This window comes from Bacillus swezeyi (genome assembly GCF_030908325.1).
Taxonomy (GTDB): Bacteria; Bacillota; Bacilli; order Bacillales; family Bacillaceae; genus Bacillus; species Bacillus swezeyi.
On sequence record NZ_CP133085.1, the window covers coordinates 3213082 to 3270752 of the forward strand.

Sequence of the window (57671 nt, forward strand, 5' to 3'; positions counted from 1 at the left end):
TGGAAGTCTCCGCATATGGCTATGAATTAATCAGGGAAGTGCTGCTTCCGGATATGCTGGGACAAGACTATGCAGACATGATGTATTGGGCCGGAAAAAACCTTGCCCGCAAGTTCCCGCTCGATGCCTGGGAGGATATCCCTGCATTTTTTCATGACGCAAGCTGGGGAACGCTTACGATCGTTCATTCAAAAAAGCAGGAGCTTGAATTTGAACTTGAAGGGCTGCTGGTCTCAAACCGCCTCAAATATCAAAAAGAGCCTTGCTTTCAGCTTGAAGCCGGGTTTATCGCCGAGCAAATCCAGCTGATGAATGAGCATATCGCCGAATCGTATGAGCAGGTGAAAAAAAGAGCCGAAAAAGTTGTTTTGACTGTGAAATGGGATTTGAAAGACCCGGCATGATCAAGGAAGGGCTGCTGAAAATGAACAGCAGCCCTTTTTACCATAAAGTCTAAATTTCGCTATGTACGCAACCGGCTGCTAAAATGTCAGCAAATAATACATCCGCTTCATTTAAACTCCTCTAACGTCTATTTCTTCGTCATGCGGAACCTTGTTTTTTGTGTATGTGTTCTCTCGCTTTTTGAATAAATTGTTCTTCTATTTTGACAAGTAGTGTATGACGGTTAAAAATATCAGAATTTAATTCACTGATATAGAGCTCTTTTGCCTTATCATCATGATTGATGACGGCGCCTCGTTTCAGCTCATTTAAACGGTTGTCTTCTTTATCAGCCAGCTTTGAATACAGCTTCGCTGCTGCTTCTTTGTTATTTTCCATGAATAAATTCATTTCTTCTAAATAAACAATTGCGTTCAGTAAAGACCTTTTTTGTTTATTTCTAATTGAGCCAAGCCCTTTGTCTTCCAGTTCTTTCAATACATGTTGAAACATCTCAAGTTTTTTGCGGCTGCTCATATCAAACTCTATTTGTGCACAATATAAATAAAAAAACAACGCACTCAAGGAAGTCAGGCTCATTTTTTCAATCGAATCCGCCTTCACTTTATGCAGCTGCTCTCCCAATTCCTTCAGCAAAAAATCAAATGGCTTCTCTGTTTGATATGACAGCAATTCCACGTTCAGAAAATGCAGTTTTGCATAAAGCCTATTGGTTAAAATGAGCAATGCAGGCGGTCCATCTGTAAATAGCAGTGTAACAGCGCCTATTAAAAGTGAGAAAATACCAAAATATAAAGAGTATTCATGATGAGGTACAAAGTTCAGAAAGACAAATCCCGTCAAGAAACTTGTGATTGGGCCTCCCAAAAGGCTCACAACGGATTTTCCTTTTTCTTTTTGATACGTTTTTTTATTTTTAATGGATTCACCGTATAAAAAAACTGCGCCTCCAAAATATTTGTGTTTCCATCGACATGTTATTTTCCCATTTCTAAATATGATAAACGGCCCAACTGCCAGCCATTGAACATGATGCCTGACGATGCACCCGAAAAGGACGTGCCCCAGCTCGTGTACAACAATGCTGGCAATAATCGCTACAGCCACTGGACCTATAGTATGTATGAATCCAATCATAATATGATTCTATTCTCTCCTTTTGGCTCCTCATTATGGTAATGATAACATAAATTTGACATCCTTGAATTCCTTCCTTCAGACAAAAAAAGAAATCCTAGAGATGTCTCTAGGATTTTTAATTGGCAGTCATGCTTATTTTCGACAGTTCAAAAGCATCATGCAATGCTTCCACAGCTTTCACCATATCGCTTTCACTGATGACGGTGGAAACTTTAATCTCTGACGTGCTCACCATTTTAACCTGGATGTTTTTTTCGGCAAGAACCGCAAACATCTCAGCGGCCACACCCGGGTTTGAAATCATGCCGGAGCCGACGATCGACACTTTGGCAAGCCTGTTTTCCGTCTCAATCTGTTCGTAGTCGAGTGCGTCTTTGTACTCTTCAAGGACCTGCACCGTTCTTTGCAGATCTTCTGTTTTCACAGAGAATGAGATCGATGTTTTACTTATGCTTGTCACTGATTGAATGATGATGTCGACGTTGATGTTTTGTTTGGCAAGCGTTGTGAAAATCGTTGACAGCGTTGTCAAGCCGCTGGAAAGGCCGCATACTGTGATGCGTGTAATTTGATCTTCAAACGCAATTCCTCTTACGATTAAATTCTGCTCCATGGATGATTCCTCCTCGATTAATGTGCCCGCTTCTTTTTCCGTGCTTGAACGAACTTCCAAAGGCACCCGATAGTTCTTTGCAAATTCAACTGCTCTCGGATGCAGGACGCCCGCTCCGAGATTGGCAAGCTCCAGCATTTCATCATAGGAGATTCCTTCAAGCTTTCTGGCGGTTTTGACATAGCGCGGATCTGTTGTGAAGACCCCTGGCACGTCTGTGTAAATATCGCATTTATCGGCTTTCAGTGCAGCGGCGAGGGCAACGGCTGTCGTATCTGATCCGCCTCTGCCAAGCGTTGTGATTTCCCCTTCGTCCGTAACACCTTGAAATCCTGCGACAACAATGATTTTTCCTTCTTTCAGACGCTCTTTCAGCTTTGCTGTTTCAATATTGGTAATCCTTGCATTGCCGTGGATGTTTTCGGTTTGGATGCCGGCCTGCCAGCCTGTATAGGAAACCGCATCATATCCCTTTTCCTGTAATCCCATTGTTAAAAGAGAAATCGTCACCTGCTCTCCGGTTGTCAGCAGCATATCCATTTCCCGCCGGCTCGGCTGTTCAGCCATTTCTTTGGCAAGTGCGACAAGGGAATCCGTCGATTTTCCCATTGCAGAAACGACGACGACAACGTCATGTCCCCGCTGTTTTTCTTCGATGACCCGGCTTGCAACGTTTACTATTTTTTCCACTGACCCTACGGAAGTTCCGCCGAATTTTTGGACGATGAGACCCATCAATACCACCCTTTTTGTTTTCGTGCGTGTTTATGTATGAAGAGGAAAGCTTGATCTGCGGCTTGTACGGTTTTAGCATACAAAAAAGCAATGAGAGAATTCCCTCATTGCTTTAACCAACAAAAATGCCGATGATCTTAAACAACGAGATAGCCCTCCAAGAAAATGATTTTCTTGACAGCCTTACATTTATTCAATGTAAAGCCAGCAGATAAAACGAATGGAATTTTTACCCGCTTCGGCGACGCTCCCCTTTCAGCTTTCTTCTTTGAAATCCATCTTTCTCCGAAAGCTTACTGTTGAAGTTCGCACCTCTATCTTCACCATATCACACGATCTTATTATGAAATTAGTACAAATTCTATCAGATTCTTTTTAAAAATTCAACATTATTTTTTTAAAGCCTCCGCAATCAGCTGCGCGGTTTTCAACGGAATCCCGGCCTTGTGGATATCTTCAGCGCTCGCTTCCTTCATTTTTTTGACAGAACCGAAGTGTTTTAAAAGCATCTTTTTCCGCTGCTCACCGACGCCCGGAATGCCGTCAAGCACCGATTGAAAAGCGCTTTTTCCCCTCAGCTGCCTGTGGAAGCTGATGGCAAACCGGTGCACTTCATCCTGAATGCGCTGTAGCAGATAAAATTCCTGGCTGTTCCGTTCAAGTTGAACGATCTCAAGCGGATCGCCGATCAAAAGGTTCGATGTTCTGTGCTTGTCATCTTTCACCAAACCGGCGACCGGGACATCGAGATTCAGCTCATTTTCCAGCACATCGACGGCAGCGGAAACCTGGCCTTTACCTCCGTCGATCAAAATCAAGTCTGGAAGCGGCAGATTGTCTTTCAGCACCCTCGTATATCTTCTTCTGATGACTTCGCGCATTGAACCGTAGTCGTCCGGTCCCGCTACTGTCTTGATCTTATATTTCCGGTACTCTTTTTTATGCGGCTTTCCATCGAGAAATACAACCATTGCCGATACAGGGTCCGTTCCTTGAATATTTGAATTATCAAATGCTTCAATTTTGTACGGCGTGTAGATGCCCAGCGCTGTGCCGAGCTTTTCAATCGCTCCGATCGTCCGCTCCTCATCCCGTTCGATGAGTGAAAACTTCTCTTTCAAAGCGAGCTTTGCGTTTTTATGGGCAAGGAGAAGCAGGTCTTTCTTCGCTCCCCTTTTCGGCTGGCGGACTTTCACGTCCAGGAGCTCCTCAATCATCTCTTTGTCAACGCTGTCCGGCACCAAAATTTCTTTTGGAAGGAAGTGATTGTTTTTCGAATAGAATTGACCCATGAATGTCAAAAATTCTTCATCCGCTTCCCTGTATAGAGGAAACAAGCTGACATCTCTTTCAATGAGCTTCCCTTGCCTGATAAAAAAGACCTGAATGCACATCCAGCCTTTGTCATACGAGTAAGCAAATACATCGCGGTCGAGCATATCGTTCATCGTCATTTTCTGCTTTTCCATCGTTGACTCGATATGGGCAATCTGATCGCGGTATTCCTTCGCTCTTTCAAACTGAAGATTTTCAGAAGCTTCGAGCATTTTGGCTTCAAGCTCTTTCTTGACTTCGTTGTAGCCGCCTTTTAAAAAGCGGGTGATTTCTTCGGTGAGCTGTCTGTTTGTCTCCTCAGATACATCATAGACGCATGGTGCCAGACATTGCCCGAGGTGATAGTACAGACAGACGCGGTCGGGCAGCTTTGCGCATTTTCTGAGCGGATACAGACGGTCTAGCAGCTTTTTCGTCTCCCTTGCGGCCTGGACGTTCGGATACGGGCCGAAATAGCGGCCTTTGTCTTTTTTGACATTCCGCGTGACGATCAGCTTCGGATGCCGCTCATTCGTGATTTTGATAAACGGATAGCTTTTATCGTCTTTCAGCATCACATTATATTTAGGGTCATACTTTTTGATTAAATTCATTTCAAGAATCAGCGCTTCGATATTCGAGGATGTGACAATGTATTCAAAGTCTTCGATTTCGCTGACAAGCCGCTGTGTTTTTGCATCATGGGAGCCGCTGAAATAGGAGCGGACCCGGTTTTTTAATATTTTTGCTTTCCCGACGTAGATCACGGTCTCCTGCCTGTCTTTCATCAAGTAGCAGCCCGGCTGATCAGGCAGAAGGGCAAGCTTTTCTTTGATTTTTTTGTTCATCAAAAATCCTTCCTTGTTTCGGCGTTTTTCCATATTTACAGTTTACCATGACCGACCACATGTTCTCCACAATTGAAGGTGTCCCTTAGGCTATTAGAATACGCTGTTTTTGTAAGAAAAAAGCGATCCCTCTGGAATCGCCCTTTACTCGGTCTCTATTTTACAAATGCTTGTTGACTAGTTCTTCAAGCGCTTCTTTCGGTTTGAACCCGACAGATGTTTCAACCACTTCACCGTCTTTTAGTATGAGTAAAGTCGGGATGCTCATCACACCGTATTTGCCGGCAGTTTCTTGGTTTTCGTCAACATCAATTTTGACGATTTTCAATTTGTCTCCCATTTCTTGATCCAGCTCTTCTAGAACAGGCGCAATCATTTTGCAAGGTCCGCACCAAGGAGCCCAAAAGTCGGCAATAACTACGCCTTCGCTTGTTTCATTTGAAAATGTTTGATCAGTTGCTTTTACGATAGCCATTCTTTCATTCCTCCAATTGTGAAATTATGCTTTTTAGTATAGCATCTCCCTTTGGTTCACGCTAACATAATGCTTGAGTATACGTTTCCCTATCTTGCAGTGTTTTACACATCGAATGTATCGCCCATGAGCAGGGCACATACCCCATTTTATTTGCTGCTCCAACTAAATGTGCCGATTAAAAAAGCCGGCGATCAGGCCGGCTTTTTTTCAAGTGTTGACACTCAGCTTTTTAAATTCTTCTGTCAGCAGCGGGACGACCTCAAACAAATCTCCGACGATGCCGTAGTCGGCAATTTTGAAAATGTCAGCTTCCGGATCTTTGTTAATGGCGACGATGATTTTGCTGTTTGACATCCCAGCGAGATGCTGAATCGCACCTGAAATGCCGCAGGCAATATAAAGTTCGGGTGTGACGACCTTTCCGGTCTGCCCGATTTGCAGCGAGTAGTCGCAGTAATCGGCATCACAAGCTCCCCTTGAAGCTCCTACTGCACCGCCGAGCACATCGGCAAGTTCCTGAAGCGGCTTGAATCCGTCTTCGCTTTTCACGCCGCGTCCTCCGGCAACGATGATTTTCGCTTCTGACAAGTCGACGCCTTCAGACGTTTTTTTGACGACATCCTTGATCACCGTTCTGATGTCCTGAATATCGACCTCGATCTTTTCCACCGTTCCAGTCCGTGTTTCATCTTTGGCAAGCGGTGCAATATTATTCGGTCTGATCGTTGCGAAAATCAGTTCATCTTCAGAGATGATCCGTTCGAACGCTTTTCCAGAGTAGATCGGTCTTGTAAACACAATATTTCCGCCTGTCACACTGACATCGATCGCATCGGAAATCAACCCTGTTCCCAAACGGGCTGCCAGCTTTGGAGATAAGTCTTTTCCCATTGACGTATGTCCGAAAATGACTACATCCGGGCTTTCGCTTTCAAGTATCGGCAGAAATGCTTGGACGAAACCGTCAGATGTATAGTTTTTCAGAAGCGGGTCTTCGGCGGTCCGCACTTGATCGGCGCCATAATGAATCAGCTCAGCGGCCTTATTTGAAACGCTTTCACCGAAAAGGACTCCAATGACCTCTCCCCCTTCGGCAATCGTTTTTCCAGCGGCGATCGCTTCAAAAGTTACATTTCTTAATGAACCGTCCCGGCATTCTCCCAGTACGAAAACTTTTTTGCTCATATCCTTTTCCCCCTGTATTTTAATGACCGTGTTGATTCTCCCCTTGCTTCAAATGACCTTTGCTTCGCTTCTCAGCAGTGAAACGAGGTCTGATGCCTGCTGTTCCGGCTCTCCTTCTAGGATTTTTCCGGCTTCTTTTTTCGGAGGCAGGAACCGCTCAATTGTTTTTGTTTTCGCGGCTACATCATCCTCGTCTATATCCAGATCGTCCAGCTCCAGTTCTTCAAGCGGCTTTTTCTTCGCCTTCATGATTCCCGGAAGAGAAGGGTAGCGGGGCTCATTTAATCCCTGCTGGGCGGTGGCGGCGATCGGCAGAACGGTTTGGATCACTTCAAGATCGCCTTCTGCATCTCGTTCCGCTTCAACATCTCTGCCGTCTACAGTCAGCTTTGTAATCGTTGTGATGCATGGAATGCCGAGCAGTTCAGCCAGACGCGGCGCCACTTGTCCAGAGCCCCCGTCGATCGCCACATTGCCGCCGAGAATGATGTCGTATTCCCTGTCTTTTAAATAGTGGTAAAGAATGGATGAAGCCGTGTATTGATCAGCCTCTTCCAGATCGTCTTCGATATTGATCAAAACGGCTTTGTCGCACCCCATCGCAAGCGCCGTCCTGAGCTCTTTTTCAGATTCTTCTTCACCGACTGTGACAACCGTAATCTCTCCGCCGTGCTTCTCCTTTAATTGAAGCGCTTCTTCAATCGCGTATTCATCGTACGGATTGATGATGAATTCCGCCCCGTCCGTGCTGATTTCCCCTTGTTCAATCTGAATTTTTTCCTCTGTGTCAAACGTGCGTTTCATCAAGACATATATGTTCATGTTCTTTTCATCCCCTTTGTTTTCACGCTTGTTAATTCCCTTTAAAATGCGGCTTCCGCTTCTCAAGAAAGGCTTGAATCCCTTCCTTTGCATCTTCAGATTGGAACACTTCACCGAAGTGCTTGCCTTCAAGCTTCAGGCTGCCTTCATAAGAATAGACTTTACCGGAGTTCAAAAGCTCAATAACAAAGGCAAGTGTCTGCGGGCTTTTTTCCGCAAATTTATGAGCCAGCTCTTTTCCCTTCTGCAGCACTTGATCCTCATCCGCCGCCAAAATGGTGACAAGACCGTATTCAAAGGCTTCTTTTCCGGAGATCGGTTCAGATGTTCCGATCATCTCAAGAGCTTTAGCCGTCCCCACATATTTCGGAAGACGCTGTGTACCAGCAAAACCCGGAATGATGCCGAGGTTCAGTTCGGGAAGGCCGAGTTTTGCGTTTTCTTCGGCAATCCGGATGTGGCAAGCCATCGCCAGCTCAAGACCGCCTCCAAGAGCAGCCCCGTGGATGGCGGCAATGATCGGCTTTGGAAAAGACTCTACTTTTTCAAATATTTGCTGGCCTTTATCAGCGAGACCGGCATAATCAGATCCATCCATCAATGAAGTGAATTCCTTAATATCTGCGCCCGCTGAAAAAAATCTCCCTTCTCCATGAATGACAATGCTTCTTACCTGCTGATCCTCGGCAAGCTCATCAAGGCAGGCCGAAAGATCTTCAAGGACTTGTGTTGAAAGCGCATTTGCCGGCGGATGCTGAATCGTGATGACAGCGACATGGCCGTCTTTGGATTTCCGTAATGTTCCCACGTCTATTCCTCCTCTTTCTTCAGTTGGCTGAAACCATGTATCAGCAGTTCATGAATGCTGTCTGCCAGCTGAGGCAGATCATATTTTTGATCATTCATCACCCAGGTTGTCACCGTCTCGTCCACTGTGCCGAAAATCATCTGCTTCGCCAAGCGGACATCGAGCGCGCTTTTAAATTCCCCTGCTTCCTTTCCTTCTGTGATGATGTCCTCCAAAATCGTTAAGTAGCCTTTGAGAATCTCATTGATTTTCAGCCGCAGCTCGCGGTGCGACTGCCTCAGCTCAAGCTGGGTCACAATCGCCAGATGCGGGTCGCTGCTAAGCAGTTCAAAGTGTTTTTTGATGAACAAAGAAAGCTTCTCTGTCGCTGAATTTTTCGCTTTCATTCCTTCGCTCATCTGCTCGATAAACTGGCCCATTTTCTCTTTAAACAGTGAAATCAGAATATCTTCTTTATTTTTGAAATAAAGATAAATGGTGCCGTCCGCCACGCCAGCCTGCTTGGCGATCTTTGAAACCTGTGCCTGATGGTATCCGTTTTCTGCAATCACAATGACAGCTGCATCGATAATCTGCATATACTTTGGTCGCTTCTGTTTCAATTGGCTTCGTTCCTTTCAAGTTAATGAATGAATACTCATTCATAGTTCAATCGTAAATAAAACAGCAGGCTTTGTCAAGGTTTGATCATGAAATTCCTTCGAAATAACCCTCATAAAAGCATGCCGCCAAAATCGACGGCAGACTTTGCTTTTCATACGTTTGCCTTTTCCTCATGGACAAGCACCCTTCTTAAAATCTTGCCAACAGCCGTTTTCGGAAGTTCGTCTCTGAACTCATATACCTTCGGAACTTTATACGGAGCGAGACGGGACCTGGCATATTCGTCCAATTCCTTTTCCGTTATTGTAACATGGTCTTTTAAAACAACAAAGGCTTTAACGGTTTCTCCTCTGTATTCGTCGGGGATTCCTGCGACGACGGCCTCCTGGATAGCTTCATGCTCATAGAGAACCTCTTCGATTTCACGCGGATAGATGTTGTATCCGCCTGCGATGATCAAATCTTTTTTGCGGTCAACAATATAAAAGAAGCCGTCTTTATCCATGTACCCGATATCTCCCGTGAAAAACCAGCCATCTTTGAGTACGGCCGCGGTTTCTTCATCATTGTTCCAATAACCTTTCATCACCTGGGGACCTTTTACGATAATTTCTCCGTGCTCGTAAGGCTCGAGAAAACCGCCGGTCTCCTCCGAATAGATGGCCGCATCTGTTCCCGGCCACGGGCAGCCGATGCTTCCCGCTTTATTCAGATCCCAAATGAAATTGGCATGGGTGACCGGTGATGTTTCCGATAGTCCGTATCCTTCGACAAGCTTTCCTCCCGTTACCTTTTCGAACTGCTGTTTGACTTCGACAGGAAGCGCAGCAGACCCGCTTAAACAGCTTTTAACCGAAGACAGATCGTACTGATGCAGATCGGGGTGATTCAATAGAGCGATATAAATCGTGGGTGCCCCCGGAAATATGGTGGGCTTTTCTTTATCGATCGTTTTCAGTGCTGTACGCGCGTCAAACCTTGGCAGGAGGATCATTTCATATCCTTGCCTGATCGTGAAGTTTAAAATGGCCGTCATCCCGTACACGTGGAAAAACGGAACGATACCAAGCACTTTTTCTTCTCCTTTTTTCAGTTTATAAAACCAGGCCGCGCACATCTCCATATTGGCTAATATGTTGCGGTGAGTAAGCATCACGCCTTTTGGAGTGCCTGTCGTGCCTCCTGTATACTGCAGGACGGCAATGTCATGAGCGGGATCAATCGCAATGCCGGGCGGATTATCCGGGACGGGCTGTTGTTTCATGATCGTCCGAAAAAGGTGGGTCGTGTCATTTTCGGCTATATCAACCAACATCTGATTCTGCTTTTTTTGAGCCAGCGGATACAGCAGGTTTTTAGGAAATGGCAAATAATCTTTAATGCTTGTTGCAATGATGTGCCTAACATTTGTCAGCGCTTTCATTTTATAAGCCGCAGGATACAGCATATCGAGCGTAATGATGATTTCTGCTCCGCTGTCTTTGAGCAGATGTTCAAGCTCCCTTTCCGTGTAAAGAGGATTTGTCTGGACGACGATGCCTCCCGAGAAAAGAACCCCGTAATATGCGATGACCGCCTGAGGACAGTTCGGCAGCATGATCGATACCCTGTCTCCTTTTTTAACGCCGAGAGACAATAAATAAACTGCCATTTTTAAGGCTTCCTCGTAAACCTGTTGATACGATCGCTTCTTTCCGAGAAAATGAATCGCTGTTTTTTCAGAAAACTGTTGGGCGGATTGCTGCAGGATGGATTGGAGTGTTTGATCATGAAATTCTAGGTGATGAGGAATTTGTTCAGGATAGTGAAGCAGCCATGGTTTTTCAGTCGGCATAAGACCCCCCCTTAAAACAAATATAGTCTTAATTTCAGTATATCAAAACAATATTCAGAAAGTAATGATTTTTTCATCTTTAAAAATACCGCCTGGAAAACATGCCCCAGGCGGCGTCTTGCTTACGTATAAAACACAATATAGATAAGGCCGATGATCACAAACACCCCTGCTGCACAGAACAGGATTTTCGCTAATTTCTCCATGTTGATCCCCTTTAGATTCCGGAGGCCACGACAAATGACAGGCCGACAGAGATGACGAATGAGATGAAGCCGACGGCGCGGTTGTCATTTTCAATTTCCTTGTCAATTTTAAAGCGCGGCGTCAGAAATTCAAAAATGAAATAGCCGATCAAAAGCAATACAAAGCCGAATAATCCCCATCCCATCATTTGCAGCAGGGAATTATGCTGGCTGATCGATTTTTGCAGCACGTTGGCGATGCCTAAAATTTTTCCGCCCGTCGCCATCGCAACCGCCACGTTTCCTTTTTGAATCTCCTCCCAGTTTTTATAGGTGGTGACAAGCTCAAATACAGATAAGAATATCACCAGACAAAGTACGGAAACGCTGTAATAGGCGGCAATTTCCACTAGGTCGTTTTCCCAAAACTCTTTCATCCTTTTAGACTCCCTTTTTTATTTTAATTCGACAATCGTAACTCCTGATCCTCCCTCTCCCGCTTCGCCGAACCGGGAGTTTTTCACATTGCGGTGGGACTTCAAAAGATCTTGGACGCCTTTTCTGAGGGCACCCGTTCCTTTCCCATGAATGATCGATACCCTCGGATATCCGGCCAGCACCGCATCATCCAAATATTTTTCAACCCTGTGAAGCGCATTTTCATACCGTTCGCCTCTAAGGTCGAGTTCGAGTGACACATGATATTCTTTCCCTTTGACCGCGGCGATCGATTTTTGTTTCTCGGGTTCAGGCGCTGATTTCAGAAATTCAAGATCCTTTTCCTTCACCTTCATCTTCAGGATGCCGATTTGGACATTCCATTCATCCGCGCTCGTTTTTTCAAGCAGTGTGCCTTTTTGGCCGAAGGTTAAAACCTTGACTTCGTCGCCAGGCTTCAAGACGCGCTTGTCCGTTTTTTTCTTTGCAGGCTTTTTCGTCTTTTCAAATGCAGGCACCGCTTCTTCAAGACGCTTTTTCGCCTCGATTAATTCATGGTCTTTAAACGCTTTATGATCTTCTTTGATCATGCGGAGCGACTGGATGATCTCGTCCGCCTCTTTCATAGCTTCCTTGACTTTTTCAGCCGCTTTTTGCTCGGCTTCTTCATAAAGCCTGTCTTTTCGCTCCTGCCATTCGCTGATCTGCTTTTGCAGGTCGCGGTGAAGGGCTTGAGCCTCCGCACGGATCGTTTCGGTTTCAGCCAATTCCGTTTCCGCGCGCTTCTTGCTGTCTTCAAGCGATGCGATCATCGTGTCGACTTCATTGTGTTCAGCCGTCATCTCGGATTTGGCACGGCCGATCAAATGGTCAGGCAGACCGAGGCGCTTCGAAATTTCAAAAGCATTGCTTCGGCCGGGCACTCCGATTAACAGCTTATAAGTCGGAGACAATGTTTCAATATCAAATTCGACGCTCGCATTGATGACATTGTCGCGATTATAGCCGTATGCTTTAAGCTCCGGATAGTGAGTCGTGGCAATAACGCGTGCACCCGTCTGATATACTTCGTCAAGGATGCTGATCGCAAGAGCCGCCCCTTCCTGCGGATCTGTCCCGGCTCCGAGCTCGTCAAACAGCACAAGGCTGTTTTCCGTCATGTCTTTCAAAATATCGACGATGTTTACCATGTGTGAAGAGAATGTACTTAAGCTCTGTTCGATCGACTGTTCATCACCGATATCGGCAAATACCTGGTCAAACACAGCGATTTCTGAACCTTCCCCCGCCGGCACATGCAGTCCGGACTGTGCCATAAGCGTCAGCAGTCCGAGCGTTTTCAGCGTAACCGTTTTTCCGCCTGTATTCGGACCCGTGATCACAATCGTTGTAAATTCTCCGCCAAGCTCGATGTCATTGGGAACGACCTGATCGGCTGGCAAAAGCGGATGGCGCGCTTGGATCAGCCGGACATAACCGTCTCTATTGACAGCCGGTTTGACAGCTTTTGTCGCTTTTGCGTATTTCGCTTTTGCAAAAATAAAATCAAGCGTCTGCAATATTTTGACATCGTGAAAAAGTTCATCCGTGTGCTCTGCGGTCTTTTCTGTCAGCATGCGCAGAATTCGTTCGATTTCCTGCTTTTCGTTTACTTTTGCCTGGCGGAGCGAATTGTTCATATCCACTATCGCCTGAGGTTCGATAAACAATGTCGCCCCGGAAGATGACTGATCATGCACAATTCCTCCGTAGCTTGATCTGTATTCCTGCTTTACCGGAATGACGAAGCGGTCATTTCGAATCGTGATAATCGTGTCTGAGAGCATTTTTTGCGCGGAAGAGGAGCGCAGTATCGATTCAAGCCGATCCCTGATTCTTGATTCAAGCGTCCTCAGCTGCGTCCTGATCCCCCTCAATGTTTCAGATGCATGGTCAAGCACTTCTCCATGGTCATCGATGCACGAATTAATGTCTTTTTCCAAGGCAGAGAGCGGAATCAGCTTTTCTGCATACTGATGGAGACAGGGGATATCAACTCCGTCCTCAAACAGCCCTTCAAGAAAGTGCTTCATCTGTTTTGCGGCATATAAAAGACCCGATATTTCCGTAAACTCTGCCGGGCTTAGCATGCTGCCGATTTCAGCTCTCCGCAATGCTTTTCTAATGTCGGAAAGGCCGCCGAAAGGAGCATTCCCCTTTAACCGCAGGACGGTCCCGGCCTCATCGACTTCTTCCTGCAGGTTTTTGACCTCCTCCAATGAACGGGAAGGCTTAAGCTCAAAAAGCATTTCCTTCCCTAAAGAAGAGGCCGCATGCTCTGCAAGCTGTTCTTTTACTTTATGAAATTCAAGTGCTGATAGCGCTTTTTGCTGCAAAATCAATTAAACCTCCTTAAGATCGGCGGCGCGACAAAAATGCCTGGACTTCGTCAAAGGAACGGGCATTCAATACGTTCGCTTTCCCGGTCCATCCTTTTCTCGCTGCCGTAACGCCCGTTTTCATATCATCAAGCATCTCTGTGCTGTGGGCATCCGTATTAATGACAAGCGTCACCCCGGCGGCATTCGCTTTGATCAAATGTTCCATTCTAAGATCGAGCCGTGCAGGGTTGGCGTTCAGCTCCAAGGCTGTATTCGTTTTTTTCGCCAGCTCGATCAGCTGGTCAATATCCACTTCATACCCTGCTCTTCTTCCGATCAGTCGTCCCGTCGGATGGGCGATGATATCAACATGCTGATTCATCAGCGCATTTTCGAGCCGCTTCATGATGACGTGCTGCGGCTGGGAAAAGCTTGAATGGATCGAAGCGATGACAATATCCATCTCCGCAAGCAGTTCATCATCATAGTCAAGCGTCCCATCTGGCAGGATGTCCATCTCAACGCCTTTAAAAATGTGAAACTCGGTAAATTCCTTGTTCAGTTCGTCAATTTCCTTCGCCTGCATACGCAGCCTTTCCGGCGTCAAGCCGCCGGCGACTTTTAAATATTGGGAGTGATCCGTGATCGCCATGTACCGATACCCTTTTGCCATGCAGGCCTCGGCCATTTCCCTGATCGAAAAAGCGCCGTCGCTCCACGTCGAGTGCATATGGAGGTCCCCTTTTATGTCTTCTGTGGAAATCAGTTCGATATGGTCTCCGTATTCTTCGACCTCTTTTCCTGTCTCCCTTAGCTCAGGCGGAATAAAAGGTAGGCCGAAATGAGAGAAGAACTCCTTTTCACTGGAAAATGTTTGGACATCTCCTGTCTCTATATGTTCGACGCCGTATTCGCTAATTCTTTCGCCTCTTTCTTTGGCAAGCTGGCGCATTTTAATATTATGATCTTTTGATCCTGTAAAATGGTGGAGCGTCGTTGGAAACTGCTCCTCTGTCACCAGCCGGAAGTCGGCGCTGATGTCGTATTCAAATGAAAATGTCAGCGATACTTTCGTATCTCCGCTGGCAATGACCTCCCTGATGTTTGAAAGCTTCAGGAGCCCTTCGCGGACGAGGCCGGCATCTGTGACAGCCATAATATAATCAAGATCTTTCACCGTTTCTCTGGCCCGCCTCAAACTTCCGGCCCGTGAAAACTTGATAAGGCCCGGGAGTCCCTCAAGCTGTTCTTCGATCACATCTGCGACGGCCAAAGCAATCGCTATCGGGTACCGTTCAGGGCGTTTTCCGGCTTCCCCCAAAGCTTGGAGAATCTTTTCTTCCGTTTTCTTGCCGAATCCGGCAAGCCCTTGGACCTTCTGCTGTTCACAGGCTTCTTTTAAGGATGCAGCATCATAGACGCCCAGCTCCTGATAAAGCTTGGCAATTTTTTTGCCGCCAAGGCCCGGAAGTTTCAAAAGCGGAACAAGCCCTTCGGGAACCTCCTCTTTTAAACGTTCAAGCGTGCCGGAAACGCCGTGATCCATATATTCCTTAATAACGGCATGCGTTCCTTTGCCGATTCCGGAAAGAGACATCATATCATCGATTTCAGACAGGCTGCGGTCATCTTGTTCAAGCGCCGCCGCGGCTTTTCTGAATGCTGATATTTTAAATGGGTTGTCCCCTTTTAATTCCATATAGATCGCAATTGTTTCAAGCAGTCTGATGACATCTTTTTTATGCAATTTTTTTCACCTCTTGTATCCCCGTGTTCATCCTGTTTCCATCATACAAATTTTTGGCTGTTCCTACAACAAACAGCCATCTTTCGACACATCTTTCACCTGAAAAAAAACTTCCCTAGAGCAGAGAAGTTTTACAAAGATCCGTACTGATTCATCAGATTGTTTAACATATTGGATAGATACGGTGTTTTATGAATGATCAAATCTGCCATTACCGAGCCGGACATCATGTTTTGCAGCACTTCAATCGGCAGGAGCGTTCCGATGAACAGAACGACAAACACGAACAGGTAAATCTCCGCGAAACCGAGCACGGCACCGAGAATCTGGTTGATTTGCTTAAGGATCGGAATGCTTGCGACAGCATCCAAAAATGATGCGGCAATTCTCAGCAGGATCATCGTCAGGAAAAACAGAATCAGAAACGCAATCATGTTGTAATAGGCGCCTTCAAGGCTTCCGTTTACAAATGCCAGCGCCGTCTGGCCGCCCGAAAAGTCCGGAGACGGAATCCAGCCGAGCTTCGGCGCAAGGTCGCCATAATAGGTTCCGGCCACAGCGATCGCTGCGATAAACGTCACCAAACGGATAAATTGGCGGATAAATCCTCTTTTCAGCCCAATAAACAGACCGGACAAAAGCAAAATAATAATGATGATATCTAACATCGTGATGTTCAATCCTTTTCTTTAATTTGTCCTTTTAATCTCTCAAGTTCCTCTTGCAGTTTCAGATAATCGTGAACTGCATTCACAGCAGTCAAGACGGCAAGCTTATTTATGTCAAGATACGGATTTTTTTCGTTGATTTCTCTCATTTTATCATCCACAATTGAGGCAACGTGCCTCATATGGCTCTTCGTTTCATCGCCGATAATTGTGAAGTGCTGACCGTAGATGTCAACTGTTGTTTTTGTTTTTCGACCATCAGACAACGTTTCTCCTCCATTCTACTTATGCGAGAATCCTAGTCTATATCATAACATGTTTGGAGATTGAATGGAAAGACGAGCCCTCCGCTGTTATGATACACTTATAAAAACATTGAATTAGCCTGTTTTATTAGCTAAAAAAGGAGATTAAACCGTGTCACATTCTGTTTTGAAAGTTCCCCAGCCTGTTATTGAACGGATGCAAAGCTACTACCGGTCTGATATTACTTCCCAATTGGTACAGGGAGCGGTTTTTCAGGCTAAGCCCCAAGGCTGCACCATTACAGCATATCGATCAGGAAAGGTTTTGTTCCAAGGAAAAAACGCCGAAAAGGAAGCCGGGCGTTGGGCGGCATCAGCCGAAGCGCCGGCGGAAAAAAAGACTCCCTCCAAAAAAAGCACCCCGTCCGTCTATCAGCCGCCTGAAGGCATCGGCTCAATGTCTGTCATCGGCTCGGATGAAGTCGGAACCGGCGATTATTTCGGCCCGATGACGGTCGTATGTGTTTACGCCGATAAAACAAAGCTGCCGCTTTTAAAAGAACTCGGCGTCAAAGATTCCAAACATTTAAAAGACCCGCAGATCGTCAAAATCGCACGCAATTTAATCAAGACGGTACCTTACAGCCTGCTCGTTTTAAGAAACGAAAAGTACAATGAAATGCAGAAAAAAGGCATGAGTCAGGGGAAAATGAAAGCCCTTCTTCACAACCAGGCGATTGCGAACCTCCTCAAAAAGCTGGACGGAATCCGCCCTGAGGCGATTTTAATCGATCAGTTCGCTGAACCGGCCGTTTATTTCAAACATTTGGCAGGCAAGACCGCTATCAAAGAGCGTACATATTTCAGCACAAAAGCGGAAGGCATCCACCTGTCCGTCGCCGCTGCCTCGATCATCGCGCGCTATTCTTTTTTAATGGAGATGAATAAGCTTTCTAAAGAAGCCGGAATCACGCTTCCGAAAGGGGCTGGGGCGCTTGTCGATCAAGCTGCCGCAAAGCTGATCAAGAGAAAAGGCGAGACGGCGCTGAACCAATTTACGAAGCTGCATTTTGCGAATACGCAGAAGGCGAGACAGCTTGCCGCAAAGCTGTAAATGAAAAAACTTGCAGAGAACATTGATTCTCTGCAAGTTTTTCGTTTAGCCTCTCAGCTTCGCATCGTATGTTTCCTCAAGTGCGTCTAATACTTTTTGATGGACTTTCGTCACTTCTTCCTCAGTCAATGTTTGTTCCGGATTTAAATATTGCAGGCTGAAGGCGACCGATTTTTTGCCTTCTTCCATATGCTCGCCTTCATAGACGTCAAAGACATGCACTTCCTTCAATAATCTTCCTCCAGCTTTTTGAATCACGTCTTCAAGCTGGCCGCTTGTGATTTCTTTTCCTACGACAAGCGCGATATCGCGTGTGACAGAAGGATACTTCGGAATGGCCGTATATCTGATGTCAGGCACCTCCACCGCAAAGAGTTCATGCAGATCAAGCTCAAATACATAAGTCTCATTCAGATCAAGCTCTTTTTCAACTGACGGATGAAGCTGGCCGATGAAGCCGATCAAAGAGCCATTGTATAAAATGTTGGCCGTCCGCCCAGGATGAAGCTCTTTTCTTTCAGACTGGACGAATTCGATGCCTTCACGAATGCCGAGCTTTTCTAAAAGGCCTTCGACAATGCCTTTGACGACAAAGAAATCGACCGGCTTTTTCTCGCCCTGCCAGAGGTTTTTGTGCCACAGACCTGTCACGGCTCCTGCAACATGTTCTTTTTCAACCGGTTTTGTATGCTCTTCAGCTTTTAAGAAAACTGAACCAACTTCGTAAAACGCCGCTGAATCGGTTTGCCTTGCCAGGTTATAGGAGACCGATTCAAGCAAGTTCGGAAGCAGGCTGTGCCTTAACACGCTTCTTTCCTCACTCATCGGCAGGGAAAGGATCGTTTTAAACGATTTTTCCAGGGCGTATGCGGTCGCTTTTTGGTCGTTTGTTAACGAGTATGTGATCGCTTGAGAAAGCCCCGCTCCTTCCAGGAAGCGTCTGAGTTTTCTCCGTTTTGCCTGATAAGGGGTCAGCCCGCCTGCAAAGCCAGTCAATTCAGGAAGCGAAGACGGAATGTTGTCATACCCGTATAATCTTGCAACTTCTTCAATCAAGTCTTCTTCAATCGCAATATCGCCTCTTCTTGAAGGAACGGTAACGGTCAGATCAGCATCCGCTTCTTCAACAGGAAACCCTAGTTTTTGAAAAATATTGACCATTTCTTCTTTGCTGACGGACATGCCGAGCACCTTTGTTACTTTATCAGCGGACAGGCTGATGACATTGTCTTTGATATCAAGGTGATCTTCTGCAACTGTGCCCTCTAAAACAGTGCCGCCTGCATATTGGCTGATCAGGTCTGCGGCACGCTCTGCAGCAAGGCGCACCCGCGCGGGATCAATGCCTTTTTCAAAGCGGACGCTTGATTCGCTGCGAAGTCCCAGATCTTTTGAAGCCTTACGGACGGTTTGTCCGTTAAAATATGCCGCCTCCAGCAAAATCGTCTTCGTATCTTCGCGGACTTCGGAGTCTGCTCCACCCATAACACCGGCGACAGCCTGCGGCGCAGAGCCGTTTGTGATGACAAGATGTTCAGGCGTTAATGTTCTTTCCTGTTCATCGAGCGTCATCATCGTTTCATTTTCGTAAGCTTTGCGGACGACGACGTCTTTTGAGCCGAAGCGGTCGTAATCAAAAGCATGCAGCGGCTGGCCGTACTCGAGCAGCACAAAGTTCGTAATATCAACCACATTATTGTGCGGCCTGATTCCGGCATTGATCAGCTTTGTCTGCATCCAAAGCGGAGACGGGCCGATTTTGACATCTTTAATGATTTTCGCCGCATATAAAGGATTGGCTTTTATATCTTCAATTTTGACTGACATGTAGTCGGCCGCTTTTTCAGCGCTTGCTTGATAAGTCGTTTCAGGAAGCTTGACTTCGCGGCCAAGAATGGCTGCCACTTCATAGGCGACACCCAGCATATTCATCGCGTCGGCTCGGTTTGGCGTCAGCCCGAGCTCCAGCACCGCATCATCGAGCGCCAGGCTCTTGAGGGCGTCAGTACCTGTTTCAGCGTCGCTCGGAAATACGAAAATCCCTTCCGCATATTCTTGTGGTACAAGCTTTCCTTGAATGCCAAGCTCCTGCAAAGAGCAGATCATGCCGTTCGACGCTTCACCGCGAAGCTTCGCTTTTTTGATTTTAAAATTGCCCGGCAAAACCGCGCCAACCGTGGCGACGGCTACCTTTTGCCCTCCGTCCACATTCGGAGCTCCGCAGATGATTTGCACAGGCTCCTCCTCGCCGATATCGACAAGACATTTATTTAACTTATCGGCGTTCGGATGCTGCTCCCGTTCCAGAACATGTCCGATGACAACACCTTTCATTCCTTCTCCTTTATATTCAATGCCTTCTACTTCGATCCCGCTTCTCGTAATCTTTTCAGCGAGAATGTCCGGCGTCATTCCGTCTAAATTCACGTATTCCTGCAGCCATTTATATGAAACAAACATCACGCGTCCTCCTCTTTAAGCCTGTTTAAATTGAGATAAAAATCTGACATCGTTCGTATAGAAATGACGGATATCATCAATACCGTATTTCAGCATCGCGATCCGTTCAACACCCATTCCAAAGGCAAATCCCTGATATTCTTTGGAATCAAAACCCGCCATTTCAAGCACGTTCGGATGCACCATTCCCGCTCCGAGAATTTCAATCCAGCCGGTTTGTTTACAAACAGAACAGCCTTTTCCTCCGCATTTGAAGCAGGAGACATCGACTTCAACAGACGGTTCTGTAAACGGGAAAAAGCTTGGACGCAGTCTGATTTCGCGTTCTTCTCCGAACATCTTTTTCGCGACGGTTTCAAGCGTTCCTTTCAAGTCGCTCATGCTGATATGATGATCGACGCAAAGCCCTTCGATCTGCATAAACTGATGCGAGTGTGTCGCATCATCATTGTCGCGGCGGTACACTTTGCCCGGGCAGATGATTTTAACAGGGCCTTTTCCTTTATGCTTCTCCATGGTGCGCGTCTGAACAGGAGACGTCTGCGTTCTCATCAGCGTGTCTTCCGTAATATAAAAGCTGTCCTGCATATCGCGGGCCGGATGCTCTTTCGGAAGGTTGAGCGCTTCAAAGTTATAGTAGTCCGTCTCTACTTCAGGACCCTCTTCCACTGAATACCCCATGCTGATAAACAAGTCTTCAATATCTTCGGTGACGATTGTCAGCGGATGCCGCGAACCCGTTTTGACGGGGCTTCCCGGAAGCGTCACATCAATCGTCTGTTCTTTCAGCTTTCTTTTGACTTCTTCCTCTTCAAGGCGGGCATTCTTTTCGGCAACCGCCTGAGCGATCGTTTCTCTTACTTCGTTTGCCAAAGCGCCCATTTTCGGTCTTTCTTCAGCAGAAAGCTTTCCCATTCCCCGAAGCACTTCTGTGATCGGTCCTTTTTTTCCAAGATACGCAACGCGGACATCGTTGACTTCTTTTAATGAATCTGCGGCTTCGACTTTTTCGACCGCTTCTTTCTCAAGCCGTTTCAGCTCTTCCTGCATGTTTGAAATTCCTCCTTTTATATAGAAAAACCAGTTTCTCGGCAATAAAAAAAGCCCCTTTCTTGATGAAAGGGACGAATCGTGGCCGTGGTACCACCCTTTTTAAACAAAGCAAAAAAAGCTTTGTTCCTCACTTCATTGACATAACGGAATGAATCCGGTTCACCTTTACACATCTCTGGAGACGCGGTCCCGGTGACAACTCAAGAGGTGAAGCGTTTTTTAGCTTTCCATAAAAATGCTTTCAGTCCAAGGCACTTTCTCCCTAAATGGCGGCGTGGTAAAAAACGGGTCCTCTATCACTGTTTTTAAACATATTACATTCATTATAGTGAATTACATGATCCTGTGCAACAGGTTATCCGCGGAGATGATAGATTAAGACCGCTGCAGCGGCTGCCACATTCAGCGATTCCGCTTTACCGTATATAGGCACATACAGATTCAGATCCGTCCTCTCCAGCAGATCGGGGTCAACCCCTGAGCCTTCATTTCCGATCAGAAGCGCAAATGCCTGTGACGGGTCCGCCTCCCTGAATGGGACTGCATTTTGCAGCGCAGTGCCGTATACAGGAACATTTTTTTCCTTCAGCTCTTCAATCAGCGCAGAAAGCTCCGCTTTGATAATCGGAATATGAAAATGCGAGCCTTGAGCCGATCTGAGCGTTTTGGCATTGTAAGGGTCGACCGTCCCATGGCCGATGACAACGGCATCGATCCCGGCGGCATCGGCCGTCCGGATGATCGTCCCTAAGTTGCCCGGGTCTTGCACCGCGTCTGCAAGGAGCAGCTTTTCATATTGAAAATGACTGCTTTCCGGCATTTGGCAGACAGCGGCGACGGTCTGCGGCGTCTCCGTTTCCGTTATAGCTGAATAAGCATCAGCGCTCAGAATGTAGCAAGAAACAGATACATCAAGTCCAGCCGGAAGATCCGCTTCGTCCGTGACCATGATTTCTTTAACAGCACCAGGCGTCTTCAGCGCTTCTTCAACAAGATGCTCGCCTTCTATTAAAAAAGTATTGGTTTTTGTCCGCTCTTTTTTCGTGTGAAGCTTTTTCCAATCCTTCACTTTTTGATTTTTGGCTGATTCAATTCGTTTCAAATCGTTTTGACTCCTTTTGTCTGGCAATAGTCACATTATATCTCATCAATGGTACATAATAAACCCGGAAGCGAGACAGAATATAGAACATCAGATCATGAAATGGAGTGAAAAACATGGATTTGAATTTGCGCCATGCCGTCATTGCCAATGTAACAGGGAATTCACAGGAACAGCTTGAACATACGATCGTCGATGCGATCCAAAGCGGTGAAGAAAAAATGCTCCCTGGATTGGGCGTATTGTTTGAAGTGATTTGGCAGCACGCTTCTGATTCAGACAAAACTGAAATGCTCGAGACATTGGAGCAAGGATTAAAACAATAAACCGGAGGCCAAGATGGCCCCGGTTTATTTTGTCACCCCGGAATGGAGGGCTCCATCCGCAAAGCAGGATCGCGCCAAATTTCCGTCCATTTTTTGATGCCAGCGGCCATGATCACCAATCCCAACAGCAGCATAATCATCGATAAAATGCCGTTTAGAATGCTGTAGCCGGCAGCTTCCGCATTAAAGTAAACGTGTCTGATCATCCAGTATCCCGCGTAATTGACGGTCACATATAAATAAGCGAGCGGTATGAGGCATGTCAGCATATACCGTCGTTTATCAGCGATTTTCAAAATGACGGTCGCCCCGATGATCAGACCGACGGATGCCATCAGCTGATTGGAAACGCCAAACAGCGCCCAAATGGAGCTGATGTCCCCGGAATAAAGCAAATACCCCCACATGAAGCAGGCAAGCGCGCTTGCGATGACTGAACCCGGAAGCCAATCCGTTTTTTTGAGCGGTTTGTACACTTCCCCGAAAAAATCCTGAATTAAGTAGCGGGCCACCCTTGTTCCGGCATCAATCGCCGTTAAGATAAAGACGGCCTCAAACATGATGACAAATTGAAAGAAATAAGAAGCCAAATGGCTGAAAAACGGGATGTCCGTAAATATATAAGCCATGCCGACGGCAAGCGTTACGGCTCCGCCCGTCCTTCCCTCAAGATCAAGTCCGATTTCCCTGCTGAGTTCAGGCAGATGGACAACGTTCATACCAAGCGTTCGAAATACTTCAGGCGTGCTGTTAATGGCAAAATAATCGCCCGGCTGCAACGCCGTCGCTGCGATCAAAGCCATTATCCCGACCAGACACTCCACAAGCATCGCGCCAAAGCCGACGAATTTCATATCGCTCCATTTATCGAGCATTTTCGGCGTCGTGCCTGAGCCGACAAACGCGTGAAAGCCGGAAATCGCCCCGCAGGCGATCGTGATGGAAATGAACGGCCAAACCGGTCCAGGGGAAACAGGTCCCCCTCCGCCTGTAAACTCGGTAAACGCTGGGAACGGAATTGCCGGATTCACAACGAAAACCCCGGCAATCAAAGCGATGAACACGCCGATTTTCATAAAACTGCTCAAATAATCGCGTGGTGCAAGCAGCAGCCAGACGGGAAGCGCAGCCGCAAAAAACGCATAGACCGGAAGCGCGATGGCGAGCGTTTTCGCATCAAGCGTCAACACTTCTCCGAGCTGTGTATTTGCGACAGACGGCCCGATGAATACACCGGCCATCAACAGGATGAATCCGCCGGCAGACGCAAGCTTTAAGTTTCCTGTCTTTTTATAAAATAAACCGACACCCATGGCAATCGGTATCGTAATCGCAACGGCGAACGTCCCCCACGGATTGCGTTCAAGCGCGTGGAGCACAACCATCGACAGACCCGCCATCGTAATCGTAATAATAAACAGCATCGCAAGTCCTGTGCAAAATCCCGCAACAGGCCCGAGCTCTTCTTTTGCGACTTCTGAAAGCGACTTTCCCTTCTTTCGCATCGACGCAAATAGAACAACAATATCATGAACGGCTCCCCCGATAACCGCTCCGATCAACAGCCACAACAATCCCGGCAAATAGCCGAATTGCGCGGCCAAAATCGGCCCGACAAGCGGACCTGCAGCAGCGATGGCGGCAAAGTGATGACCGAATGATACCCATTTGTTTGTCGGCACATAATCCTTTCCGTCTTTCTGAAGATGGGCAGGAGTCGGCTTGTCATCATTCACCTTCAGCACTTTCACCATCATAAATGTTCCATACAAACGGTAGGCGATCGCTAAAATACAGATGGAAGCGATCACAATTGTAACTGCATTCATACCAATTCCTTCCCCCCTTTTAGTCCTTTTCAACATATCTCATATTTTTTGTAAGCGCAATCATTAATTGTGATAATTATCTGAAAATGACAATGTATTTCAAAATAACGGAATGATATAAAAGTGAATCATCAGCACAAGAAAAAAAGCAGTACAGCCGGCGATTCTGTTCATCAAGCTACTTTCGATCGAGGCGAAAACATGGTGTGATATCGCAAAGAACAAACCAGAACCGGCAAATATGACGGCCCCAGCCATAAATGAGTTGTTGAAAGAATGAGCGGTATTGAGAATGGATGTAATGAATATAAGCCAAAGATAAGCTAAAAATCCATAAATGATAAATGAATAAACAGCTGAAAAAAATTTCATCCCCTTCCTCTCCTTGTCTGGTTTTATATCATGTTCGAGACAAAATATGCTAACCCTTTCTTCGAATTGACTGAAATTGAAAAGAACCGGCTTTCTGCAGCCGGTTCTTTTCATTAAATCATGATTGTTTCTTCAATCTGATCACATTCCAGGAAAGCTTCGGCAAATGTGCCGACAGCGTGCCGTCGCACACTTTGGCGTCTCCGCCGCTGTGAGGAATGACATTGTTTCTGTCCTCTTCATTCGTCGCTTTGTTATCATCGTGTTCAAGGACGATATGCTCTTTTACAGAGTAGCCGTCAAAGCTTCTGATATCGGCTTCCATGTGCAGGCCGCAGTCAGTTGCGCGGTTTACCGCAAATACGGTTAGTTCTTCTGCTTCTTCATTGAAAACAGAGACAGATTCTAAGTACGGTACATCAGTAAAGTCTTTGCTGTCATACTTCGGAGATGACACTGACGTCTGTAATACCGTTCCCCGTCCGTAAACAGAAGCGTGCATAAACGGATAGAAAATCGTCTGGCGCCAAGCCTCTCCGCCTTTGTCCGTCATAATCGGGGCAATGACATTGACAAGCTGAGCGAGACAGGCAATTTTCACGCGGTCGGCGTGCTTCAGCATCGTAATCAGCATACAGCCGACCAGCAGTGCATCCTCAAAGTTGTAAATGTCTTCAAGAAGGTGCGGCGCTCTTGCCCAGCGTTCGGCTTCTTTGTCTTTTTCATTTGAATGATACCAGACATTCCATTCATCATAAGAAAGATGAATCGTTTTCTTGCTGCGCTTTTTCGCTTTCATATAGTCGCAGACAGTGACAACTGTTTTAATAAAATGATCCATGTCGAGCGATCTCGCCAAATAGTTTGGCAGGTCATTATCACGATTTCCGTAATACGAATGAAGGGAGATGTACTCAACATGCTCATAAGTATGATCAAGCACAGTCGTTTCCCAATCAATGAATGTCTGCATGCCGCTTCCGGAGCTTCCGCAGGCGACAAGCTCAATCGACGGATCTGTCCATTTCATGACTTTTGCGGCTTCAGCGGCAATCCTTCCGTATTCGGCTGCTGTTTTATGGCCGATCTGCCATGGACCGTCCATCTCATTGCCGAGGCACCACGTTTTGATTTTATGCGGCTCTTTATAGCCGTGGGACTTTCTCAAGTCGCTGTAGTACGATCCTGACGGATGATTGCAGTATTCCACAAGGTTGCGGGCGGCATCAATTCCCCTTGTGCCGAGATTGACGGCCATATTGACTTCGGCGCCGACAAGCTTCGCCCAATCCATAAATTCATTTGTGCCGATCAGGTTCGGTTCTGTGGTCGCCCATGCCAAGTCAAGCCTTGTCGGCCGGTTTTCGACCGGACCGACGCCATCCTCCCAATTATATCCGGATACAAAGTTACCTCCCGGATATCTGATAAACGGCACTTTCAGCTCCTTCACGAGTTTGATGACATCCTGTCGAAAACCAGACTCGTCAGCCTCCGGGTGATCCGGTTCATAAATGCCTTCATAAACGGCTCTGCCAAGATGCTCGATAAATGAGCCGTATATCCGTTTATCAATCTCAGCTACCTTGTATTCTTTGTCAATCGTCATTTTCGCTTTTTTTTCCGTCATTTCACTCATTCCTTTCAAATGAAAATATGATATATATTGATCAGCCTTTAATTCCGCCCGCTGTCAAACCTGAAATAAAGTACTTTTGGAAGAACAAGAAAATCAAAATAACAGGCAGAATCGCCAGCACCGATCCCGAGATCAGCATGTCGTAGTTGTTTCCATATGGACTGAGCAAAGCGGACAGCCCGATTGGAAGCGTAAACATTTCTTTTGACCTTAAAACGATTAACGGCCACAAAAAATTGTTCCAGCTGTTTAATGACTGCAGGATGATCATCGCCCCGAATGCCGGCTTCATGAGCGGCGCCATAATCCTGAAAAAAATGCCGAACTCGGTGCATCCATCCATTCTTGCTGAATCAAGCAAATCTTTTGGCAGGCCGAGCGCATACTGCCTGAAGAAAAATACGGCGACAGGCGACACGATAAACGGAAGAATCACACCGGCATACGTGTCGACAATGTGCAAGGAGACCGTCATTTTAAATAGAGGCAGCATTAAAATTTCAATCGGCACCATCATGATCAGCAGCACAAACACAAACAATAGGTTTTTCCCTTTAAAATCATATACGGCAAGCCCGTACCCTACCATCGAAGAGAACAAGAGCGTCAAAACGGTTGAAATGACCACAAGAATCAGGCTGTTTGTGAACCATTTAAAATAAATGCTTCCTCCGTTAAACAGATAAAGATAGTTATCAAGGCTTAAAATGTCGGGGCTCAAGTGTAAATTAAGCCCGAACCGAAGCAGCTCCGAAGACGGCTTAAGCGAGCCGAGCAAAAGGCAAAAAAGCGGGAATACAAACAAAAAACTTAATATCGCAAACAGTAAAAATGAAGCAATTTTCGCAATGTTTAAGCCTCTGGCGGGACGCATTAATAGCCCTCCTTTTTAAATGATCCAGACAGCTTTAATGAAATGAGGCTGGCGATGAAAATAATGATCAAGAGCACGATGCCGAGCGCCGATCCATAGCCCATGTTGTTATATGCCAGACCCTGCTGGTAAATATAGCCGACCATCGTCAGGCCGATATTGCCCGGAGAGTTGTTTTGCCACAGCACATAGCTTTCTTCAAACATCCGAAAGCCGCCGATGATGCTGATCGTCAGCACGTAGACGGTGACGGGCTTTAAAAAGGGAAGCGTGATATGGTAAAACTTTTTCAAAGTGCCGGCGCCGTCGATCTCGGCGGCTTCGTACAATTCTTTTGGTACATTCTGCAGACCGGCCAGAAAGTAGAGAACATTGATGCCCATCCATCTCCATGTTGCGAGCATGACCATTAAAAACATGCCGGTGTGCTCATTGTTCAGCCAGTTTTGCGGTGAAGCCCCAAGCTTAATCAAAAGCGAGTTTGCCAAGGATGAATCCATTTCTCCGAAAATCAGACGAAAAATGATTCCCGCCACAATGGTTGAAGTAAGAGCCGGAATAAATAGTGCGGATTTAAACACGTTTTTAAACTTCACCAGCTTTGAATCAAGAAAGACTGCAAGAATAAGCGGAACTGGTATTAAAATCAGCAATGTCCAAAAGGTGTATTTCATGGTGTTGAAAAGTGCGGTATAAAAAGTAGGGTTGTTTAAAGCTTTATAGTTCTCTGTCCCGATGAAGCGGATTTCTCCGGGCAGAATGCTTTGAAAGCTCATGATGACGACGCTGATAAGCGGATAAAGAAAAAATATGCAAAAGGAGAGTACAAAAGGTGCTGTGAAAATGTAGGGTGCGGCTTTTGCTGAATATAGTAAGTTTCTTATCTTTCTTTTTCTGCTCACCGGCGGAAACGAATGCACTGTATCTGTTTTAACAGTCTTCAAGTTATCGCCTCGCTTTACAGTATTGAAAGACTATTGCCCCTTCACTTCGGAGGCTGCTTTGTCCAATGCTTCTTTCGGCGTTTTGCTTCTGATTTTAAGTGCCTCATACAATACATTTTTGTTCACCAAATCGGAAGTTTTCGCATAATCCTCTGTTAAATAAATCGGATTGATCTCATCTTTTACCTCAAGAAGCATAGAAAAAATATGGCTGCCGTTTTGAAAGTAATCTGTATATTGGTTCGATTTCTTCAACTCTTCTGAATCCCACACATCCCATCTTAAAGGGTCGAATCCAAGGACGGTCCATAGTTTTATGTTTCCTTTTTTAGAAGCTTTGGCGAATTTCAGAAAATCCTTGGCCATATCGGCTTCTTTCGCTTGTTTTGGAATGACGGTGGCTGTTCCGCCCATTCCGGCTGAGCGGTCTCCCCCTTCTTTCCACGCCGGCAGCGGCCTGATCGCGATTTTTCCTTTCAAGTCCGGCATATAATCCAAAAACCTGCCCATATACCAGATCGGCATCAACACAGATGCCGCCCCGCCTTGGTTCATGAATCCGTAATATTCCTCGCTGTGATGGTTTCCTCCCGGCGTGGTGACCGCAATTTTATCTTTTTCAATGAGCGTTTTTAAAAATTCAAGCGCTTTTACATTTGTTTCGTTGTTTAATGTTAATCGGCCCTTTTCATCAAAGTAGCCTGAACCCTGCTGGGAAACCAGCGGCAAAAATGAGTTCGGATCGGTTGTTTCAATTGTCATCATCGGTTTGCCGACAGCTTCGACAACCTGTTTGCCTGCTTCCCTGTAATCCTCCCAGGTTTTGATATCATCCGGATCGACCCCGGCTTTATTTAAAATATCCATGTTGTAATACATCACGGTCGTTCCGACATGTGTGCCGAGACCGTACAGTTTTCCATTTTTGCTGTAGAGTGTCAGCCTCGCTTCGACGAACTTGTCGCGTTCCTTTTCAACCAAAGATGTCAAATCTGTGAGAGGGATGTCTGATCCCTTCAAAAAATTGGAGAAACGTCCGAGTTCAATATCGGCAAGATCAGGAACTCCTTTACCCGCCAAAAGTGAAATGGATAAGTTGTCATGCATCTGTCCATATGGATAAACAACCGTATTTAACTTAATCTTTCGATCGGGATATGTTTTGTTCCATTCCTTCACCATTTCTGCGTAAAACTGTTCATGGAGCCCGTTAAATGTCCAAAATGTCAGCTCGGTGGCATCTGACGTCTTATCGGCGGCAGGGCTCGCCTTGCATCCCGTTAAAAGCAAACATGCAGCCATCGTGATCATAAGGAAATATGAAAGGAACTTTTTCACGTTTTAACCCCTTTCATGTTTGACATTTTGCCTCATCTCAGGCAATAGGCCGTATTGATTGATGATTTTCAATCCCGTATACCGATCTCTGAGGTGATGGGCGTGAGCCAGCGCTTCAGTCAGCAGATGCTCATCGACATCCAGTTCTTCGAGCGATACAGGCCCGCCGACACGCCTCATCCATCCTGCCATCGTCTCGCCGGCGGGCAGATTTTCATAAGCTGAACGCACTGTTTTTTCGGCGTGTTCATCACTCCATGTTGTTTCTGTAAGGGACCGATAAATATCTGCCAGCATGATGGCAGCACATCCGACTTTTGCGCCGTGGAGCACCTGCCGCTTTTGATTCTCCAATGCTTTCATTTCCAAGTAATGTGAAAGATGATGCTCTCCGCCCGAAGCCGGCCTGGAATGATCCAGCACCAGCATGACAAGTCCGGAAATGATCAGCGATTCCATCAATTTCTCAATGCCTTCGCGCGTTTTTGCAGCGATGTCATCTATCCGCAAAAGACACTGTTCAAGAGCTTCTTTTGTGATAGCTGCAGCGGCCGGACAATAGGGCTCATCCGCAAGCAAACGGGAGATTTCCCAGTCTGCAAGCGATGTAACCTTGCCGAGCATATCGCCGAATCCGGCGGCAATCATCTTTTGCGGAGCCTTTCGCAAAAGCTCGAGGTCGGCAAATAATGCGATCGGCGCAGTCGTTTGTATCGTCTGTTTCTTGCCTTTCAAAATCAACGGCGCACCGGCTGAAGTAAAGCCGTCAACCGATGGAGCCGTAGGCACTGAAATAAACGGAATCCCGCGCTGGAAGGCGCAAAAGCGGACGATATCATGAATCGTGCCGGCGCCGGCTGCTATCAGCACATCCGTATCAAGCGGTATGCCGATCAGTGCGCTCACTAACGTTTTTTCATCTGCCGTGACATCGCCCGCCGCATTCGCCTCCAGTTTGACCGAGGCTGCTTCAGCTTTTTCATGAAGAATGGCCATCAGCTTTTTTCCGGCTATCTGCTCAGTCGTTTCATCACAAATGACAGCAACTTTTTGAAATGAAGCGGCTTTCACGTAAGCCGGCAGCTCTTGATCAAGAGCATGTTCACCGACCGCTATTTTTTCGACTGTCAGCGGATGATGGACGGCTCCGCAATCACATGCGCCTAAAGTGTTGTTCATATAAGAGATCAGGTCATTCATTTAAACACTTCCCTCCTCTATTGACCGTAATATGCGCCAGCCCCATGCTTCCGGAAAAAATGCTTATCCTGCAAAACACTCTTGATCGGGTGAAGAGACGGATTCAGCATGAGTGAATGATAGGCCATCTTCGCCACTTCTTCTAATACGACGGCATTGTGTACGGCTGTCAAAGCATCCTCCCCCCAGCAAAATGGTCCGTGATTGTTGACGAGAACGCCCGGGACATCACGCGGATCAAGATGCTGAAATGTCTCTGTAATCACTTTTCCGGTATTCAATTCGTATTGCCCGGCTATTTCATCAGCGTACATTTCTCTTGTACACGGAATATCACCGTGATAATAGTCGGCATGTGTCGTTCCCAATGACGGAATATCCCTGCCTGATTGCGCCCAGCTTGTCGCCCATGGGGAATGGGTATGGACAATGCCGCCTATCGTGTGAAATTCCTTGTAAAGATGGAGGTGGGTCGGTGTGTCGGAAGACGGTTTCAGCCCGCCTTCAACAACTTCACCTTCCATGTTCAAAACGACTAAATCCTCCGCTTTTAATTCGCTGTATTTCACACCGCTCGGCTTGATGACAACAAGCTCTTTCTCGCGGTCAATCCCGCTGACGTTTCCCCATGTAAACGTGACAAGGCGGTGCTCCTCAAGCTGCAAATTCGCTTTTGACACCTGCTCTTTTAAAGCTTCCAGCACAAGTTTCTCCTCCTTTTGATGATCGTTTTAACGGACGGCGGGGCTGATGGACTGGATGTTTTTCAATTTTTTGAGACGCTTCATGACATCGTTTTGTTTTCCGAAGTACATGTAAAGCTCCTTATAGTCCGCATACAGCTGATCATACAATGTGACGTTTTCCGGAATCGGTTTGTACGTATAGTCCTTGACTTTCCCCATATGTCTGACAGCCTCTTCGATATGATCATAACCGCCGTTTTGGCTTCCTGCCGCAAGGGCACCGAATATCGCAGATCCTAAAGCAGGAGCCTGCGGAGAACCGGAGATTTTGATTTCCATGTTTGTCACATCTGCGTAAATCTGCATAATGAACGGATTTTTTTCGGCAATTCCTCCGGCTGCATACAGCTCTTCGATCGGCACGCCGCTTTGCCGGAACGTTTCAATGATCATTCTCGTCCCGTAAGCAGTCGCTTCCACCAATGCGCGGTATATGTCTTCCGGTTTTGTAGCGAGCGTCATCCCGAGCATCATTCCCGTCAGATCTGCATCGACCAGTGTTGAACGGTTTCCGTTCCACCAATCCAATGCGAGCAGCCCGCTTTCACCGATGCGCAGATTGTCTGCTTTTTGACTCAGCAGCTCATAAATGGATATCCCTTCAGCTTCGGCCTCTCTCATATAGGCTTCAGGCACCAAATGCTTGATCATCCAATGAAAATGATCGCCTACACAGGACTGGCCCGCTTCATAGCCGACATAGCCCGGAAGAATGCCGTTTTCAACGACACCGCACATCCCCGGCACCATTCGGATATCCTCGCCTAGCAGCACGTGGCATGTGGATGTTCCCATGATCATCAGCATTTTCCCCGGTTCTGTGATTCCGACTGCCGGTACTGAGACATGTGCATCAACATTTCCAATCGCGATCGCCGTTCCCGGCAAAAGCCCTGTTTTAGCGGCCATTTCCTCAGTCAGTCCGCCCGCACGCTCTCCCAATAAATCAATATCTTCCGTTAATTTTTCCTGCACGATATTTTTCAGTTTAGGGTGCAGCGCTGCAAAAAAATCGTCGGAAGGATAGCCGGTCTTATTGTTCCAAATCGCTTTATAGCCCGCTGTACAGTTGTTCCGTTTTCTATTTCCGCACAGGCGGTAGACGATCCAGTCAGCAGCTTCCATGATTTCGTCTGCTGCATCATAAATGGAGGGCGCTTCTTCTGCGATTTGCATCACTTTTGGCACGAGCCATTCAGAAGAAATTTTTCCTCCATATGTTTGAAGAAAGGCTTCATTTCTTTCTTCCGCGATTTGATTCAGCCGGTTCGCGTGCTCCTGTGCGGCATGGTGCTTCCAAAGCTTCACATAGCTGTGGGGTTCTCCGGCATATTCCTCCCTCATACAAAGCGGTGTTCCATCTTTGTCAACCGGCAGAATCGTACATGCCGTAAAATCGATGCCGATGCCGACGATCTCTTTCGGATCGGCTTTTGATTGCTCCAGAAGACTCGGAATCGTTTCTTCCAGCACTTCAATGTAATCGGCCGGATGCTGAAGCGCCCAGTCTCTCGGAAGCTTTCGCTTTGTCCCGGGCAGTTCGTGATCTATCACGCCGTGCGTATACTCCTTGACTGCTGTCGCGACCTCTTCCCCAGTCCGGACATCAATCAAGACCGCTCTCCCCGATAACGTTCCAAAGTCAATCCCGATTGTAAATGGCATAAACTCCCCTCCTTAAAACATGCGAAGCCGATATGCAGCTTCACTCCATTTGAGTTCGTTCCGAAGCTTTGGAATCGTCGTATCGCGGTTGATCAAAACCGCTTCAATACCTGTCATTTCAGCCCAATCCAGTATCTGTTCAGCCGTCAGCTGATAAGAAAGACATGTATGGTGCGCTCCGCCCGCCAAAATCCATGCTTCCGCAGACGTTCTGAGAGACGGCTGCGGCTTCCAAAGGACGCGCGCGACCGGAAGATTCGGCATATCATGCTGAACCTTCTCAGCATCCACTTCATTGATCACGAGCCGAAAACGTCCGCCCAAATCAATTAAAGAAACATTAACCGCTGAGCCAGCAATTCCGTTAAACACGAGCCGGGCCGGATCATCCTTGTCCCCCATTGACAGAGGATGGACTTCAATTCTCGGCTTGCTTTCGGCAATCGACGGGCACACCTCAAGCATGTGGGAGCCAAGAATCATTTCATTGCCCGGTTCAAAGTGATAGGTGTAATCCTCCATAAATGACGTCTCTTTTCCGCCTGCCATCACTTTCATCATGCGGACAAGGGCAGCCGTTTTCCAATCCCCTTCTCCCCCGAAACCGAAGCCTTCAGCCATCAGCCGCTGAACAGCTAAACCCGGGAGCTGCTTCATGCCGTGCAGGTCCTCAAAGTTCGTCGTAAAGGCAGAATAGCCCCGATCTGTAAGAAAGCGCTTTAATCCAAGCTCAATCCGAGCCTGCTCTTTGATGCCTTCACGGGCATCATCCCCTTCAGGCCATTCATAAAGTTCCTCATATTCAGAGAGCAGGTCACTGAGACTCTCTTCTGATACCGCATGGATCTCGCGGACAAGATCACCGATTCCATATCCGTCGACTGACCAGCCCAACTGAATTTGAGCTTCGATTTTGTCTCCTTCGGTCACCGCGACATTGCGCATGTTATCGCCAAAACGGGCCACTTTAATATGACGGCTTTCATTGTAAGCTACCGCAGCGCTCATCCACCGATCGATCGACCGCTTTACCTCCATGTCCTCCCAGTAGCCGGCGATGACTTTCCGCGGAAGTCCCAATCTCGTTCCGATAAAGCCATATTCACGGTCACCGTGGGCAGACTGATTGATATTCATGAAATCCATATCGATTTTCTCCCACGGAATGTCCCTGTTAAATTGGGTGTGGAAATGAAGCAATGGTTTATTCAGTTCAGAAAGGCCCGGAATCCACATTTTGGCAGGCGAGAATGTGTGCATCCAAGTTATGACACCGGCGCATGCCGCGTCTCTGTTCGCCTCTTCAAACAGCTTTCTGACGCCGTCAAGCGATGTGGCGACAGCCTTGTACTTGACCTTGAATCCTAAATGACCGTCATTTAATCCCTTGCAAATGATTGTTGAATGCTTCTCTACCTCTCTTACAGCCTCTTCTCCATATAAATGCTGACTGCCCGTTACAAACCAAAATTCATGCGTTTTTGACTGAATCAAAATGTTTCCCCCTTTACTACTCAGGTATTGTGGAACATTAGCAAACTATTAAAACGCTTACAAAAAAACCGGATGATACATTCGGCACCGATCACCAACACACTATAGGTACGTACAATTACGATTAAAAAATATATTTGTCCGAACAAGTTTATTATATTAATAAGACCACAAACTGTCAATTTAATTTCCTGTTTGTTTTTCAATTTCACAAAATAGCAACAAAAAATGCCAAGCAGACGAAACGCATGCTTGGCAAAAAAGAAGAATTAATACGTCGGCCACCCTCCGGAGTCCCAGTACAAATCATTAATCAACAACTTGGAAACCCCGTTGTCAAGGGCGTCATAGCCGTGCCTGACAATCATCGAATTGTTCAGTACATCCTGATGTCCCGGTCCTTTCCAGCGGTCGTTCCCGGCGTCTAATATCGTTCCCCCGCCGTTCATCATATTCTTGCCGCTTTTATCATAATAGGGGCCCGTAATATTCTTTGAACGGCCGTACGCTATTTTATAGGTGCTGTTCACCCCCTGGCAGCATTTATCAAATGATACAAATAGGTAATAGTAGCCGTCTTTATATGTGATGTTCGGCGCTTCTACCGCTCCTCCGCTATTCGGCCTTGAAGCGATTGAATACAGCTTCCCGGTCGGTTTCATCGTTGTTTTATCCAGCTTTGTCAGCTTGATGCCGCTCCAAAATGAGCCGAAAGAAAGCCACGGATTTCCGTCTTTATCCATCACAAAATCGCCATCAATCGCATTATAGTTGTCTGCAGAAGTTGATCTGATCACTAGGCCGTCGTCGCGCCATTGCCCCGAAGCGATCCGGTCTGTTGAAGTCAGACCAATCAATGAAGTATTTGTCCCGAAGGAAGAGACAGAATAATAGAGCCAGTATCGCCCATTGTAATAGCTGATATCCGGGGCCCACTGATGCGCCTCGTAATTTGATACGTACGTCTTCCACCAAGAGAGCGGGGAAGGAAAAATACTCGGCGCCGCACTCCAGTGTTTTCCGTCATTCGACCAGATGACACGCAGCCCTGTGCCGACACCAGTCCCAAATGTATAGTATGTGCTGCCTTCTTTGATCATAGAAGGATCATGGATGAAATTGTCCCCTGTTGTATCCCAGAAAGCTGCTGAAGCTGGCTCAGCAGTCGGAAATGTCAACATCAGGCCCATTATAAATACCAATGCAAAAAAAATCCCCCGTAAATTGCGTTTCACTAAACCACTCTCCAATCAATATATTGGGCAAAAACAGCTGGACCTCCTCTCGATGTAATATTTGGGAATGTCTTTATCTGTTATATGTAAGCGCTTCCTTTTACATTCCAAAAAAAAATAAGCTGACAGCCTAAAAAACAGCTGTCAGCTTATCGTCAATCAAATGTAATATTTTGGACCGTTTCTTTGTCCAATCGTTTGATCACTTCGGTAATTAATTTCACCGCATTTTCATAATCATCGCGATGGAGCATGGCCGCGTGCGTGTGGATATAGCGGGTCGCAATTGTAATGGACAGAGCAGGCACTCCATTTGCGGTCACATGTATCGAGCCTGAATCGGTGCCGCCGCCTGAAAGGGCATCAAATTGATATGGAATACCGGCCTCATCCGCCACCTTAGTGACAAAATCGCGGAGCCCTTTATGCGATACCATTGAGGCATCATATAGAATGATTTGCGGGCCTTCTCCCATTTTGCTTGTCGATTCTTTTTCTGTAATTCCCGGCGTGTCCCCTGCGATTCCGACGTCAACGCCAAAGGCGATATCAGGCTTGATTGTGTGTGCTGCGGTTTTTGCGCCGCGCAGTCCGACTTCCTCCTGAACGGTACCGACGCCGTACACAACATTTGGATGATCAGCGGCTTTCAGGTTTTTCAAAACGTCTATTGCAATCGCACAGCCAATACGGTTGTCCCATGCTTTGGCAAGCAGCATTTTTTCATTGTTCATCACTGTAAATTCAAAATAAGGCACAATCTGATCCCCGGGCAGAACGCCCCATTCCATCGCTTCCTCCCTGTTCGAAGCACCGATGTCGATAAACATGTCTTTAATATCCACCGGTTTTTTTCGCGCGTCTGGGGACAGGACATGAGGCGGCTTTGAACCGATCACACCGGTGATATCCCCTTTTTTCGTCACAATCGTGACGCGCTGTGCCAGCATGACCTGGGACCACCAGCCGCCTACCGTCTGAAACCGAAGATAGCCTCTGTCATCAATGCGCGTCACCATAAAACCGACTTCGTCAAGATGACCGGCAACCATGATTTTCGGTCCGTCAGCTTGTCCCGTCTTTTTCGCGATCAAGCTTCCAAGTCCGTCTGTCGTTACCTCGTCAGCAAATGGCTCTATGTATGATTTCATGACTTGCCTTGGCTCTTTTTCATTTGCCGGGATTCCTTTTGCATCTGTTAATTCTTTTAACATGGTCAGTGTTTCATCAAGTTTTGCCATCTATATATATCCTCCTTTATTAACCTCATTACTATTATACAAAAACATCCCTTTTCAATACGATGAATATCAATTGCAGCCTTTTTTTAATCAAAAAAATGAAACCTTATGTTTGCTGGTTCGTATATATTGAGATATACCTGATTTTCTTTCATGGGGGGTCTTTTTCATTATGCTTGTCATCATTCTGAGACTCGCTTTGCTGGCGCTTTTGATTTATGTTGTGTACAAGGCCGTTCTGTTTTTGGGAAGTCCGAAGCGGAGACTGAAATCAGCACAGGCAAAGGAACATTTTTACTTTCTAGACGAACAAAAAAATACGCGAAAAAATTTCAAATTAACATTTAAAGGCGTGCTTTTCGAAGGAGAAAAACACATACCGGCAAAAGACCACCCATTGTTTATCCATACCATTTTTGTATGGACCGACAGCTCTGAAGAGAAGCTCGGCACTTTTACAGAAGCGGATTTCAATGAATTAGAAGAAAGGATTAAACAGCGTTATCCAGACTGTAAAATCGATTGGGATTCGTCCATACAAAAATGGAAGAACAAAAAAGCAGAAGAGCAATAAAGCTTTTTCTGCTTTTTTAGTTGATGATATAAAAATAAAAACCAGCCAAAACAGCTTGTACGATCAGCAGAAAGGGAATCCCCAGCGCAAAGGAAAGATGTTTCGTCTTATGTCTGAACCGGAGCATCCCAAGCCAAACACCCGCAGAGCCGAAAACGGCTGCCGCCAGCCAGATACGGCGTTCAGACACTCTCCACTTGTTTTTGACGGCCCTTTGTTTGTCGGTTTTCATCAATAAAAAACCATATCCGTTTATGAGGATAAGGTATATCAGCGCGATATTCACTTCGATATTTCTCCCCTTGTCTATTTTACGGATTGTTATCATTCGGGCGATATGACAGAACTCCTGCTGCCGGATGCGCCTTATCTTATGTATCTTGAGAGAGCAGAGACCGTACGTTGTTGAAAAAACGAAAAAAGAAAAAGGCCGGTCTCGGCCTTTTTTCTTATTTATTAAGTTGAGCTTTAGCAGCGTCAGCAAGCTGATTGAATGCAGTAAGATCGTTTACAGCAAGGTCAGCAAGCATTTTGCGGTTCACTTCAACGCCGGAAAGTTTAAGACCGTGCATTAAACGGCTGTAAGAAAGTCCGTTCATGCGTGCCGCAGCGTTGATACGAGTGATCCAAAGTTTGCGGAAATCGCGCTTTTTCTGACGACGGTCACGGAAAGCGTAGTTTCCTGATTTCATCACTTGCTGGTTAGCTACTTTATATAATGTATGTTTTGAACCAAAATAACCTTTTGCTAATTTGAGAACCTTTTTACGACGTTTGCGTGTAACAGTTCCGCCTTTTACTCTTGGCATTTGATTTCCCTCCTAATTATACCTTTTACGAATTACTTAATGTTGGCAAGCTGCTGCTTGATGCGTTTGAAATCGCCAGCGCTGACCATTGCGCTTTTGCGAAGCTTGCGCTTTTGTTTTTGAGATTTATTTGCGAACAAGTGACTTGTATATGCATGAGAACGTTTCAGTTTCCCGGAACCTGTCTTTTTAAAACGTTTCGCAGATCCGCGGTGAGTTTTCATTTTTGGCATGGATGTTTCCTCCTTAATTACTTTTCAGTTTTAGGCGCAAGCACCAGGAACATGCTGCGGCCGTCCATTTTCGGCTTCGTTTCAACAGTCGCCACTTCCGCACACGCTTCTGAAAAGCGGTCAAGCACGCGCTGTCCGATTTCTTTATGCGTGATCGCACGGCCTTTAAAGCGGATGGACGCTTTCACTTTGTCCCCTTTTTCCAGGAACTTGATAGCGTTGCGAAGCTTTGTATTAAAGTCGTGTTCTTCAATACCAGGGCTCAGCCGAACTTCTTTTAAGTTAATGATTTTTTGATTTTTTCGTGCTTCTTTTTCCTTCTTCTGCTGCTCAAATCTGTACTTTCCATAGTCCATGATCCGGCAGACAGGCGGTTTTGCATTTGCTGCAACCAAAACAAGGTCAAGATTTGCGCGACCCGCAATTTCCAGAGCTTCCTGGCGGGATTTAATCCCAAGCTGATCGCCATTTTGTCCGATCAAACGGACTTCACGCGCACGGATACCCTCATTAACCAATTGATCTTTGCTAATAATGAGCCACCTCCATAGAATCTTTGAATTGATTTCACAACTCATTCTGACCGTTTCTTTGTATTTCCACAGGCAAACAAAAAGTGTGGGCATTTAGAAACACCCACACTGCGAACATCTGCATAAAAAAATAAGAAATGTACGTTTAACCTGCCAACTACAAGAATGTGTCAATCAGGTGAGAAGCGGGTGCTTCTGCTTGTTGATATATATTCAATTCATTATCCATCTTACATAAACATATCCTGCAAGTCAAGATATAAAATTTATCACAACATTTGCTATTATAACAGGACAGATTTGAAATAGCAACGGTGATTTTTTTATTTTTTTCATCCTAACCGCCGGTCATCTGTATAAATAGCGGGATGACAACTACAGTCACAACGCCCACAACAACAACCGCAATGCTCGCCATGGCCGCTTCGACTTCCCCCATCTCAATCCCGACGGCGACGCCGAGTGCATGACCTGATGTTCCAAGCGCCAGCCCTTTGGCAATCGGATTTTTCACTTTAAATATTTTTAAGAACAAAGTCCCGAGCGCATAAACGATGACGGCGTTAAAGATGACCGCAAAAGCCGTTATATCGGAAATGCCCCCGATGCCTTTTGATAAAGGGAGAGCAATCGCTGTAGTAGCGGCCTGCGGCAGCATGCTTTTCATGACTGAACCGTCAAGATGGATGCCTTTTGCGATGAAATACACGACAGCGACTGAACAGACCGAACCGGCGATAATGGCCGATAGAATCTGCCACCAATATCTTTTCAGCTTATCCGCCTGTTTGTATAAAGGAATGGCAAACGCAATCGTCGCCGGCTCTAAAAAGAATTTAATAATGTCGCCCCCTCTGCTGTAATCTTCATATGTAAAGCCGCCGATTTTCAGAAACGCAATCCCCAGGATCATGGCGACGAATAATGGCGTGAACAAGAAAAACCCTTTTGTTTTTTTAAATAGATATGTGCCGATGCCAAATGCGGCAAGTGAAACGACAATGCCAAAATAAGGTGTCACAGATAAACCCTCCTTTTTTCATCAAGAAGCTGTTTTTTTAGCCGTCTCCAGCGGCGCCGCTTTTTGCTTTTTGCCGCCTGCAGCCAGGATGAACTGAGAAAACAGCCCGGTTGCGGCAAGTAAAATGACGGTAGCCAGAAAGATGACAAATACGATAGACAGACCATATTTTTGCATCACACCGAGCGAATTCATCACAGAAATCCCTGACGGAACAAATAAAAACCCGATAAGCGAGGTTAGGGCCGCACCGAGTGATTCGACCTGCTCAAGCTTAATCACCCCAGCTGACAACAAGGTGAATAAAAGCACCAAACCTATAACAGATGCAGGGATCGGGATGGGCAAAATCCCGGCGATTCCGTTTGAAACAAACATGATGACAGCAAAAATAAACGCTTGTGTTAAAAAGCCATATTCTTTCTTTCCACTCATTTCATTCACCTCTTTGGCTTTTTTATTGGCTTCATTATATAAAATGAAGCCAATAAAAAAGCGCTTTCACTAAAACTTGCCGGATAACGAGGCTCAGTTGCAGAAATCAGGCGCTGAAATACAAATCGTTTTCACAGATAAATAAATTCCAATATGTGCTAATGAGCAGGCGTCGATCGTATAGTGATTAATGTGGAACACACGATGAAGAAAATAGGAGGGGCAATTCATGTATGATGCAATGAGCGGGCGGCGTTTTCACCCTGCTGCACAATTCACATCATTGGTCAGCCGCGGTTTAATGCCGGAAGACGCTTCACTCGCCGCCGAAGCACCTCGATTCACAGATAACCCGTTTAAGCTCGGTGTTGCTTCAGGGGAACCGCATCCGGACGGATTTGTGTTATGGACGAGGCTGGCGCCTGATCCGCTTGCTGAAGATGGTTTAGGCGGGATGCCGAAACGGCATGTTCCAGTTCAGTGGGAGGTAGCTGAAGATGAACATTTTCGCAAAATCGTGAAGCGGGGAACGGCCGCTGCCCTACCTGAGCTGGCCCATTCGGTTCATGTTGAAGTACACGGTTTAAAACCGGGAAGATATTACTGGTACAGGTTTAAAGCAGGCCGGGAGATCAGCCGGACAGGCCGGACAAAAACCGCTCCTTCTCCATTTGCCGATCTCAGCGGAATGTCGTTCGCCCTCGCTTCATGTCAGGCTTGGTATCACGGATATTTTACCGCTTATCGGCATATGGCCGAAGACCACCCTGATGTTGTTTTTTTTCTTGGCGACTATATTTATGAATATCCCATCAATTCCAAAAACCTTTATCGGGATGTTAAGCTATCCAGCGCTCACAATGCCAAAACCGTCACATTGAGCCAATACCGGCTGCGGTATTCCCTGTTCAAAACAGACCCCGACCTTCAGTCGATTCATGCATTAGCGCCTTGGGTTGTAACCATGGATGACCATGAAGTCGAAAACAATTATGCCGGCGCACATTCACAATACAAGACTTCACCCGACGACTTTCTCCGTCAGCGCGCCGCCGCCTACCAAGCTTTCTATGAAAATATTCCGATCCGCAGCGCCTCGATTCCAAACGGCCCTGACATGCTGATGTATCGGCGTTTTCGCTATGGAAAACTGGCGGAATTTAATGTCCTTGACACCCGGCAGTACCGCAATGATTACCCGTCAAATGAGGATGAACGGCTCGACCCGTCCAGGTCCATACTTGGAAGCGCCCAAGAGCGCTGGCTTTTTCATCATTTGAGCAAGTCAGACGCGATATGGAACATGCTGGTGCAGCAAGTCGTGCTCGCGCAAATCGACCGCGACACCGGACCAGGGGTTGAATACAGCACAGACCAGTGGGACGGCTTTCCCGCTTGCCGCGACAGGCTTTTTTCCGCATATAAGGCGTACGGCATTAAAAACCCCGTCGTGCTGACGGGGGATATTCACAGACATGCGGCCGCAGATTTAAAAACCGATTTTAATGACATTCAATCGGAGACGATCGGGACCGAACTGATCACAACATCCATCTCATCTGATGCAGATGGGTCCGAAACCGACTCCTTGGCGCCGATTTGGCTCGGAAATCCACATGTCAAACTATACAATGCACAGCGGGGCTATGTTCGCTGCAAGATGACCCCTAAACATATTCAAGCCGATTTTCAGGTTCTTCCTTATATAACCCGCCCCGGCGCTCCAGTCTCGACATATGCCAGCTTTGTTATTGAAGCGGGCCGGCCGGGCCTTCAGCGGGTTTTATAATATCAGCTGCTTCATATCATATGAAGCAGTTTTTTTAGCTCTTTTGCATAGGTGCGGCTGACCGGAATCGTTGAACCGTCTTTCATCAGCAGATTATAAGTTGAATTGAACCATGGCCTTACTTCTTTTATATAATCCATGTTTGCCAAAAAGCTTCTGTGGATTCTGATAAATACAGACTGTGGAAGCTTTTGCTCAAGCATAACGAGTGTGTCATGGACGGTATAGGCCTGATCAAAGGTTTTGACGGTGACTTGTCCGTCTTTTAAACCCGCATATACGATTTCATTTGGATCGAGAATCACGATCGACTCATCAATGCCGAGAGCCAGTCTTTCGTGACCGGAAAGCTGCCGCTCCTCTTTGTTATCCGGGTACATCCTTTTGTATTTTTTGATCGTTTGCCTGATCCGGTCTTCATCAAACGGTTTTGTCACATAATCAATGGCATCCACTTCAAATGCCTGCAGCGCATATTCATCATAGGCGGTAGCAAAAACAACGGCCGGGGGCGCGGACATGTTTTTCAGACGTTTAGCAATGTCAAATCCGTTTTCTCCTGATAAGTCAATGTCTAAAAAAAGAAGATCCGGCTTTTGATCGGCCATTTTGTCAAATGCCTCTTCAATATGTTCAGCCTCGTCTACAGCATCCACTTCCTGTGTCCGTTCCAATAAATATTTCAATTCATCCCGTGCAAACATTTCATCATCAACGATTAAAACCTTGAGCATCCCCATTCCCCTCTCTTCCAGTTTGAAAAGGAATCTTGATAGAAACCTCTGTCCCTTTGCCAGGTTCACTTTTCATATCTAAGGAAGCCTGTCGGCCGAATAAACCCGTCAGCCGCTGGTTCAGATTGTAAAGTCCCGTCCCATTCCCTTCCTTGGAGGAAAACTGCGCCTTTCCCAATTGTTCCAGCATGTCGGGATTGATCCCCCTGCCATTGTCGCTCACTTTCATTAAAACGCCGTCACGTTCTGAACAGACGTATACTTTTACCGTGCACACCTTCTGTTTTTTCGGAAAAGCATGGCGCAGCGCATTTTCAACGAGCAGCTGCAAAATGAACGGCGGGATCTCAAGGCATTCAAGCCCATCCTCGATATGAAATTCTATTGTGTATTTTCCCGGAAAACGAGCCTGCTCCAATGATAAATACGCTTCAAGATGATTCAGTTCTTTTGAAAGCGGGATCAGCAATTGTCTCGCCCCTTGCAAATTTGAACGAAAATAGACACTGAGCTGCAGCAACAGTTTCCGGGTTTTTTCAGCGTCTGTCCGGCATAGTGCGGAAATGGTATGAATGGCGTTAAATAAAAAGTGCGGATTCACCTGCGCCTGCAGCGCTTTAATCTCAGCATCTTTCAAAAGCTTGCTTTGCAGCTCTGCTTCCCCAAGCTCAAGCTGGGTTGAAAAAAGCATCGCCAGACCTTCGGCAAGCTCTTCTGCTACCTGGTTTAATCCCGCAGGACTTTTAAAATAAAGTTTCAGAGTACCGATCGTCTGCTGATTGGATATGAGCGGCAGGACAATTGCGGCCTGCAGCGGACAGGCGTGATGGGTGCACTCTATTTCATCCCGTGACTTCACTTTCATGACTTTCCCTGTTTTGATGACTTTTTTGGATAATCCGGTAATCAGGCTTCTGGAAGGAATATGATGGTCGGCTCCTTCACCGACGTGTGCGAGAATATTTTCCCTGTCTGTAATAGATACGGCATCGGTTCCTGTCATCTCGTGAATAATCCGGGCCGCGCTTTTGCAGGATGCTTCGTTCAGCCCCTGGCGAAAAAAGGGGAGCGTCTGATCGGCAATCGAAAACACCCGGTGGGTCTGCACGGCTTTTGCCTGCTCTTCTTTCCGGATAATAGATTGAATGATCGACAGAAAAATAAAACTGCCCGTCCCATTGACAATCATCATCGGGACGCCGATCATCTGCACAAGCGCAAACGCATCGGCCTGGGGTTTGGCCAAAACCAGAATCATAAACATTTGCAGAGCTTCCATGCTGACGCCTGCCAGAGCGGCAACCCGCGGGGTCACCATTTGATGCCGTTTTCGAAAAAAGTGCCCGATGCAGCCTGAAGCCACACCCGCTAAAAGTGAAGAAACCGCACAGCTTAAAGCCGTGCTTCCCCCTAAAGAAAAGCGGTGAACTCCCGCAAGGAGCCCGACCCCCGCACCAACGAACGGCCCCCCGATCAGGCCGCCGATTTCCACGCCGAGAATTCGCGTATTGGCAATCGAACTTGACGGATCAATCGTAAAAACCCAATCATTGTACAAAATCTCATCACCGCGAATGATGATCCCTGTATAATTACTGATCATGCTGAAAAGAGAAAAGATACAGATGAGAACAGTCTTTCCCTTATATCCTTGAGGATGCTGGAGATGCTGGCGGAATACCTTCATATGGGCAAGGATAAAACCCAAAATAACGATGATCCCCACTCTCTCCAGCATCATGATCATGAGATGAATCATGTATGTCCCCTTGCTTTCTAAAAGAAGAATATGGTCTCATTCTATCATAAGTCCAAACTTTGATACTTTGACACTGCATTACATCACATTCTTAAAATCATTGCTTTATCATCCTATTTATCTATTGTAAAATAAATGAGAGAATTCTATAAACTAAAGGCAGAGGAGAAGATCATGAAAGCCGTATTTTTTGATTTAGATGATACATTGCTCTGGGATGAAAAAAGCGTCAGTACAGCATTTTCCGAAACATGTCATAAAGCCGAAAAAAAATACGGGATCAATGCGGCTGAATTTGAAACAGCCGTCCGCCAGGCGGCGCGCGATCTTTACACGTCTTATGAAACATATCCATACACTGTGATGATCGGCATCAATCCGTTTGAAGGTCTGTGGTCCAACTTTAGCGAACCGATCAGCGAAGGATTTCAAAAGCTGAATAACATTGTCCCTGAATACAGGAAAAATGCGTGGACAAACGGATTGAAAGCATTTGGAATCGATGATCCCGCCTTCGGAGAAGAGCTTGGCGAATTCTTCGCAGCAGTGCGCCGGAAAAGCCCTTTTGTCTACGAAGAAACGTTTGCTGTTTTGGAACAATTGAAAGGAAAGGTCGAGCTTCTTTTGCTGACAAACGGCGATCCGAGTCTGCAAAAAGAAAAATTGGCCGGCGTTCCCGAGCTTGCCCCTTATTTCAGCGAAATTGTCATCTCCGGAGACTTTGGCAAAGGAAAGCCTGATCCAAGCATCTTTGAACACTGCCTCGGCCTCCTGGGGATTACAAAAGATGACACCTTGATGGTCGGGGATAATTTGAACACCGATATTCTCGGCGCTTCAAGAGCAGGAATTAAAACCGTCTGGGTCAACCGCAAAGGCAAAGATAATGAGGCTGATGTTAAACCTGACTACGAAATCCGCCATTTAAACGAACTGTTTGACATTCTCGCCGAAAAAGGCTAATCAAGCTAAACGAAAAAAGCATGGCTCCCTATGGGCCATGCTTTTTCTAATGTCTACTTTTTCGCTTCAGCGACTGCTTTTTTCACGAAATCTTGAAGTGGGACCGTTTCTGATTTTTGTTCTCCGTATTTGCGGACGTTGACCGCTTCATTTTCGGCTTCCTGGTCGCCCACGACAAGCATGTACGGAATCTTTTGCATTTGTGCTTCACGGATCTTATAGCCGATTTTTTCATCGCGGCTGTCGACTTCAACGCGCAGACCTTCGCGCTGCAGGCGTTCCTGCACTTGTTTTGCATAGTCAAGATGTACGGACGGCGACACAGGGATGACTTGGAACTGCACCGGCGCAAGCCATGTCGGCAGCGCACCTTTATGCTCTTCAATTAAGAAAGCAACAAAGCGTTCCATTGTTGATACGACGCCTCTGTGAATCACGACCGGACGGTGGGGTTTTCCGTCTTCTCCGACATATGTCAGATCGAATTTTTCAGGAAGCAGGAAGTCCAGCTGTACAGTTGACAGTGTTTCTTCTTTGCCGATTGCTGTTTTGACCTGAACGTCAAGCTTCGGTCCGTAGAACGCCGCTTCTCCTTCTGCTTCGTAGTAGTCATGTCCAATCTCGTCCATCGCTTCTTTCAGCATCGATTGCGCTTTATTCCACATCTCGTCATCATCATAGTATTTCTCTGTATCTTCCGGATCACGGTAAGACAAGCGGAATGTATACTGTTCAAGCCCGAAATCTTCATAGACTTCCTGAATCAAGCGGACAGTGCGGATGAATTCGTCTTTGATTTGATCAGGGCGGACGAAAATGTGAGCGTCATTCAATGTCATCCCGCGGACGCGCTGAAGACCTGAAAGAGCGCCTGACATTTCATAGCGGTGCATCGTTCCGAGCTCTGCGATCCGGATCGGCAGCTCGCGGTAGCTGTGGATATCATTTTTATAGATCATCATGTGATGCGGACAGTTCATCGGGCGAAGCGTCAAAGTTTCATTGTCCATTTCAATCGGCGGGAACATTGTGTCTTGATAATGATCCCAGTGGCCTGACGTTTCATAAAGCTCTTTGCTGCCAAGGACTGGTGTATAGACGTGCTCATAGCCGAGAGCGAGCTCTTTATCAACGATATAGCGTTCGATGACGCGTCTGATTGTCGCACCCTTCGGCAGCCAGAGCGGCAGGCCTTGACCAACCTTTTGCGAAATCGCAAACAACTTCAATTCTTTTCCAAGTTTTCTATGGTCGCGTTCTTTTGCTTCTTCAAGCAGACGCAGATGCTCTTCAAGCTCTGCTTTTTTAAAGAAAGCTGTACCGTAAATGCGCTGAAGCATCTTGTTGTTGCTGTCGCCGCGCCAATATGCACCGGCAAGGCTCAGCAGTTTCAATTCTTTAATTTTTCCTGTTGATGGAACGTGGACGCCGCGGCACAGATCGAAAAATTCGCCTTGTTCATAGATTGATACCGTTTCACCTTCCGGAATCGCATCAAGCAGTTCCAGTTTCAAGTCATCGCCGATTTCGGCAAACCGCGCTTTCGCTTCGTCACGGCTGACTTCTTTTCTGACGATCGGCAGATTTTCTCCGATGATTTTTTTCATTTCTTTTTCGATCTTCGGAAGGTCTTCCGGAGTAAGCGCTTCTTCCATATCCACATCATAGTAGAAGCCGTTTTCAATAACCGGACCGACGCCGAATTTTACGTTTTTATAAAGCCGTTTGATCGCCTGCGCCATTAAGTGCGCCGTACTGTGGCGCATGATTTCAAGCGCTTCGTCACCGCCTTCTGTAATGATTTCGATGGCGCCGTCCTCAAGGATCGGTGCGCGCAGATCGATTGGTTTGCTGTTTAATTTTCCGGCAATCGCTTTTTTCTTCAGGCCGGGACTGATTGATGCCGCGATATCTTCTGTTGTCGTCGCTTTTGGAAACTCCTTAACCGCTCCGTCAGGAAATTTGATTTTTACCATATCTGACATCCTAGTCACTCCTTTTTTTTTACAAAATAAAAAATCCCCGTCCCCCTAAGAAAGGGACGAGGATTGATAAACGGAATTCGTGGTTCCACCCTTTTTCCCGAAAAACGCAAAAAATCCTTGAGCGTTTTCGGCTTTCGGTTCTGTAACGGGAAGTCCCGTCAGTCATTACTTGACAAATTGTCGTTTACAACTGATGTTCAAAGGCGGTAAAAAAATGATCCTTGGTTAAGAGACTTGCAGCCTTGGTCTCCCTCTCTGTCAAACCGGTGTTCATCTTCTCATGTCCTTATCCATACATGGAATCTTAAGTTTATATCGTATTATAAATCGTTTCCCATCTAAAATCAAGAATGCTCTTCTAAAATGTTTTCCTGCGGATGAAAGGAATCAAGTGAAAAAATCCGCACCCGCTCCTGGAAAATATTTTGAATCGTCTGTACCATCGCATGCTCCCGGTTCCCTGTATAAAGGTCGATTTTCCTCGGCGCTATCGATACGAGAGGTGCCAGCAGGCGGGAATCAATATACATCGGGTGTTCTCTGACGAATCGCCTGTCTATGTATTTTTTTTGTTCCCGTTCTGAAATATACTTTAATTCCCACAAGACAAAATAATCGTCATGAACAATGTGAACATGGTCAAGCATCGGCTCCTTCGACATCACATAGTCTCTCAGCGATTGGATAAATGTCTGGTATTCCTGTTCCATTTTATATTCATCGATTGCGGCCTCGACATACCCTCTCAGGCGTTTATAATACTTGCCGAGCCGGAACGTCATAAAGGAACGAATCGAAAAGGCATTTTCTTCAAGACAGATCGTTTTGAGCTCCTGCATGATGTAATATTCTCGAGGGGTATCGTCCTGATTGAGCGGTAGCCCTTCCAGTTCGCCCTCCATTATGCTGTGGGCCAATTGAAGAATTTGCTGCTGTTCATCCCGATCCAAAAAGTAATAATCACCTTCAATAACCGAAAGCATATATTCATCTTCTTTGCATTCTGTAAAAAATCTCGTCAGAATGGGCAGAATGTAGGTTTGGATACTGACAGAGGAATGGGTCTTTTCAATTCCGATCTTCCCTGCCGTTTCATGAATCTTGATATGCCGGTTTAAATCCGCATTTCGAAGCAGATGTAAAAACGCGGCTGTATCATAATCATCTTCAAATGTAATTTCAAGCATGTTTGTCCCCCCTAACAACATCTGATACATGTATATGGGGGAGACAAATAAAATAGACTTAAAAAAAAGGATAAGCCATTAATCAAACAGCTCCTGCACCTTTTTTCTGAACAAAAGCGGAACGGTGATGAAGAGGAGATAGATCATGACGATGATCGTAATCGCGATGATGTCTCCGGACAGCAGGCTTGATCCGAGCGCATTTAAAATAATGGTGCCCGGAATAATGCCCGCGGCCGTGGCCGCCAAAAAGGACAGGGGCTTGACCTTTGAGACGCCCGCCGCATAGCTGACCGCATCAAAATGAATCGGTGCAAGCCTCAGCAGCAGAATACAGAAAAAACCGTTTTTTTGCAAAAGCATCCGAAAAGCTTCAAGCTTCAGAGGCGTTTTTGTGAAGCTGCCGCCAAGCCTGTAGGCAAGAGCAAATGATAAAAACGCCCCTCCGGCGGCCCCTATAAAAGAATACAAAGATCCAAACAGCGGACCGAATGCAAGGCCTCCGCTCACGGCGAACACCGAAGCGGGGAGCAGCAAAAACGGCCTGATCATTAATAATCCGATATAAATCAGCGGGGCAAAAATGCCGAAGGATAAGGCCCCTTCCCTGATATGACGGGGATTGAGGTTCAGATACTTTGCATTAAACCATAATCCGGCGGCCGCAAGCACAGCAATCACCGCCCATTTGCCAAAGGCTTTTTTCCGCATGTTCTTTCATCTCCCTGATCTATCCTTGCGCGTTATTGCCGCCGGTTTTTCCCATCAAGCCTGACAGGTGTTGCAAGGTAGAGAACCCTTTCCATCAGCCTTGCCGCCTTTACCTCTTCTTTTTCTCCCCTTTGGGAGTATGTGAAATGATGTTTCAGCTCTTTCGGATCAAAATTTGAAGAGAAGAACGTCGGCAGCTGCTGGGACATCCTGTGCTGAAGGATCGTGCCGAGCACTTCATCCCTGACCCAGCTGGACATGGACTCCGCTCCGATATCATCAAGCATAAGGATCGGTGTCGTCTTGACCATATCAAGCTTTCCTTCCAATGACTGGTCGTGTATGGCATTTTTCAGCTCCCTGACAAACTCGGGGACATAGACAAGGATGGACGGATGATCCTTCGCGGCAAGCTCATTGGCAATGGCGGCCAGCATAAAGGTTTTTCCGACGCCGAATTTTCCGTGTACATAAATCCCTTTGCCTTTGCCCGTCTCATTATAGTGATGGAAGAATTCAGTCACAAGCTGAATCACCTTCAGTCTGCTCGGGTCATCACCGTCAATATCTGCAAACGTAGCCTCCAAAAGATCCTTTTGAATATAGATGCTTTTAATTAATGAACGCTGCCTTTCCAATTCATCAGCCTTGCGTTTTTCCGGGCAGGTGTCATATTGGACATCAATCGTTTTCCCGTTCAGCACCAGCTTTGGGTGATAGCCCTGAATCAGGTTTTTGCATTCTTTGAGACTTGGGCAGCTGCTGCAGGCTTTGCTTTGCTGTGTATACTCATAAAGCTTGTTTAAGCTTCTCTCGATCATTCCTTCATCCACTTCAGACTGATGGTTTTTTAAAAATGCCTGAATATCCTTGTCAGAAAGAACTTTTTCTTTCATATCTTGAAGGCGTTTTTTAAAATCAGGTCTAGTCGTTACGCCTTGTAAAGCCCGTTTAATCGGCTCCATAATCTTGTTCACCTCACTTAAAGGGCGGAATGGTTTTTCAGTTTTTTCATTTCTTCAAGCAGCATCTGTTTCTGCTGATCAAAGTCCTCATTGTTTGGTGCAGCCTGCTGTTTTTGGTCAGGCTGACTGTCGGATGCTTCGCTTTCCTGAAGCCAATCAGGCAGCTTTTCCTCCCTGATGACTTTATTGCTTCGCGAGGTCTGCTTTTTCTTTCCTTCTGCCCACTCCAGGTACTGGCGGTTTTCTTCTTTTGCGAGCTGCATGGCTTCCCTGACCGTCTGCACTTTTTTTCTGGCCCAGTGGGAAGCGATTTTTTGGATGTAGTTTTTTGAAAGCTTCATATCGGTTTTCAACATGACATAATAGATCAGAACATTGATGACACCCGGCTCTAATTTTTGGTCAAGCATGATTTCTTCTATGATTTTCAAATCGGCTTTTGGAGGCTCGGCTCCTCCCGCGATATCCTGCAGCAGCTTCCTTGGCGATACCTGTTCAAGCTGAGCAATTAAGGTGTCTTCCTTTGAGCTCTTCGGGGACTGTTCACTTGTATGTTCACGAAGCTTGAGCGGCTGCACTTTATCCACGAGCTCCGGAAGCAAACCGTTTCTCTCGATTTGATACCAGTCGCTCGCCGCTTTTCTGAGCGCTTCTGTTGTGATTGTATCATGTTCGTTCACTGCGGACATGACAACGCTTTGCATTTGCAGCGGCTCGATCCCGTAAAGGAAGGCCAGCTTTTTGATCGTTTCCTTCACTTGATCTGTCAGCGCCTTTCTCGGTATGAGCGTTTCAGATAAACCGGCCATAAACAATTGAAAGTCAAAAGCATTGTCTGTTATAGAAATCGGTTTGCTTTTTCCCTCTTTCATAAATTCCTGATCGTCACTAAGCTCCATCGCATCGGCCATATCCTCGGACATCTTCCATTCGCTCGGCTGGACGGATGAAAAAACCTCGTTGAACGAACGGGTCATATCACGGGCTTCTTCCGGAATAGAAGGATGGGCGAAATATTCTTTCAGCTGCTGAAACCTTGCTTTTCCGACGCGGTTGTATAAGAACACATTCAGCATTCCGTCTTGAAAAAACTCGTCCGGCCTAAGCGGCGGGATCAGTTCATATATAAATAAACGCTCATGCTCCGTTTCTTTCATATAGGTTTTTAACAGTCCGATCCCCTCAAGCTTTTCCTTTTCGGCGTGAATCGTTTTCAGATTGATCTGCATCGTCCCCATCAGCTGTCTGTGGGTCGAGCTTTTTCTTCCCCAAACTCTGTTTTGTTCCAGCTCCCCCCACAGCGTGAAAAACAAGCCGAGCGAAAAAGAGCCGATTAAAGGCTGATACAATAGCGTGATAATTTGCCTGTCCAGATCCTGCAGCAATCCGTGGCTTTTAACGATGTAAGGATCAACGGGAAGCAAATCTTTCCAATAATTACTCATATCTTTTGTCAACCTTCCACTTTGTTTCTTGTCCTCATTTTACACCTTTTTCAGGTTTTCATGTCGTTTTTGTCATGAGAAAAGAGCTGGATATATTGACAGCTCTTTACCGTTCTTTCTTTATTAAGTCTTTCAGCTCATCGATAAAAACATTGATATCTTTAAATTGACGGTATACTGAAGCAAAGCGGACATATGCGACTTCATCGATTTTCGCTAAACGATCCATCACCATTTCCCCGATATTCTCGCTTTTGACTTCAGAGACGCCTTGATTTCTGAGCTCTTTTTCAATTTCAAAACAAATATCTTCAAGCTGCTTTAAAGCGACAGGCCGCTTTTCACAGGCTTTAATCAAGCCGCGGAGCATTTTCTCCCGGCTGAATTCCTCGCGAATCCCTTCTTTTTTCACGACGATCAGCGGAATTTCTTCCACTTTTTCAAATGTAGTAAACCGATAATTGCACGATTCGCACTCGCGTCTTCTACGAATGGATCTGCCTTCGTCAACCGGACGGGAGTCCAAAACCCTCGTCCCATTATGCTGACATGCTGGACATTTCATTTTTTCAGCTCCCTATTCAGTTGTTTGGTTTTACAGCCTTAGCAAGCTTTCGGTCCAATTCCCGATAAACCGTTGAGACCATGCTGCGGCTGTAGCCAAAATCAGTCGGTAAAAATGTTTCCGTCGATACATTAAAATCTACGGCTGTATCAAAAGGGCCAATCGAAACGACTGTCGCCACCAGAAAAGCCTTTCTCGTTTTTTTGATTTCAGCGCTTATTTCTCCTCTTTCTTCTGACACCGATATCACGGTGCATCCGTCAAACCCTTCCAGCACTTCCAAGACAGCTTCCAGCGCTTGTTTGGCTGTCGCTTTATAATAGCGGCTTTTCAGCTCGTCCAAAGGATGGCGGTCAGACGTTTCGGCATGCGTTGAAAAAAACCCCTGAATTTTTTGGAAAATACTCATATATCCCTTATCCCCTTTGCCTTTCTTCTCTATATTTTATTAAAAAAACTCTTCATTTCCAAGGGAAAACAAATCAGGGAAGAAAATGACGGAAGGTGCGTTCTGGAGGATTGTCATAAAAGGAAAGAAAAAGGAGCGGATTTTAAAAAGCGGTGACCGCTTTTTTATCCAGCTCCTCCATCGGCATTAAAGTGCCTGCGCTTTGGCTTTTGCCTGTTTAATTTGAACAGGTCCCATGCCTCTTGGTATTTCAATGTTCTCTCTTGTTTCCGCTCTTAATTCTTCTGCGATATAATCCGCAGCTACGTTCGGATCTAAATCTCCGCAAGTATAAACATCAATGCTGGCATATCCGTGTTCAGGAAAACTGTGGATGGTCAGGTGAGATTCAGAAATGATCACGACCCCGCTTACGCCTTGTGGCGCAAACTTATGAAAGGCTACCTCACGTACCTCAGCACCTGACTTTAGTGCCGCATTTACAAACGTTTTTTCAATAAAATCCATGTCATTCAGCTTATCAAAATCGCATCCCCACAGTTCGGAGATAACGTGACGCCCCATTGTTTCCATAGCATGGACCCCCCTTAACAAGAATTAGAAAAGTGAATTTCCAAGCAACTGAACCGGTCATTTACCACGGGGGAAAGTTAGTCCGGAGAGGTCCTAACCCTTTAAGTAATGCCGAAGCGCTCACGCACTAGAAGTTCACGAAAAATAGTATACTTTGTTTGAATATTTTTTGCAAGGCGGTTTTATTAAATCATGGTTAAGGGGTATTTATTTTTTATCCGTCCATGCTTTTATTTTATACAGCTGATGGATGTTTCATTCTTGAAGCGACATATCTGATTAAATCAACAACCCTGCAGGAGTATCCCCATTCATTGTCATACCATGCAAGCACTTTCATTTTTCTGTTTTCAAGCACCATCGTTGAAAGGCTGTCAATGACGGCTGAATATGGATTTGTGTTAAAGTCTGATGACACGAGCGGTTCGTCGCATACGTCGATGATTCCTGACATGGACCCTGCAGCTGCCATGCGGAACGCTTCATTTATTTCTTCAGCAGATACATCACTTTTTAAATCTGCGACAAGGTCAACGAGTGAAACATTTGAAACAGGCACCCGCAAAGCCAATCCATGCATTCTTCCTTTTAAATGCGGCATGACCAGAGACAGCGCTTTCGCTGCGCCAGTTGTCGTCGGAATGATCGAAGATCCGCAGGCACGGGCTCTTCTCAGGTCTTTGTGCGGATTGTCAATGTTTTTTTGATCGTTGGTAAACGCGTGGACGGTCGTGACAAGGCCATTTTCGATTCCAAATGCATCATCAAGCACTTTTGCGACGGGTGCAAGACAATTTGTCGTACACGATGCATTCGAAATAATCGTATGGCGTTCAGCATCGAACTCGCGCTCATTTACGCCCATCACGATCGTAATATCTTCATTTTTACCCGGAGCCGTTAAAATGACCTTTTTCGCTCCAGCTTCGATATGCGCTTCCGCTTTTTCCTTCGAATTAAACTTGCCTGTCGCTTCGACCACAATGTCTATTTCATTATCTGCCCACGGCAGAAGCCTTGGATCTCTTTGATTGGTCAGCATGACCTTTTGACCGTTTACTAAAAGATGGTCTTCCTCTGCTTTGACATCAAGCTGATAGCGTCCGTGATTTGTGTCATACTTTATTAAATGAGCCAGCGTTTCTGCCGGATAGCTCGCATTGATCACTGCAATGTCAATCTGTTCATCAAGCATCGCTTTTCTAAACACCATTCTGCCGATGCGGCCGAATCCGTTTATCGCTACTTTCACTTTCATCAAACATACACCCCTTATTTTTTATGTCATTCCACATCATGTTTTATTCAAAATAAGTATAACACATTATTTTGAATTAGCCATACCATTTGTTCCTTTTACATCAAATTTACGCATTTTTGTGAAAAAGTGAACAAATGACTAAGAAAAATCATTCTTAAAGCATATATTTCAAATACATCTTAAGTGCTACAATTTGCAACAGCGCTAATTTTTCACACAACAGAAGGCAGTGTCTTCAAGGAAGGACAAACATGAATCTAAACAAAAATGCATGGTTTATCATTTCTTTTTTATTTGCGGCAAGCATTTATTTTGTATTCGACACCACATACGCCTCTGCTGCAGACGAACATTATCCGAAGCAGAGAATCCGGCTGGAAAGTTCATCAGGCTTAAACATCACCCCTCTCGGTGATCAGGACAACGCCCCGCTTACAACAAAACAGACGAGCGGAGAAAAAGAGGAGAGATGGCGGCTTGATACTTCAGACGGAAAACAGTTCAAAATCAGAAATATGAAAAACGGCAAAATTATCATTCCGGCTCATTACGCGCTCTCAGACAATAATCCCGCTGTGGTCTACTATGACAACTCACGGAAGGAAGAATTGTGGAACATCATCGGAGCAGACAAAGATGGGAATGGAGATTTTATCACTTATAAAATCGTCAGTGCGCTAAACAACAATCTGGCGCTGACATTAGACGGAAGCGGAGTGAAGCTCGCCAAATATACCAGCAGCTCTCTCCAAAAGTGGAAGCTGCCAAGCGACGGGCTCGAAGGTTTCGGCGGATATGCAAAGGAAACGAGCGGCAGGCAAAAAACAGGCACAACCGGCGGCCTGCTTGGAAATGTCGTCTATGTCAACAATCTGGCGGAGCTGAAGGCAAATATCGAAGATACAACACCGCGAACGGTTGTGGTTTCCAACAATATCAGTACTTCGGCAAAAACGGTCTTGACAGTGGGCGCGAATAAAACGATTGTCGGCTCGTTTGAAAAACATAAGCTGAACAACATTTACTTCAAAACAAACGCGAGTTCAGGCAATATCATTTTTAAAAACCTGACGATCGCCCATGATCAATCCATTCGTGAAAACAACGACATCCCTGTATATATTACCGATTCGAGAAACTACTGGATTGACCATGTCACATTTCAGGGACACAGCTATTCAGAAAACGGCCCAGATGTCGACAAGCTCTTATACGTCGGCGCCAAAGCCGATTATGTTACACTGTCCCACAGCAAATTCACAGATCACAAATACGGCCTGATTCTCGGCTGGCCTGAAGATGATCAGCAGTACCACAATATATATGACGGTTATCCGCGGATGACGATCAGCCATAATTATTTCGACAATCTCTATGTCAGGGCTCCCGGGCTGATGCGGTACGGCTATTTTCATGTGAAAAACAATTATATCAACAACTTCCACCTTGGCTTTACGATTACGACGAAGGCGAAAATTTATTCGGAAGCCAATTACTTCGGCGCAGGCAGCGAGAAAGGCGGCATATTGGATGATTACGGAGACGGCCTGTTTAAAGATGTCGGATCATACCCGGCCATAAAGGGGCAGAAATCAGCGGAGACCAGCTGGAATCCTTCATCTAATTACAGCTATCGGGCGATGAAAGCAGGAAACGCAAAAGCTTTCGCCGAACGGTATGCGGGAGCCCAACGTTCGGCGCTGTATTATGCAAACTTCAGTCATTTTAAAAATAATTAAATAAAAAAAGTGAGCGCGTTCACGCCTCACTTTTCAAGGTTTGACCATGTGTCAAGCAGCTGATGAAGCTGCTTTTCTGTATCCTTCAGGCTGCCGCTGTTGTCGATGACGGCGTCAGCCTTTTTCTTTTTTTCGTCAAGGGAGAACTGGGCATGAATTCGGTTCAGCGCCTCATCTTCATTGAGTTGGTTTCTTTTCATCAGCCGCTTGAGCTGAAGCTCTTTCGGCACCCAGACGACGATCACTTTGTCTGTCAAATGTTCAAGCCCGCTTTCATACAAAAGCGGAATATCAAGGATCACAAACTGCTCTCCGGCCTGAATGGCTTCATCGCGTTGTATGATCATCGTTTTTCTCACTTCCGGATGGACGATCTCATTTAATTGCATTCTTTTTTGTTCGTTTGTAAATACAATCTCTCCGAGTATTTTCCGGTCGATATCACCCGTTTCAAGCAGTATGCCGTCTCCAAATGCCGACACAATGTCTCGGTATGCAGGCATCCCCTGTTCAACGGCTTCCTTTGCGATCACATCGGCATCAACTACAGTGATGCCGCACTGCTGAAACATATGTGCGATAGTGCTTTTTCCGCTGGCAATACCTCCGGTTAAACCGATGACCAATGTCAAAACTCACACCTCCTTCTTACAGTTTCCAAATTCCGATCATGATCAGCAATATACCGGGAAGAAAGGTCAGTTTATCCATCCAGTTCCATTTTGATAAAAACCGGCCTGCCTGAATGCCAAAAAACACAAATAAAGAGCTCATGACGGCTACCGTTATACTCATCGGAACAGGCGAAAAACCGAGTGCGGCTGCTCCGATCCCCGCGCCAAACGCGTCAATCGACAGGGCGAAACCGAGCAGGACAGCTTCCATGCCGGTAATAATGCCTGATTTATCAATATCAGCGCT

General features: G+C 46.2%; 55 protein-coding genes, 1 riboswitch and 1 other annotated feature (2 of these 57 only partly in view). Of the genes, 7 read left to right on the forward strand and 48 right to left on the reverse strand.

The window, feature by feature from the left end:
• On the forward strand, positions 1-404 hold the 3' portion of the coding sequence (locus RBH91_RS15925; protein ID WP_307892184.1) for a YslB family protein. The gene continues 40 nt to the left of window position 1, outside the view; 404 of the gene's 444 nt are visible here — the last part of the coding sequence; its start codon lies off the left edge, out of view; the stop codon is at positions 402-404.
• A 139-nt stretch (positions 405-543) separates the two neighbouring features.
• Here RBH91_RS15925 and RBH91_RS15930 read toward each other — a convergent pair whose 3' ends face one another.
• The 14 genes from RBH91_RS15930 to zapA all read right to left on the reverse strand — a co-directional run bounded on the left by RBH91_RS15930 (position 544) and on the right by zapA (position 16449).
• A complete protein-coding gene (locus RBH91_RS15930) occupies positions 544-1542 on the reverse strand; it encodes a site-2 protease family protein (protein WP_307892185.1) in 999 nt (332 codons plus the stop codon).
• A gap of 118 nt (positions 1543-1660) precedes the next feature.
• Positions 1661-2893 (reverse strand): aspartate kinase, encoded by a 1233-nt coding sequence (locus RBH91_RS15935; protein WP_307892186.1) that lies wholly within the window; start codon positions 2891-2893, stop codon positions 1661-1663.
• A 142-nt stretch (positions 2894-3035) separates the two neighbouring features.
• A riboswitch (Lysine riboswitch) is annotated at positions 3036-3218 on the reverse strand.
• A gap of 64 nt (positions 3219-3282) precedes the next feature.
• Positions 3283-5055 carry an excinuclease ABC subunit UvrC gene (uvrC, locus tag RBH91_RS15940; RefSeq protein ID WP_307892187.1) on the reverse strand — a complete coding sequence of 591 codons (1773 nt, stop codon included), beginning with the start codon at positions 5053-5055 and terminating at the stop codon, positions 3283-3285.
• 160 nt (positions 5056-5215) lie between these two features.
• Positions 5216-5530, reverse strand: a complete 315-nt coding sequence (gene trxA / locus RBH91_RS15945; RefSeq protein WP_076763108.1) for a thioredoxin — start codon at positions 5528-5530, stop codon at positions 5216-5218.
• Positions 5531-5740: 210 nt separating this feature from the next.
• Complete coding sequence (locus tag RBH91_RS15950) at positions 5741-6718, reverse strand: electron transfer flavoprotein subunit alpha/FixB family protein (RefSeq protein ID WP_307892188.1); 978 nt, start codon at positions 6716-6718, stop codon at positions 5741-5743.
• 48 nt (positions 6719-6766) lie between these two features.
• Complete coding sequence (locus RBH91_RS15955; protein ID WP_307892189.1) at positions 6767-7540, reverse strand: electron transfer flavoprotein subunit beta/FixA family protein; 774 nt, start codon at positions 7538-7540, stop codon at positions 6767-6769.
• Between the two features lie 31 nt (positions 7541-7571).
• Entirely contained in the window at positions 7572-8348 is a 777-nt protein-coding gene (locus tag RBH91_RS15960; RefSeq protein WP_076763114.1) for an enoyl-CoA hydratase, read from the reverse strand.
• A gap of 2 nt (positions 8349-8350) precedes the next feature.
• Complete coding sequence (locus RBH91_RS15965) at positions 8351-8950, reverse strand: fatty acid metabolism transcriptional regulator FadR (protein ID WP_076763117.1); 600 nt, start codon at positions 8948-8950, stop codon at positions 8351-8353.
• Positions 8951-9102: 152 nt separating this feature from the next.
• Positions 9103-10785: an AMP-binding protein gene (locus RBH91_RS15970; protein WP_307892190.1), complete on the reverse strand. Its 1683-nt coding sequence runs from the start codon at positions 10783-10785 to the stop codon at positions 9103-9105.
• 217 nt (positions 10786-11002) lie between these two features.
• Positions 11003-11407 carry a DUF350 domain-containing protein gene (locus RBH91_RS15975; protein ID WP_076763122.1) on the reverse strand — a complete coding sequence of 135 codons (405 nt, stop codon included), beginning with the start codon at positions 11405-11407 and terminating at the stop codon, positions 11003-11005.
• 18 nt (positions 11408-11425) lie between these two features.
• A complete protein-coding gene (locus tag RBH91_RS15980; RefSeq protein WP_307894774.1) occupies positions 11426-13783 on the reverse strand; it encodes an endonuclease MutS2 in 2358 nt (785 codons plus the stop codon).
• Between the two features lie 16 nt (positions 13784-13799).
• Complete coding sequence (polX, locus tag RBH91_RS15985) at positions 13800-15515, reverse strand: DNA polymerase/3'-5' exonuclease PolX (protein ID WP_307892191.1); 1716 nt, start codon at positions 15513-15515, stop codon at positions 13800-13802.
• Between the two features lie 131 nt (positions 15516-15646).
• On the reverse strand, positions 15647-16183 hold the full coding sequence (locus RBH91_RS15990; protein WP_076763124.1) for a CvpA family protein: 537 nt from the start codon (positions 16181-16183) through the stop codon (positions 15647-15649).
• 8 nt (positions 16184-16191) lie between these two features.
• Positions 16192-16449, reverse strand: a complete 258-nt coding sequence (zapA, locus tag RBH91_RS15995) for a cell division protein ZapA (protein ID WP_076763125.1) — start codon at positions 16447-16449, stop codon at positions 16192-16194.
• Between the two features lie 151 nt (positions 16450-16600).
• On the opposite strand from zapA, the gene rnhC reads away from it, so the two are divergent.
• On the forward strand, positions 16601-17542 hold the full coding sequence (gene rnhC / locus RBH91_RS16000; RefSeq protein WP_307892192.1) for a ribonuclease HIII: 942 nt from the start codon (positions 16601-16603) through the stop codon (positions 17540-17542).
• Between the two features lie 45 nt (positions 17543-17587).
• Here the strand turns inward: rnhC and pheT are convergent, their stop codons facing one another.
• The 3 genes from pheT to RBH91_RS16015 form a co-directional block, all read right to left on the reverse strand.
• Positions 17588-20002: a phenylalanine--tRNA ligase subunit beta gene (pheT, locus tag RBH91_RS16005; RefSeq protein ID WP_307892193.1), complete on the reverse strand. Its 2415-nt coding sequence runs from the start codon at positions 20000-20002 to the stop codon at positions 17588-17590.
• A 15-nt stretch (positions 20003-20017) separates the two neighbouring features.
• The gene (gene pheS / locus RBH91_RS16010; protein WP_076763139.1) at positions 20018-21052 is read right to left on the reverse strand and encodes a phenylalanine--tRNA ligase subunit alpha; all 1035 of its coding nucleotides are present in this window, start codon (positions 21050-21052) and stop codon (positions 20018-20020) included.
• A 358-nt stretch (positions 21053-21410) separates the two neighbouring features.
• Positions 21411-22157 carry a TrmH family RNA methyltransferase gene (locus RBH91_RS16015; protein ID WP_307892194.1) on the reverse strand — a complete coding sequence of 249 codons (747 nt, stop codon included), beginning with the start codon at positions 22155-22157 and terminating at the stop codon, positions 21411-21413.
• A 116-nt stretch (positions 22158-22273) separates the two neighbouring features.
• Between RBH91_RS16015 and sspI the strand changes: the two genes are divergently transcribed.
• Positions 22274-22483 carry a small acid-soluble spore protein SspI gene (gene sspI / locus RBH91_RS16020; RefSeq protein WP_076763145.1) on the forward strand — a complete coding sequence of 70 codons (210 nt, stop codon included), beginning with the start codon at positions 22274-22276 and terminating at the stop codon, positions 22481-22483.
• Positions 22484-22515: 32 nt separating this feature from the next.
• On the opposite strand, the gene cstA is transcribed toward sspI, so the two are convergent.
• From cstA to RBH91_RS16080, 12 genes are all read right to left on the reverse strand, one after another.
• On the reverse strand, positions 22516-24312 hold the full coding sequence (gene cstA, locus RBH91_RS16025; protein WP_307892195.1) for a carbon starvation protein CstA: 1797 nt from the start codon (positions 24310-24312) through the stop codon (positions 22516-22518).
• 99 nt (positions 24313-24411) lie between these two features.
• Entirely contained in the window at positions 24412-24684 is a 273-nt protein-coding gene (locus tag RBH91_RS16030) for a hypothetical protein (protein ID WP_307892196.1), read from the reverse strand.
• Between the two features lie 118 nt (positions 24685-24802).
• On the reverse strand, positions 24803-26314 hold the full coding sequence (arfA, locus tag RBH91_RS16035; protein ID WP_307892197.1) for an arabinosylfuranosidase ArfA: 1512 nt from the start codon (positions 26312-26314) through the stop codon (positions 24803-24805).
• 40 nt (positions 26315-26354) lie between these two features.
• Positions 26355-27197 carry a carbohydrate ABC transporter permease gene (locus RBH91_RS16040; RefSeq protein ID WP_076763155.1) on the reverse strand — a complete coding sequence of 281 codons (843 nt, stop codon included), beginning with the start codon at positions 27195-27197 and terminating at the stop codon, positions 26355-26357.
• Positions 27197-28141, reverse strand: a complete 945-nt coding sequence (locus RBH91_RS16045; protein WP_076763158.1) for an arabinooligosaccharides ABC transporter permease AraP — start codon at positions 28139-28141, stop codon at positions 27197-27199. Before RBH91_RS16045 ends, RBH91_RS16040 begins: the two co-directional genes overlap by 1 nt.
• Before the next feature lie 30 nt (positions 28142-28171).
• Positions 28172-29479 (reverse strand): arabinooligosaccharides ABC transporter substrate-binding protein AraN, encoded by a 1308-nt coding sequence (locus tag RBH91_RS16050; protein ID WP_307892198.1) that lies wholly within the window; start codon positions 29477-29479, stop codon positions 28172-28174.
• A gap of 3 nt (positions 29480-29482) precedes the next feature.
• A complete protein-coding gene (locus RBH91_RS16055) occupies positions 29483-30658 on the reverse strand; it encodes a sn-glycerol-1-phosphate dehydrogenase (RefSeq protein ID WP_307894775.1) in 1176 nt (391 codons plus the stop codon).
• Positions 30659-30696: 38 nt separating this feature from the next.
• Complete coding sequence (gene araD, locus RBH91_RS16060) at positions 30697-31383, reverse strand: L-ribulose-5-phosphate 4-epimerase (RefSeq protein WP_307892199.1); 687 nt, start codon at positions 31381-31383, stop codon at positions 30697-30699.
• A gap of 27 nt (positions 31384-31410) precedes the next feature.
• Positions 31411-33090 carry a ribulokinase gene (gene araB / locus RBH91_RS16065; protein ID WP_307892200.1) on the reverse strand — a complete coding sequence of 560 codons (1680 nt, stop codon included), beginning with the start codon at positions 33088-33090 and terminating at the stop codon, positions 31411-31413.
• Positions 33091-33102: 12 nt separating this feature from the next.
• Positions 33103-34584: an L-arabinose isomerase gene (araA, locus tag RBH91_RS16070; RefSeq protein ID WP_307892201.1), complete on the reverse strand. Its 1482-nt coding sequence runs from the start codon at positions 34582-34584 to the stop codon at positions 33103-33105.
• A gap of 269 nt (positions 34585-34853) precedes the next feature.
• Positions 34854-35774, reverse strand: a complete 921-nt coding sequence (locus tag RBH91_RS16075; RefSeq protein WP_307894776.1) for an arabinan endo-1,5-alpha-L-arabinosidase AbnA — start codon at positions 35772-35774, stop codon at positions 34854-34856.
• A 200-nt stretch (positions 35775-35974) separates the two neighbouring features.
• The gene (locus RBH91_RS16080) at positions 35975-37060 is read right to left on the reverse strand and encodes a M42 family metallopeptidase (protein ID WP_307892202.1); all 1086 of its coding nucleotides are present in this window, start codon (positions 37058-37060) and stop codon (positions 35975-35977) included.
• Positions 37061-37232: 172 nt separating this feature from the next.
• On the opposite strand from RBH91_RS16080, the gene RBH91_RS16085 reads away from it, so the two are divergent.
• A complete protein-coding gene (locus RBH91_RS16085) occupies positions 37233-37634 on the forward strand; it encodes a sigma-w pathway protein ysdB (protein WP_076763177.1) in 402 nt (133 codons plus the stop codon).
• Positions 37635-37650: 16 nt separating this feature from the next.
• On the opposite strand, the gene RBH91_RS16090 is transcribed toward RBH91_RS16085, so the two are convergent.
• The 6 genes from RBH91_RS16090 to lrgA all read right to left on the reverse strand — a co-directional run bounded on the left by RBH91_RS16090 (position 37651) and on the right by lrgA (position 40665).
• The gene (locus RBH91_RS16090; protein ID WP_404802517.1) at positions 37651-37914 is read right to left on the reverse strand and encodes a DUF1294 domain-containing protein; all 264 of its coding nucleotides are present in this window, start codon (positions 37912-37914) and stop codon (positions 37651-37653) included.
• A 169-nt stretch (positions 37915-38083) separates the two neighbouring features.
• Complete coding sequence (gene rplT, locus RBH91_RS16095; protein ID WP_076763183.1) at positions 38084-38443, reverse strand: 50S ribosomal protein L20; 360 nt, start codon at positions 38441-38443, stop codon at positions 38084-38086.
• A gap of 32 nt (positions 38444-38475) precedes the next feature.
• The gene (gene rpmI, locus RBH91_RS16100; RefSeq protein ID WP_076763186.1) at positions 38476-38676 is read right to left on the reverse strand and encodes a 50S ribosomal protein L35; all 201 of its coding nucleotides are present in this window, start codon (positions 38674-38676) and stop codon (positions 38476-38478) included.
• 17 nt (positions 38677-38693) lie between these two features.
• Positions 38694-39212: a translation initiation factor IF-3 gene (gene infC / locus RBH91_RS16105; protein ID WP_116523372.1), complete on the reverse strand. Its 519-nt coding sequence runs from the start codon at positions 39210-39212 to the stop codon at positions 38694-38696.
• Positions 39213-39280: 68 nt separating this feature from the next.
• Positions 39281-39416 (reverse strand) — a sequence feature (ribosomal protein L20 leader region).
• A gap of 130 nt (positions 39417-39546) precedes the next feature.
• Complete coding sequence (gene lrgB, locus RBH91_RS16110) at positions 39547-40230, reverse strand: antiholin-like protein LrgB (RefSeq protein WP_307892204.1); 684 nt, start codon at positions 40228-40230, stop codon at positions 39547-39549.
• Between the two features lie 21 nt (positions 40231-40251).
• Positions 40252-40665 carry an antiholin-like murein hydrolase modulator LrgA gene (lrgA, locus tag RBH91_RS16115; protein ID WP_307892205.1) on the reverse strand — a complete coding sequence of 138 codons (414 nt, stop codon included), beginning with the start codon at positions 40663-40665 and terminating at the stop codon, positions 40252-40254.
• A 229-nt stretch (positions 40666-40894) separates the two neighbouring features.
• On the opposite strand from lrgA, the gene RBH91_RS16120 reads away from it, so the two are divergent.
• Positions 40895-42454, forward strand: coding sequence for an alkaline phosphatase D family protein (locus RBH91_RS16120; protein ID WP_307892206.1), 1560 nt, complete (start codon positions 40895-40897; stop codon positions 42452-42454).
• Positions 42455-42465: 11 nt separating this feature from the next.
• On the opposite strand, the gene RBH91_RS16125 is transcribed toward RBH91_RS16120, so the two are convergent.
• A complete protein-coding gene (locus RBH91_RS16125) occupies positions 42466-43188 on the reverse strand; it encodes a LytR/AlgR family response regulator transcription factor (protein WP_076763195.1) in 723 nt (240 codons plus the stop codon).
• Positions 43166-44947 carry a sensor histidine kinase gene (locus RBH91_RS16130; RefSeq protein ID WP_307892207.1) on the reverse strand — a complete coding sequence of 594 codons (1782 nt, stop codon included), beginning with the start codon at positions 44945-44947 and terminating at the stop codon, positions 43166-43168. Before RBH91_RS16130 ends, RBH91_RS16125 begins: the two co-directional genes overlap by 23 nt.
• A gap of 174 nt (positions 44948-45121) precedes the next feature.
• Between RBH91_RS16130 and RBH91_RS16135 the strand changes: the two genes are divergently transcribed.
• The gene (locus RBH91_RS16135) at positions 45122-45910 is read left to right on the forward strand and encodes an HAD family hydrolase (protein WP_307892208.1); all 789 of its coding nucleotides are present in this window, start codon (positions 45122-45124) and stop codon (positions 45908-45910) included.
• A gap of 53 nt (positions 45911-45963) precedes the next feature.
• On the opposite strand, the gene thrS is transcribed toward RBH91_RS16135, so the two are convergent.
• The 9 genes from thrS to RBH91_RS16180 all read right to left on the reverse strand — a co-directional run bounded on the left by thrS (position 45964) and on the right by RBH91_RS16180 (position 55008).
• Positions 45964-47895 carry a threonine--tRNA ligase gene (gene thrS, locus RBH91_RS16140; protein WP_307892209.1) on the reverse strand — a complete coding sequence of 644 codons (1932 nt, stop codon included), beginning with the start codon at positions 47893-47895 and terminating at the stop codon, positions 45964-45966.
• Between the two features lie 344 nt (positions 47896-48239).
• Entirely contained in the window at positions 48240-49082 is an 843-nt protein-coding gene (gene ytxC / locus RBH91_RS16145) for a putative sporulation protein YtxC (protein ID WP_307892210.1), read from the reverse strand.
• Positions 49083-49160: 78 nt separating this feature from the next.
• Entirely contained in the window at positions 49161-49793 is a 633-nt protein-coding gene (locus RBH91_RS16150) for a TVP38/TMEM64 family protein (RefSeq protein ID WP_307892211.1), read from the reverse strand.
• Between the two features lie 32 nt (positions 49794-49825).
• Positions 49826-50758: a primosomal protein DnaI gene (dnaI, locus tag RBH91_RS16155; protein ID WP_307892212.1), complete on the reverse strand. Its 933-nt coding sequence runs from the start codon at positions 50756-50758 to the stop codon at positions 49826-49828.
• Positions 50759-50775: 17 nt separating this feature from the next.
• Positions 50776-52203, reverse strand: coding sequence for a replicative helicase loading/DNA remodeling protein DnaB (locus RBH91_RS16160; RefSeq protein WP_307892213.1), 1428 nt, complete (start codon positions 52201-52203; stop codon positions 50776-50778).
• Between the two features lie 106 nt (positions 52204-52309).
• A complete protein-coding gene (gene nrdR / locus RBH91_RS16165) occupies positions 52310-52768 on the reverse strand; it encodes a transcriptional regulator NrdR (RefSeq protein WP_076763218.1) in 459 nt (152 codons plus the stop codon).
• Between the two features lie 16 nt (positions 52769-52784).
• Positions 52785-53177 (reverse strand): cytosolic protein, encoded by a 393-nt coding sequence (locus tag RBH91_RS16170; protein WP_307892214.1) that lies wholly within the window; start codon positions 53175-53177, stop codon positions 52785-52787.
• 186 nt (positions 53178-53363) lie between these two features.
• Positions 53364-53750 (reverse strand): adenosylmethionine decarboxylase, encoded by a 387-nt coding sequence (gene speD, locus RBH91_RS16175; RefSeq protein WP_076763224.1) that lies wholly within the window; start codon positions 53748-53750, stop codon positions 53364-53366.
• A gap of 235 nt (positions 53751-53985) precedes the next feature.
• Positions 53986-55008, reverse strand: a complete 1023-nt coding sequence (locus RBH91_RS16180; protein ID WP_076763227.1) for a glyceraldehyde-3-phosphate dehydrogenase — start codon at positions 55006-55008, stop codon at positions 53986-53988.
• Positions 55009-55526: 518 nt separating this feature from the next.
• Between RBH91_RS16180 and RBH91_RS16185 the strand changes: the two genes are divergently transcribed.
• A complete protein-coding gene (locus RBH91_RS16185) occupies positions 55527-56750 on the forward strand; it encodes a pectate lyase family protein (protein ID WP_307894777.1) in 1224 nt (407 codons plus the stop codon).
• Positions 56751-56776: 26 nt separating this feature from the next.
• On the opposite strand, the gene coaE is transcribed toward RBH91_RS16185, so the two are convergent.
• Both coaE and ytaF read right to left on the reverse strand, forming a co-directional pair.
• Complete coding sequence (coaE, locus tag RBH91_RS16190; RefSeq protein WP_307892215.1) at positions 56777-57382, reverse strand: dephospho-CoA kinase; 606 nt, start codon at positions 57380-57382, stop codon at positions 56777-56779.
• Positions 57383-57398: 16 nt separating this feature from the next.
• Positions 57399-57671, reverse strand: the 3' end of a protein-coding gene (gene ytaF / locus RBH91_RS16195; protein WP_076763235.1) for a sporulation membrane protein YtaF. 360 nt of this gene lie beyond the right edge of the window; 273 of the gene's 633 nt are visible here — the last part of the coding sequence; its start codon lies beyond the right edge, outside the window; it ends in the stop codon at positions 57399-57401.

Excerpts from the sequence above, each read along its gene's own strand:
- RBH91_RS15970 (WP_307892190.1), bottom strand. The coding sequence starts at position 10,785 with ATGCCGACTGAAAAACCATGGCTGCTTCACTATCCTGAACAAATTCCT.
- RBH91_RS16085 (WP_076763177.1), top strand. The coding sequence starts at position 37,233 with ATGCTTGTCATCATTCTGAGACTCGCTTTGCTGGCGCTTTTGATTTAT.
- RBH91_RS16080 (WP_307892202.1), bottom strand. The coding sequence starts at position 37,060 with ATGGCAAAACTTGATGAAACACTGACCATGTTAAAAGAATTAACAGAT.
- nrdR (WP_076763218.1), bottom strand. The coding sequence starts at position 52,768 with ATGAAATGTCCAGCATGTCAGCATAATGGGACGAGGGTTTTGGACTCC.
- RBH91_RS16135 (WP_307892208.1), top strand. The coding sequence starts at position 45,122 with ATGAAAGCCGTATTTTTTGATTTAGATGATACATTGCTCTGGGATGAA.
- RBH91_RS15990 (WP_076763124.1), bottom strand. The coding sequence starts at position 16,183 with ATGTTAGATATCATCATTATTATTTTGCTTTTGTCCGGTCTGTTTATT.
- RBH91_RS16180 (WP_076763227.1), bottom strand. The coding sequence starts at position 55,008 with ATGAAAGTGAAAGTAGCGATAAACGGATTCGGCCGCATCGGCAGAATG.
- RBH91_RS15930 (WP_307892185.1), bottom strand. The coding sequence starts at position 1,542 with ATGATTGGATTCATACATACTATAGGTCCAGTGGCTGTAGCGATTATT.
- trxA (WP_076763108.1), bottom strand. The coding sequence starts at position 5,530 with ATGGCTATCGTAAAAGCAACTGATCAAACATTTTCAAATGAAACAAGC.
- RBH91_RS15950 (WP_307892188.1), bottom strand. The coding sequence starts at position 6,718 with ATGAGCAAAAAAGTTTTCGTACTGGGAGAATGCCGGGACGGTTCATTA.
- uvrC (WP_307892187.1), bottom strand. The coding sequence starts at position 5,055 with ATGAACAAAAAAATCAAAGAAAAGCTTGCCCTTCTGCCTGATCAGCCG.
- RBH91_RS16130 (WP_307892207.1), bottom strand. The coding sequence starts at position 44,947 with ATGATTCATCTCATGATCATGATGCTGGAGAGAGTGGGGATCATCGTT.
- cstA (WP_307892195.1), bottom strand. The coding sequence starts at position 24,312 with ATGAATGCAGTTACAATTGTGATCGCTTCCATCTGTATTTTAGCGATC.
- pheT (WP_307892193.1), bottom strand. The coding sequence starts at position 20,002 with ATGTTTGTTTCATATAAATGGCTGCAGGAATACGTGAATTTAGACGGA.
- rpmI (WP_076763186.1), bottom strand. The coding sequence starts at position 38,676 with ATGCCAAAAATGAAAACTCACCGCGGATCTGCGAAACGTTTTAAAAAG.
- RBH91_RS15955 (WP_307892189.1), bottom strand. The coding sequence starts at position 7,540 with ATGAACATATATGTCTTGATGAAACGCACGTTTGACACAGAGGAAAAA.
- RBH91_RS15975 (WP_076763122.1), bottom strand. The coding sequence starts at position 11,407 with ATGAAAGAGTTTTGGGAAAACGACCTAGTGGAAATTGCCGCCTATTAC.
- RBH91_RS16150 (WP_307892211.1), bottom strand. The coding sequence starts at position 49,793 with ATGCGGAAAAAAGCCTTTGGCAAATGGGCGGTGATTGCTGTGCTTGCG.
- thrS (WP_307892209.1), bottom strand. The coding sequence starts at position 47,895 with ATGTCAGATATGGTAAAAATCAAATTTCCTGACGGAGCGGTTAAGGAG.
- sspI (WP_076763145.1), top strand. The coding sequence starts at position 22,274 with ATGGATTTGAATTTGCGCCATGCCGTCATTGCCAATGTAACAGGGAAT.
- araB (WP_307892200.1), bottom strand. The coding sequence starts at position 33,090 with ATGCCATTTACAATCGGGATTGACTTTGGAACGTTATCGGGGAGAGCG.
- RBH91_RS16075 (WP_307894776.1), bottom strand. The coding sequence starts at position 35,774 with ATGGGCCTGATGTTGACATTTCCGACTGCTGAGCCAGCTTCAGCAGCT.
- RBH91_RS16055 (WP_307894775.1), bottom strand. The coding sequence starts at position 30,658 with ATGAACAACACTTTAGGCGCATGTGATTGCGGAGCCGTCCATCATCCG.
- lrgA (WP_307892205.1), bottom strand. The coding sequence starts at position 40,665 with ATGAGTGGAAAGAAAGAATATGGCTTTTTAACACAAGCGTTTATTTTT.
- ytxC (WP_307892210.1), bottom strand. The coding sequence starts at position 49,082 with ATGCTTGAAATTACATTTGAAGATGATTATGATACAGCCGCGTTTTTA.
- RBH91_RS16040 (WP_076763155.1), bottom strand. The coding sequence starts at position 27,197 with ATGCGTCCCGCCAGAGGCTTAAACATTGCGAAAATTGCTTCATTTTTA.
- RBH91_RS16170 (WP_307892214.1), bottom strand. The coding sequence starts at position 53,177 with ATGAGTATTTTCCAAAAAATTCAGGGGTTTTTTTCAACGCATGCCGAA.
- RBH91_RS16030 (WP_307892196.1), bottom strand. The coding sequence starts at position 24,684 with ATGAAATTTTTTTCAGCTGTTTATTCATTTATCATTTATGGATTTTTA.
- speD (WP_076763224.1), bottom strand. The coding sequence starts at position 53,750 with ATGGAAACAATGGGGCGTCACGTTATCTCCGAACTGTGGGGATGCGAT.
- rplT (WP_076763183.1), bottom strand. The coding sequence starts at position 38,443 with ATGCCAAGAGTAAAAGGCGGAACTGTTACACGCAAACGTCGTAAAAAG.
- pheS (WP_076763139.1), bottom strand. The coding sequence starts at position 21,052 with ATGCAGGAAGAGCTGAAACGGCTTGAGAAAGAAGCGGTCGAAAAAGTC.
- dnaI (WP_307892212.1), bottom strand. The coding sequence starts at position 50,758 with ATGGAGCCGATTAAACGGGCTTTACAAGGCGTAACGACTAGACCTGAT.
- RBH91_RS16160 (WP_307892213.1), bottom strand. The coding sequence starts at position 52,203 with ATGAGTAATTATTGGAAAGATTTGCTTCCCGTTGATCCTTACATCGTT.
- RBH91_RS16125 (WP_076763195.1), bottom strand. The coding sequence starts at position 43,188 with ATGCTCAAGGTTTTAATCGTTGATGATGAAATGTTTGCACGGGATGAA.
- arfA (WP_307892197.1), bottom strand. The coding sequence starts at position 26,314 with ATGACGGAAAAAAAAGCGAAAATGACGATTGACAAAGAATACAAGGTA.
- RBH91_RS16120 (WP_307892206.1), top strand. The coding sequence starts at position 40,895 with ATGTATGATGCAATGAGCGGGCGGCGTTTTCACCCTGCTGCACAATTC.
- RBH91_RS15935 (WP_307892186.1), bottom strand. The coding sequence starts at position 2,893 with ATGGGTCTCATCGTCCAAAAATTCGGCGGAACTTCCGTAGGGTCAGTG.
- RBH91_RS16185 (WP_307894777.1), top strand. The coding sequence starts at position 55,527 with ATGAAAAACGGCAAAATTATCATTCCGGCTCATTACGCGCTCTCAGAC.